This is a genomic window from Treponema sp. Marseille-Q4132 (assembly GCF_014334835.1).
GTDB lineage: Bacteria > Spirochaetota > Spirochaetia > Treponematales > Treponemataceae > Treponema_D > Treponema_D paredis.
Genome location: NZ_CP060591.1, coordinates 2,477,390 through 2,535,060 on the forward strand (window position 1 = coordinate 2,477,390; position 57,671 = coordinate 2,535,060).

52 protein-coding genes (2 of these 52 running past the window's edge) are annotated in these 57,671 nt (G+C 50.4%); 26 read left to right on the forward strand and 26 right to left on the reverse strand.

Going from position 1 to position 57,671, the window contains the following annotated elements; translation table 11 throughout:
• The 3 genes in view from purF to purE are tightly spaced (at most 33 nt apart) and all read right to left on the reverse strand, a layout consistent with a single transcriptional unit that may run on beyond the window.
• Positions 1-1,105, reverse strand: the 5' portion of a protein-coding gene (purF, locus tag H9I35_RS11245; RefSeq protein WP_187419456.1) for an amidophosphoribosyltransferase. Its footprint begins 338 nt before the window's first position; the window shows 1,105 of its 1,443 coding nt (coding positions 1-1,105); it begins with the start codon at positions 1,103-1,105; its stop codon lies beyond the left edge, outside the window.
• A 33-nt stretch (positions 1,106-1,138) separates the two neighbouring features.
• Complete coding sequence (gene purC / locus H9I35_RS11250) at positions 1,139-1,864, reverse strand: phosphoribosylaminoimidazolesuccinocarboxamide synthase (RefSeq protein WP_187419457.1); 726 nt, start codon at positions 1,862-1,864, stop codon at positions 1,139-1,141.
• Positions 1,861-2,358, reverse strand: a complete 498-nt coding sequence (purE, locus tag H9I35_RS11255) for a 5-(carboxyamino)imidazole ribonucleotide mutase (RefSeq protein ID WP_187419458.1) — start codon at positions 2,356-2,358, stop codon at positions 1,861-1,863. The genes purC and purE overlap by 4 nt, the downstream gene beginning before the upstream one ends.
• A gap of 183 nt (positions 2,359-2,541) precedes the next feature.
• Between purE and H9I35_RS11260 the strand changes: the two genes are divergently transcribed.
• Positions 2,542-4,131: a glucose-6-phosphate isomerase gene (locus H9I35_RS11260; RefSeq protein WP_187419459.1), complete on the forward strand. Its 1,590-nt coding sequence runs from the start codon at positions 2,542-2,544 to the stop codon at positions 4,129-4,131.
• 14 nt (positions 4,132-4,145) lie between these two features.
• Here the strand turns inward: H9I35_RS11260 and H9I35_RS11265 are convergent, their stop codons facing one another.
• From H9I35_RS11265 to H9I35_RS11280, 4 genes are all read right to left on the reverse strand, one after another.
• The gene (locus tag H9I35_RS11265; RefSeq protein WP_187419460.1) at positions 4,146-4,547 is read right to left on the reverse strand and encodes a DUF2721 domain-containing protein; all 402 of its coding nucleotides are present in this window, start codon (positions 4,545-4,547) and stop codon (positions 4,146-4,148) included.
• Between the two features lie 53 nt (positions 4,548-4,600).
• A complete protein-coding gene (locus H9I35_RS11270; protein WP_252722661.1) occupies positions 4,601-6,100 on the reverse strand; it encodes a CapA family protein in 1,500 nt (499 codons plus the stop codon).
• A 116-nt stretch (positions 6,101-6,216) separates the two neighbouring features.
• The gene (locus tag H9I35_RS11275) at positions 6,217-7,929 is read right to left on the reverse strand and encodes a tetratricopeptide repeat protein (protein ID WP_187419462.1); all 1,713 of its coding nucleotides are present in this window, start codon (positions 7,927-7,929) and stop codon (positions 6,217-6,219) included.
• Between the two features lie 60 nt (positions 7,930-7,989).
• Positions 7,990-8,595, reverse strand: coding sequence for a hypothetical protein (locus tag H9I35_RS11280; RefSeq protein ID WP_187419463.1), 606 nt, complete (start codon positions 8,593-8,595; stop codon positions 7,990-7,992).
• 66 nt (positions 8,596-8,661) lie between these two features.
• Between H9I35_RS11280 and H9I35_RS11285 the strand changes: the two genes are divergently transcribed.
• The 6 genes from H9I35_RS11285 (at position 8,662) to kduI (ending at position 15,296) form a co-directional block, all read left to right on the forward strand.
• A complete protein-coding gene (locus tag H9I35_RS11285; protein WP_252722662.1) occupies positions 8,662-9,723 on the forward strand; it encodes an outer membrane protein assembly factor BamD in 1,062 nt (353 codons plus the stop codon).
• The gene (locus H9I35_RS11290; protein ID WP_187419464.1) at positions 9,720-11,087 is read left to right on the forward strand and encodes a lytic transglycosylase domain-containing protein; all 1,368 of its coding nucleotides are present in this window, start codon (positions 9,720-9,722) and stop codon (positions 11,085-11,087) included. Before H9I35_RS11285 ends, H9I35_RS11290 begins: the two co-directional genes overlap by 4 nt.
• A 239-nt stretch (positions 11,088-11,326) precedes the next feature.
• Positions 11,327-12,709, forward strand: a complete 1,383-nt coding sequence (locus tag H9I35_RS11295) for an OmpA family protein (RefSeq protein ID WP_187419465.1) — start codon at positions 11,327-11,329, stop codon at positions 12,707-12,709.
• A gap of 2 nt (positions 12,710-12,711) precedes the next feature.
• Positions 12,712-13,470, forward strand: coding sequence for an amino acid ABC transporter ATP-binding protein (locus H9I35_RS11300; RefSeq protein ID WP_305852054.1), 759 nt, complete (start codon positions 12,712-12,714; stop codon positions 13,468-13,470).
• Positions 13,471-13,611: 141 nt separating this feature from the next.
• The gene (locus H9I35_RS11305) at positions 13,612-14,415 is read left to right on the forward strand and encodes a gluconate 5-dehydrogenase (RefSeq protein ID WP_215905293.1); all 804 of its coding nucleotides are present in this window, start codon (positions 13,612-13,614) and stop codon (positions 14,413-14,415) included.
• Between the two features lie 38 nt (positions 14,416-14,453).
• The gene (kduI, locus tag H9I35_RS11310) at positions 14,454-15,296 is read left to right on the forward strand and encodes a 5-dehydro-4-deoxy-D-glucuronate isomerase (RefSeq protein ID WP_187419466.1); all 843 of its coding nucleotides are present in this window, start codon (positions 14,454-14,456) and stop codon (positions 15,294-15,296) included.
• Here the strand turns inward: kduI and H9I35_RS11315 are convergent.
• The 15 genes from H9I35_RS11315 to metA form a co-directional block, all read right to left on the reverse strand.
• Positions 15,293-16,369, reverse strand: a complete 1,077-nt coding sequence (locus H9I35_RS11315) for an ABC transporter ATP-binding protein (RefSeq protein ID WP_187419467.1) — start codon at positions 16,367-16,369, stop codon at positions 15,293-15,295. The two genes, kduI and H9I35_RS11315, sit on opposite strands and share 4 nt — an antisense overlap.
• A gap of 13 nt (positions 16,370-16,382) precedes the next feature.
• The gene (locus H9I35_RS11320) at positions 16,383-18,098 is read right to left on the reverse strand and encodes an ABC transporter permease (RefSeq protein ID WP_187419468.1); all 1,716 of its coding nucleotides are present in this window, start codon (positions 18,096-18,098) and stop codon (positions 16,383-16,385) included.
• 74 nt (positions 18,099-18,172) lie between these two features.
• A complete protein-coding gene (locus H9I35_RS11325; RefSeq protein WP_187419469.1) occupies positions 18,173-19,213 on the reverse strand; it encodes an ABC transporter substrate-binding protein in 1,041 nt (346 codons plus the stop codon).
• A gap of 216 nt (positions 19,214-19,429) precedes the next feature.
• Entirely contained in the window at positions 19,430-20,227 is a 798-nt protein-coding gene (locus H9I35_RS11330; RefSeq protein ID WP_187419470.1) for a response regulator, read from the reverse strand.
• On the reverse strand, positions 20,224-21,912 hold the full coding sequence (locus H9I35_RS11335; RefSeq protein ID WP_187419471.1) for a sensor histidine kinase: 1,689 nt from the start codon (positions 21,910-21,912) through the stop codon (positions 20,224-20,226). The genes H9I35_RS11330 and H9I35_RS11335 overlap by 4 nt, the downstream gene beginning before the upstream one ends.
• Positions 21,905-22,933 carry an extracellular solute-binding protein gene (locus H9I35_RS11340; protein WP_252722663.1) on the reverse strand — a complete coding sequence of 343 codons (1,029 nt, stop codon included), beginning with the start codon at positions 22,931-22,933 and terminating at the stop codon, positions 21,905-21,907. Before H9I35_RS11340 ends, H9I35_RS11335 begins: the two co-directional genes overlap by 8 nt.
• Before the next feature lie 132 nt (positions 22,934-23,065).
• Positions 23,066-23,761: an MgtC/SapB family protein gene (locus H9I35_RS11345; protein ID WP_252722664.1), complete on the reverse strand. Its 696-nt coding sequence runs from the start codon at positions 23,759-23,761 to the stop codon at positions 23,066-23,068.
• Between the two features lie 2 nt (positions 23,762-23,763).
• Positions 23,764-25,284, reverse strand: coding sequence for a tripartite tricarboxylate transporter permease (locus tag H9I35_RS11350; protein WP_016520440.1), 1,521 nt, complete (start codon positions 25,282-25,284; stop codon positions 23,764-23,766).
• A 17-nt stretch (positions 25,285-25,301) separates the two neighbouring features.
• Positions 25,302-25,748, reverse strand: a complete 447-nt coding sequence (locus H9I35_RS11355; protein WP_187419473.1) for a tripartite tricarboxylate transporter TctB family protein — start codon at positions 25,746-25,748, stop codon at positions 25,302-25,304.
• A gap of 119 nt (positions 25,749-25,867) precedes the next feature.
• Positions 25,868-26,851: a tripartite tricarboxylate transporter substrate binding protein gene (locus H9I35_RS11360; protein WP_187419474.1), complete on the reverse strand. Its 984-nt coding sequence runs from the start codon at positions 26,849-26,851 to the stop codon at positions 25,868-25,870.
• A 37-nt stretch (positions 26,852-26,888) separates the two neighbouring features.
• Positions 26,889-27,686 (reverse strand): 2,3-bisphosphoglycerate-dependent phosphoglycerate mutase, encoded by a 798-nt coding sequence (locus H9I35_RS11365; RefSeq protein WP_187419475.1) that lies wholly within the window; start codon positions 27,684-27,686, stop codon positions 26,889-26,891.
• Positions 27,687-27,896: 210 nt separating this feature from the next.
• Positions 27,897-28,673: a response regulator transcription factor gene (locus tag H9I35_RS11370; protein ID WP_187419476.1), complete on the reverse strand. Its 777-nt coding sequence runs from the start codon at positions 28,671-28,673 to the stop codon at positions 27,897-27,899.
• A 2-nt stretch (positions 28,674-28,675) separates the two neighbouring features.
• The gene (locus H9I35_RS11375; RefSeq protein ID WP_187419477.1) at positions 28,676-30,409 is read right to left on the reverse strand and encodes a sensor histidine kinase; all 1,734 of its coding nucleotides are present in this window, start codon (positions 30,407-30,409) and stop codon (positions 28,676-28,678) included.
• Positions 30,390-31,010, reverse strand: coding sequence for an HAD-IA family hydrolase (locus H9I35_RS11380; protein ID WP_187419478.1), 621 nt, complete (start codon positions 31,008-31,010; stop codon positions 30,390-30,392). Before H9I35_RS11380 ends, H9I35_RS11375 begins: the two co-directional genes overlap by 20 nt.
• Positions 31,011-31,038: 28 nt before the next feature.
• Positions 31,039-31,947, reverse strand: coding sequence for a homoserine O-acetyltransferase MetA (metA, locus tag H9I35_RS11385; protein WP_187419479.1), 909 nt, complete (start codon positions 31,945-31,947; stop codon positions 31,039-31,041).
• Between the two features lie 47 nt (positions 31,948-31,994).
• On the opposite strand from metA, the gene H9I35_RS11390 reads away from it, so the two are divergent.
• The 12 genes from H9I35_RS11390 to truA all read left to right on the forward strand — a co-directional run bounded on the left by H9I35_RS11390 (position 31,995) and on the right by truA (position 43,574).
• Complete coding sequence (locus H9I35_RS11390; protein WP_187419480.1) at positions 31,995-32,999, forward strand: alpha/beta hydrolase fold domain-containing protein; 1,005 nt, start codon at positions 31,995-31,997, stop codon at positions 32,997-32,999.
• Between the two features lie 18 nt (positions 33,000-33,017).
• Positions 33,018-34,496, forward strand: coding sequence for a peptidase U32 family protein (locus H9I35_RS11395; protein ID WP_187419481.1), 1,479 nt, complete (start codon positions 33,018-33,020; stop codon positions 34,494-34,496).
• Between the two features lie 118 nt (positions 34,497-34,614).
• Positions 34,615-35,274 carry a hypothetical protein gene (locus H9I35_RS11400; protein WP_187419482.1) on the forward strand — a complete coding sequence of 220 codons (660 nt, stop codon included), beginning with the start codon at positions 34,615-34,617 and terminating at the stop codon, positions 35,272-35,274.
• On the forward strand, positions 35,264-36,190 hold the full coding sequence (locus H9I35_RS11405) for a hypothetical protein (RefSeq protein ID WP_187419483.1): 927 nt from the start codon (positions 35,264-35,266) through the stop codon (positions 36,188-36,190). The genes H9I35_RS11400 and H9I35_RS11405 overlap by 11 nt, the downstream gene beginning before the upstream one ends.
• Before the next feature lie 114 nt (positions 36,191-36,304).
• Complete coding sequence (locus tag H9I35_RS11410) at positions 36,305-36,499, forward strand: DNA-directed RNA polymerase subunit omega (protein WP_016520428.1); 195 nt, start codon at positions 36,305-36,307, stop codon at positions 36,497-36,499.
• 440 nt (positions 36,500-36,939) lie between these two features.
• Entirely contained in the window at positions 36,940-38,856 is a 1,917-nt protein-coding gene (gene dxs, locus H9I35_RS11415) for a 1-deoxy-D-xylulose-5-phosphate synthase (protein WP_187420789.1), read from the forward strand.
• Between the two features lie 13 nt (positions 38,857-38,869).
• On the forward strand, positions 38,870-39,688 hold the full coding sequence (gene folP / locus H9I35_RS11420; protein ID WP_187419484.1) for a dihydropteroate synthase: 819 nt from the start codon (positions 38,870-38,872) through the stop codon (positions 39,686-39,688).
• 27 nt (positions 39,689-39,715) lie between these two features.
• Positions 39,716-40,531, forward strand: coding sequence for a diadenylate cyclase CdaA (gene cdaA, locus H9I35_RS11425; RefSeq protein ID WP_016520424.1), 816 nt, complete (start codon positions 39,716-39,718; stop codon positions 40,529-40,531).
• The gene (locus tag H9I35_RS11430) at positions 40,509-41,486 is read left to right on the forward strand and encodes a CdaR family protein (RefSeq protein WP_187419485.1); all 978 of its coding nucleotides are present in this window, start codon (positions 40,509-40,511) and stop codon (positions 41,484-41,486) included. The genes cdaA and H9I35_RS11430 overlap by 23 nt, the downstream gene beginning before the upstream one ends.
• On the forward strand, positions 41,483-41,857 hold the full coding sequence (gene acpS, locus H9I35_RS11435; protein WP_187419486.1) for a holo-ACP synthase: 375 nt from the start codon (positions 41,483-41,485) through the stop codon (positions 41,855-41,857). The genes H9I35_RS11430 and acpS overlap by 4 nt, the downstream gene beginning before the upstream one ends.
• A 32-nt stretch (positions 41,858-41,889) precedes the next feature.
• Entirely contained in the window at positions 41,890-42,774 is an 885-nt protein-coding gene (locus H9I35_RS11440) for a DUF2225 domain-containing protein (RefSeq protein ID WP_187419487.1), read from the forward strand.
• 8 nt (positions 42,775-42,782) lie between these two features.
• The gene (truA, locus tag H9I35_RS11445) at positions 42,783-43,574 is read left to right on the forward strand and encodes a tRNA pseudouridine(38-40) synthase TruA (RefSeq protein ID WP_187419488.1); all 792 of its coding nucleotides are present in this window, start codon (positions 42,783-42,785) and stop codon (positions 43,572-43,574) included.
• Positions 43,575-43,610: 36 nt separating this feature from the next.
• Here truA and priA read toward each other — a convergent pair whose 3' ends face one another.
• Positions 43,611-45,605: a replication restart helicase PriA gene (priA, locus tag H9I35_RS11450; protein WP_187419489.1), complete on the reverse strand. Its 1,995-nt coding sequence runs from the start codon at positions 45,603-45,605 to the stop codon at positions 43,611-43,613.
• Entirely contained in the window at positions 45,602-46,426 is an 825-nt protein-coding gene (locus H9I35_RS11455) for a uracil-DNA glycosylase (protein WP_187419490.1), read from the reverse strand. The genes priA and H9I35_RS11455 overlap by 4 nt, the downstream gene beginning before the upstream one ends.
• Positions 46,427-46,491: 65 nt before the next feature.
• Between H9I35_RS11455 and H9I35_RS11460 the strand changes: the two genes are divergently transcribed.
• A complete protein-coding gene (locus tag H9I35_RS11460) occupies positions 46,492-48,153 on the forward strand; it encodes a hypothetical protein (RefSeq protein WP_187419491.1) in 1,662 nt (553 codons plus the stop codon).
• A gap of 10 nt (positions 48,154-48,163) precedes the next feature.
• Entirely contained in the window at positions 48,164-49,297 is a 1,134-nt protein-coding gene (locus H9I35_RS11465) for an MGDG synthase family glycosyltransferase (RefSeq protein ID WP_187419492.1), read from the forward strand.
• Positions 49,298-49,307: 10 nt separating this feature from the next.
• Here the strand turns inward: H9I35_RS11465 and thiI are convergent, their stop codons facing one another.
• The gene (thiI, locus tag H9I35_RS11470; RefSeq protein WP_252722665.1) at positions 49,308-50,456 is read right to left on the reverse strand and encodes a tRNA uracil 4-sulfurtransferase ThiI; all 1,149 of its coding nucleotides are present in this window, start codon (positions 50,454-50,456) and stop codon (positions 49,308-49,310) included.
• 85 nt (positions 50,457-50,541) lie between these two features.
• Here thiI and cimA point away from each other — a divergent pair, with 85 nt between their 5' ends.
• From cimA to H9I35_RS11485, 3 genes are all read left to right on the forward strand, one after another.
• A complete protein-coding gene (gene cimA / locus H9I35_RS11475; protein ID WP_187419493.1) occupies positions 50,542-52,146 on the forward strand; it encodes a citramalate synthase in 1,605 nt (534 codons plus the stop codon).
• A gap of 62 nt (positions 52,147-52,208) precedes the next feature.
• On the forward strand, positions 52,209-53,294 hold the full coding sequence (gene leuB, locus H9I35_RS11480; RefSeq protein WP_187419494.1) for a 3-isopropylmalate dehydrogenase: 1,086 nt from the start codon (positions 52,209-52,211) through the stop codon (positions 53,292-53,294).
• Positions 53,295-54,193: 899 nt separating this feature from the next.
• Positions 54,194-54,982 carry a leucine-rich repeat domain-containing protein gene (locus H9I35_RS11485; protein WP_187419495.1) on the forward strand — a complete coding sequence of 263 codons (789 nt, stop codon included), beginning with the start codon at positions 54,194-54,196 and terminating at the stop codon, positions 54,980-54,982.
• Positions 54,983-55,031: 49 nt separating this feature from the next.
• On the opposite strand, the gene H9I35_RS11490 is transcribed toward H9I35_RS11485, so the two are convergent.
• A complete protein-coding gene (locus H9I35_RS11490; RefSeq protein ID WP_187418950.1) occupies positions 55,032-56,231 on the reverse strand; it encodes an integrase catalytic domain-containing protein in 1,200 nt (399 codons plus the stop codon).
• Between the two features lie 245 nt (positions 56,232-56,476).
• Between H9I35_RS11490 and H9I35_RS11495 the strand changes: the two genes are divergently transcribed.
• A complete protein-coding gene (locus H9I35_RS11495) occupies positions 56,477-57,409 on the forward strand; it encodes a hypothetical protein (protein WP_187419496.1) in 933 nt (310 codons plus the stop codon).
• Between the two features lie 218 nt (positions 57,410-57,627).
• Positions 57,628-57,671: the 5' end (the start) of a dihydroxy-acid dehydratase gene (gene ilvD / locus H9I35_RS11500; protein ID WP_187419497.1), read on the forward strand. It continues 1,636 nt past the right edge of the window; only the first 44 of its 1,680 coding nucleotides appear in the window; its start codon is at positions 57,628-57,630; its stop codon lies off the right edge, out of view.

Consider the following 57,671-nt stretch of genomic DNA (forward strand, 5'->3'; position numbering starts at 1 on the left):
TCGAATCGTCTATGACGATGACGCGCTTTCCGTTTATTTCGTTTTTGATCGTATTGAGTTTGACGAATACGGTATTTTCCCGCTCTTTTTGCGTCGGCGCGATAAACGATCTCCCGATGTATTTGTTTTTGACGATACCCGTCGCATAGGGGATGCCCGCCGCGTGCGAATAGCCGAGTGCCGCTCCGAGTCCGCTGTCGGGTACACCGATGACGACGTCCGCCGATACGGGATTTTCTTTTGCAAGCATCGCACCCATGCGAAGCCTTGCTTCCTGCACGGGGATTTCGTCGAGTATCGAATCGGGACGCGCGAAGTATACGTATTCGAAAATACACGATCGCTTCGACGTCTTTTCGCCGAACTCGAACGAGAGCACGCCGTCGCCGTTGATGATGACGATTTCGCCGGGACGGATATCGCGCACGAAGTCGGCTCCCATCGCGTCGATAGCGCAGCTTTCGCTTGCGAGCACCCAGCCGCCTGCGAGTTTTCCGAGACAGAGCGGGCGGATGCCGTTCGGATCACGCGCGCCGATGAGGCAGTCCTGCGTCATAACGCAGAGCGCGAACGAACCTTTGATAAGCTGAATCGTATCGGTGAGCGCGCGTTCGAGTCCCTTTTTATAGCTTTTTGCGATGAATTTGACGATAACTTCCGTATCGCTCGTCGAATTGAATGTCGAGCCGCTCTCTTCGAGCATTTCGCGAAGCTGTTCGTAATTGACAAGCTGACCGTTGTGCGCAACGGCGACGGTACCGAGCTTGAAGCGGTAGACCATGGGCTGGGCGTTTTCGATCGTACAGCCGCCGGCGGTCGCATAGCGGACGTGTGCGACGGCGATCCTTCCCGAAAGAGAATCGAGATTTTCGCGTTTAAAGACGTCGGCGACAAGCCCCATAAGCTTATGCACTTTGACATCGCTTCCGTCCGACACGGCGATCCCCGCGCTTTCCTGTCCGCGGTGCTGTAAGGAATACATGCCGTAGTAGGCGAGGGAAGAAGCGCTCATTGCCGACGTATCGATCGGGTCGGCGTTCAAATACACGCCGACGACGCCGCATTCGTCGTGGAGAACATCTTCTTCGTCCGTTAAATCATTCATACTGCCGCCGTCCGTAAAATTATTAATTAATAATCAGAGTTCTTTTTCGATGCGGCCGAGCATTTCGACATAAGCTTCTTTGACGTTGCCGAGGTCGCGGCGGAAACGGTCTTTATCGAGCTTTTCGTTCGTCTTTGCGTCCCAAAAACGGCACGTATCCGGCGAAATCTCGTCGGCGAGAAATATGGCGCCGTCTTTATCCTTGCCGAATTCGAGTTTAAAATCGATGAGGCGCACTCCGCAGCGCAAAAAGAAATGCGAGAGTATCGTGTTGACTTGAGCTGTGATTTCGTAAACGCGGTGGAGCTCGTCCCATGTTGCAGCTCCGATAGCGACCGCGTGGTAATCGTTGATGAGCGGATCGTCGAGTTCATCGCACTTGTACGATATTTCGAAAACCGTCGTTTTAAGTGCCGTACCTTCGGGCACTCCGAGCCGTTTGCTGAACGAACCTGCGGCGACGTTCCGCACGATCACTTCGAGCGGAATGATTTTCACTTTTTTGCAGAGTACTTCGCGGTCGGAAAGTTTTTTAATAAAATGTGTCGGCACGTTCCATGAATTGAGCAGCTCGTAGAGCTTTGCCGAGATTTCGTTGTTCATGATGCCCTTGTCTTCGATCGTGCCTTTTTTTGCGCCGTTGAACGCCGTCGCGGAATCTTTGTATTCCATGATGACGAGGTCGGGGTCTGAAGTTGCAAAAATTTTCTTCGCTTTGCCTTCGTAGAGCTGTTCTTTTTTTACGACGTTTTCGTTCATAGCGATACTCCATTGCCGCCTTGCTGCGCGGCCTCTTCCGCAAGTTTTTTGCGGAATTCGATAAGTTTTGTTTTTATTTCGGGATATTTCAATGCAAGAATTTCGAGAGCGAGGTAGGCGGCGTTTTTCGCGTTTCCGATACCGACGGTTGCGACCGGAATTTGCGGCGGCATCTGCACGATGGAAAGGAGGGCGTCGAAACCCGCAAGACCGTTCGATCCTTCCGATACGCTTTCAAGGGGTACGCCGATAACCGGAAGCACCGTCATCCCCGCGATTACGCCGGGAAGGGCGGCTGCAAGACCTGCGCCCGCGATGATCACGTCGGCGCCTTCGCGTTCGACTTTTTCGACCGTCGCTCGGAGGAGGCTTCCCGCACGGTGCGCGGAGATGATAAACGCTTCGTATTCGACGCCGAAGTCTTTAAGTACATCGGCAGCCTTTGCCATTTTTGCCGTATCGGATTTCGAGCCGAAAAAGATTGCGACTTTCATGGACGAACTATATCACAAGAGGCGCGTACAATCAAGATTGCAATTCTATGATGCAGGGATAAATCGTCCGCGCGCACTGTCATTTTTTTTGATTTTTTGTTAAAATACCGCAAAGCGCTTCGAACTTTTTTTATAGAAGCCGTGCGGGCGCTGTACATTCGTTTTACGATTCCGAGGTATTTTATGAAAACTGTCGAATGGTGCAATCTCAACAAACTGGAAAGTTACAAAAAACTTCTTTCGCTGAAAGGAGCCGTTTCCGTCAAAAACGCTTTAAAAGGCGCGTCCGGTGCAAAGCGCATCGCGGACTTTTCGATTCCGATGAGCTCGGGTCTCACTTACAATTATGCGGCAAAAGAAGTGAATAGGCAAATCCTTTCGATTTTCAAATCGCTTGTCAAAGAAGCATCTCTACTCGAAAAGTTTTCCGCGCTCTACAACGGAGAAGTCGTCAATACGGGAGAAGGGCGCATGGTGCTCCATCATTTGACGCGGGGTAAGCTAGGCAAAGACGTATTCGACGGAAGCGTAAACAAGCGCGATTTTTACACCGCACAGCAAAAGGCGATTGCGGACTTTTCCGAGCGCGTGCATTCGGGAAAACTCGTAAACGAAAAAGGCGAGTCTTATACGGCGGTGTGTCAAATCGGCATCGGCGGAAGCGATTTGGGGCCGAGAGCGCTCTACCTTGCCCTTGAAAATTGGGCGAAGGCGAACGGTAAGTTAAAAATGAAAGCGCATTTTATTTCGAACGTCGATCCGGACGACGGAGCCGCCGTTATCGCGTCTCTCGATCCTTCCCGTACGATTTTTATTCTCGTGTCGAAAAGCGGTACGACCCTTGAAACGCTCACGAATCAAATGTTCGTCGCCGATTTTATTAAAAAGGCCGGCTGCGATCCGGCAAAGCACATGATCGCCGTAACGAGCGAAACGAGTCCGCTTGCAAAGAGTAAGGATTTTCTCTCTGCGTTTTTTATGGACGATTATATCGGCGGACGCTATTCGTCGTCGAGCGCCGTCGGAGGAGCGGTGCTGAGCCTCGCATTCGGGTCCGACGTATTCGAAAAAATTCTTAAAGGCATGGCGGCCGAAGACAAACTTGCAACGGAAACCGACCTCTCAAAAAACGCAGCTCTCATGGACGCGCTCATCGGAGTGTATGAGCGTAACGTGCAGGGCTATCCGATGACGGCGGTACTCCCTTATTCGCAGGCGCTCGTGCGCTTTCCCGCTCACTTACAACAGCTCGATATGGAATCGAACGGTAAAAGCGTCAACCGCTTCGGTAAAAAAATCAATTATGTGACGGGTCCCGTCATATTCGGAGAACCGGGAACGAACGGACAGCATTCGTTTTATCAGCTTTTGCATCAGGGTACGAATATCGTACCGCTCCAGTTTATCGCTTTCAAAGAAAGCCAAGCCGGCAAAGACATTGTCGTCAAAGGTTCGACGAGCCAAAAAAAACTCGGCGCAAACGTCGCCGCGCAGATCATCGCGTTTGCGTGCGGCAAAGACGACGATAATCCGAATAAATATTTTGCAGGAGAGCGGCCGTCGAGCATCATCTACGGCGAAAAACTCACGCCCGAAGCGCTCGGTGCGCTCCTTTCGCACTACGAAAACAAAGTGATGTTCCAAGGATTTTTATGGAATATCAACAGTTTCGATCAGGAAGGCGTACAGCTCGGCAAAAAACTTGCGAACGCAGTGCTCGAAAATAAAATGGAAGCGAACCTCAAAGCGTACGCAGAACTGCTCATAAAGTAATCGCAGGCTTTCTCTCAGTTCAGCGCTTCGTCTTCGATTTTCCGCATTTCGATATTGAGCGCACCGATCGACAAAAGCACTTCCTGCAGAGAAAGCAGCAGCGAAACGAAAAGCGCGACGAGGCTGAGCGCAAAAATTATTTCCGCGGCGATTATCATATTCATAAAAATTGAAAACATGCTTATGACGCACAGGAGAAAACTGACGACGCCGAAAAGCTGCGTGTACTTGATGATCGTAAGACGCTTTTTGAAATTGTGAATCTGCTTTAGAAGGTGTTTGTCTTTTTCTTCGGCAAATTTTTGAATGAACTGCCGTACAAGGGCTGCGAGGGCGAGAAATCGATTCGTATATGCGAGCATCAAAAGCGAAATGGCGGAAAAAAGGATGGCAGGCGTACTGATCGTAAATTCCATATATTCTCCCATAAAAACGACGGCCGTATTTCAGACGGCGCTTTTATTGATTTTCATTTTACCGCATCTGTGCGCCGCTTGAGCGAAACCGTTTTTCCTTTGAGTTCGGCTTTGTAGATTTCGCAGTACGCGATGCGTTTATCGACGATACCGAGCCTCACGATTTCGCTATCAGTCGCGCCCGGCATTCCTTCCATACCGTTGAATAAAAAATTTCCGAGACTGTAGACGATGAGGCTTTTGCCGTACCATTCTACGCTCTGGAGGACGTGCGGGTGACTTCCGAATACGACGTCGGCGCCCGCGCTGCACAAAGCTTCGTAAAGGCGGCGCTGACTTTGTGTCGGCGTAAAGCGGTACTCTTCTCCGCCGTGCACGTTTACGATGACGAAAGCGCCCGCATCTTTTTCTTTTTTGACGCTTTCCAAAAGCTCGTCGCTCTGCCACAAAATGCCCGCCCTCGTGTCGGTCGCGGTTGCAGTCGTTTTGCCGTTAAAGCCCGAGCGTTCGACGGGAAAGGCGCCGCACGAAATGATCGCGAACGTCGTATCTCCGACGGTTTTACGGTAAAACTTTTTCGCGTCATCCGCATTGTACCCCGCGCCGCTTGTCGGTATGCCGTACTTTTCAAAAGCGGCGAGCGTGTCCTTAAAACCTTCTTCTCCGAAATCGTAAGCGTGGTTATTCGCCTGCATGAGATAATCGAATCCCGCTTCTTTTAAGTGCGGCAGCACTCTTTCGTCGAAACGGAACGTATAGGTTTTTACCGCATTGTTTTTTGAAGATGTTACGACGCCTTCGAGATTGCCGATCGTAATATCGTTTTTTTGCAAAACCGAAAGCGTATCTCCGAATACCGTTTCGAGTCCGTCAGTCCGGCCGATTAAAATTTCCTGTACGCCGCGCGCAACCATGATGTCGCCGACGCTTGCAACGAAGAGCGTTTTACATGAGGATGCGCTTTTAGGAGCAAAGACGGCTTTGCAGAACTTTTCGAGTTCGTCCGCATATCTTTTATCGTATGAAACGCACACGGCATAGCGCTTTACGGAAAGAGGGTAGTCTTCGCTTCCGGCATAAACACCGTCGGCGGGAAGCGCGCGATTGCCTTCGGGCATCGAAGCCGCATCGGAAAAAGAGACGCTTACGTCGGGAGAAAGAAGCGATGAAGCCTCTGTTCCGCCGCTTGTAAAATCGGCTTTTACCGAAGGAAGCAGTTCCGTTTCCGACAAAAGATAATAGACTTCGTTTTCGTTTCGCGCTTCTTTTGCGAGCTGCACTTCGGTTTTTGCCGAAATACGTCCTATCGTAACGGGAACGGCGCCGAAAAAGGGAAGGCGCATGTTTTCGCTTTCTTTTATAAAACGGAACGAAAGCTTTTCGCTCTGCACCGCTTCAAATTCCGCCTTATACGACTCATACAGGGCATCCGATACGCGGACAAAAAGTTTTGCGGGGCGGAATGCTCGTAGGACAAGGGTGATGAAAAAAAGCGATACGAGAGTAAAAAAAATCACCCGCTTTTTTTTATCGTTGAAAATATTTTTTTTCAACGCCGCAAAAAAATTGCCAATTTGCGATTTGAAGACGGTGTTCTTTGCCGCAAAAAAATTATTAATTTTTAATTTGACGGCACTAAGTTTTCCGTCCGATTTTTCATGAGGGTACATCATTTTATTAATTTTGACAGCTCCTCGTTCAGCTTCCGCATTTCGGCATTGTTCGGGTCGAGTGCGACAACCTGCTTGAGATAATACTGCGCTTTACGGTAGTCGCGTTTTTCATAATAGATTTCATAGAGTCTGAAAAGCGCGTCCGCGTTTCGCGGGTTTGCGATGAGACTTGAGCGTAAATCGGCAAGAGAATCTTCTTCCGCCGCATCCAAAAAACTTCTTCGGTAATAAAAGAAACTCCGCATCCGCGAAGAAGCGGTCGGTAAGCGGGAGTTGATAAGCGAAAGCGCCTGTGCGCTTCGGCCGGTTTTACTCAGCACGACGATGTATGACTGCACTATATCCTCGTCGTCGGGGTTTTCGGCGTACAGAGGCGATATGAGATTCCAAGCTTCATCGTTTTTTCCGAGTTCAAGGCAGATACGGATGTGTACGAATATATCGCTTCGAACCGCTTCGCTTGAAGCGACGAGCGATCTGCTCGAATCGTATGCGCTCTTCCATTTTCCGCCGTGCATCAATCCTCCGATTTCATAACGCTTTGCTTCCGTATTTGCGGGATCGATTTCAAGCGCCTTTTTCGCAAGCGCTTCGGCGCTGAAACCTGAAACGGGAGATGCTGTCAAAGAAGCGATGCGGGCGGCAAAAAGGAGTACGTCCAAATCATCCGGATAGCGCGAAAGCGCGCGTTCGATCGTTTCCGTTGCCGCGCTGAGGTTTTTACTCCACTCGTACTGAAGGCGTGCGCGGAGCAAAAGATAGGCACGGGAAGACGTGTCCTGTCTCGCGTACACGTCGAGGAGAGAAGCCGCCCTGATGTAATCGCCTCTGCCTGCTAAAATGCGCGCACGGAACAAAACGTAATCCAAATCGTTCGGTGCCTGCTGCAGCACGCGGCCGACGTATTCTTCGGCTGCGGAAAAATCCTTAAGCGCAAACGATGTTTCGGCACAGAGTTTCAATACGGCGATGTCCGCAGGATAGCGCTGTAAAAGCGAGAGTGATGTCGTCTGCGCTTCCTGCATTCGACCCAGTCGCTTTAAGCAATCCGCTTCGGCGTATGCGATTTCTTTACATGAAAGCGCGGATTTTGCGGCACGCGAAAAATGATCGAGAGCTTCTTCCGTCCGCATCGTTTTTATATACAGCACGCCCATAAGGTAATGAGCGAGAGCGGAGTCGGGGCGAAGCGCGAGAGAAGCCGAGAGAGCCTGCTCCGCAATCGATGCATAAGAAGAAACGTCGTCCGCTTTGATGACGACGAGAGAGGGAAGGACGAGCGTAAAAAAATCGACATTGCCGGTACTTAAATCGTAGATGCCCTTTTGTGCCGATTCGATCGCACCGAGATACGCGGTCGCTTCGCTTACGGGGGGTGTTTCCCAATCGACGCGTTCGGAAGGCCATGCATTTTTCATGATGCCCGAAAGTACGTTTAAAAGCACTTTTTCCGCTTCGGTATAATCCTCTCCCGATTTCCGCAAAAGGGAGACGGCGCTTCGTATGGAATCGGGGGATGCGTTTTCTGCAGCCGTCATGGCATCGGGGGCGATGCGTGAAAAAAACGTACGGCGCGTCCGCTTGGGTACTTCGATCGCGATCGCCGTTTTTTTGTCGTCTGCCGTTTCGTTTTCGTAATTTTTTGCCGCACTTTGCACGGACGGAGACTTTTTTTTTGATGCCGCGCACAAAGGGGCGGCATAAAGCATGCATATCACCGTAACGAGAATTATTAATTTTATTCCGCTTCGGAAATATGCGCGCACCGATTATAATCCTTTGTCGAAAAATTCTTCTTCGTCCACGTCGATTTCTTCACTTTCCTCTTCGACGTAAAATTGATTGTATTTTTGCTGCAGCAAAAAGAGGACAACCATGAAAATTCCGGAACTGATAATAAAAAACGGGATGAACGTGAGAACAAAGCTTTTGAACGAACCGGGAATGATACGGAACGAAAAAAGCAAAAACACGATACCGAATAAAAGCAGCGTTACCGCCGGAAAGGTATAGGCGATGCGCAATTTCTGCGCTTTGTAAAATCCCGCCGCTAAAAGCGCAAGGGAAGCGAAAACGACCGAAGCGGGCCACCATTCGTTCAGCGTTTTCGGAATGACGCCTCCCGTAACGAGACCAAAAAAGATTCCCGAAAGCGAACAGAATATGCCGAGAAAAAGATGGAACGAATTATGCGTAAAAGACAGCGTAAAGTATAAAAAGACGGCACCGAAGACGATAGCTACGATGGGCCATACGGTCATGACGAGGCTGTCGGTTCCGCCCGGCGACAGAATGAACATGATAAATCCCGCGGTAATCAAAAATATCCCCAGCGCGAGAATCATATTGTAAAAGCGCATATTGTATCTTTTCATGGTATCTTATAGAATACACTTTATACGGCGTCTTGCCAATAAGTCCCGCTCGTGCTACAGTACCGTATGCCGAAAAAACGTATGCTGAAAAAGGTTTCGTACGCGGCGGGGATCGCCGTGCTGCTCGTATGCATTTTTGCATTTCCGTCGTCGGTGTCTACAGCCGAACCCAATCGCAGAGAGCAGATGCAGCTTACATCCCTTCTCAAAAAGAGCGATCTTGCACCCGGCAGCCGGTACGCGATCGTCAATCAAATCGCAAACAATATGCTTTCGGCAAACGAATATCAATCCGCCGTTTTGTTTTTGACCGATTGGGTGCAAAAACATCCGGATGACGCATACAATTCGTATTGGCTTTTGATGACCGGTTACGCTTATCTTTCCATAGGCGCCGAACCCTTTGCGGAATATTATTTCGACCGCATCCTGCGCCATTACCCCGACTTGCTCGTAAAGGGGCGTTCCGTTCATTTTTTGTGTCTTAAAAATCTCATCCGCATAAGCAAAACGTCCTCTACGCGCATCGCGTATTTCAATGAAATGATAAATCGATTTCCGTCCGATGTCAGCGTAACGGAACTGTATTACCGCCGCGCCCTTGAATACGAAAAGGACAGCGAGTGGGAAGCGGCTCTGCGTTCTTTTGTACAGTTTCTCGAACAAAGCGACGCTCCGACGATCCAGATTGCGGGAGAGCCGAACGCATACAGCGATGCCCGCCGCCTTGTCGATTTTAATAATTCTTCGAAAGATTGGACTTTTGAAAACCTCGACGATCTTGTCGCGGCGGTCAAAAGCGCGATCACGCGCTACGATTGGAGAGCGCTCGACAAATATTGCTCAAAGATCAACTTTTTTTATATGTCGTGGACGCAGGACGAAAACGATCCGAATTCGCAAAAAGAATTTTCCCTGCGTGTCTATATGCGCGGTCAGCGCATTACGTTCAGCGACACGCTCGAACGGGGGACGACGCCGAACGAAGCGTATTTGCGCACGAGAGGGTGGAGTCCTTATTCGCCGGTGTGGTACCTGTATTTCCGCAAAGTGGATTTTCCGATCGATCCCGACATAAACGGCAACTGGGAATGGGCGGGCATCTATATGGGCGAACGGCTCTTATGACGCGGACATTCCGTTCGTTCGTTTTGTGCGCGGCGTACATTTTTGTATTTGTCTCCCGCGCCGCTTCCGAAGATAGTGTATCGATCGAGAAGTCGGTAAAACGTTCTCCGGATGCCGCAGGCGCCGCAGCTGAAGAGCGCGCATGGCTCGAAGACGAACTCGCCTCTCTTCCGCTCGTACAAACGTTCGATGCGGCCGATGCGGAGAGCAGCCGAAATTCCCTTTCAAGCGAAGAGGTGATTCCGGAAAGCGCGCGCCCCTCAAACGGATCAATGAACGGCGCCGTATCTGCAGACGGTACGGATCAAACGCCGGCATCCGATGATGTGACGGCGGGAAATTCGCAAATCGATGCAAAACCGATCGCACGGGATGAAATGCCGCTTTCGGTCGCATATAAGGAGCTCGATATTCCCGGAGCGGACAGAGCTTCCGTGCAAAAGTACCGCGATTATTATCTTTCGGAAAAAGCGGTCAAATGGCTTTCCGCCGTTCTCGAAAACGGAGAGCAGTACCGGCTCTATGTACGCGAAAAACTCCGTGAAAAAGGTATGCCTTCGGTTCTCGAATATCTTCCCGTCGTCGAATCGAGTTATACGACAAACGCGAGATCGAGGAGCGGAGCCGTCGGTCTTTGGCAGTTTATGGCGAACAGTACAAAGCCCTTTCTCGTCAGAAACGATTTTGTCGACGAGCGGCTCGATCCGTGGAAATCGACCGATGCGGCGCTTGCAAAGCTCGAGGAAAATTTCAATATGTTTCACGATTGGCCGCTCGCGATCGCCGCATATAACTGCGGTGCGGGCGCTATGGCGAGAGCGCTTGCGAAAAATCCCGGCAAAGATTTTTGGTATTTGGCGGAACATAAACAGCTGCGCGATCAAACGGCGCAGTACGTGCCTAAACTCCTTGCCGTCGCGGACGCTGCGGAAAACGCCGCATACTACGCGGTCGCCATTCCGTCTGCAAAAGATGAAAGGGGCGGGCCCGTAAATCCCCGTGCCGGCCGGTTCGATTACGCCGAAACTAAAGGCGCGATTTCGATCAAGCGGCTTGCGCACGAATTGAAGATCGACGAAGACATGCTTTCTTCTCTCAATTCGGCACTCTTCCGCGGCATTACGCCGCCTTTATCCGCTTGGCTCATCCGCGTACCCGAAGGCATGGCGGGTTCGGCATCGGAGGCAATTGCGGCGATCGAACCTTACCGTTTTCAAACGAGATACACGGTGCGCGAAGGCGATTCGCTTTGGGGCATCGCCAAACGTTTCGGCACGACGGTCGAGGCCATGTGCGATGCAAACAACGTAAAATCGAACGCGGTTTTGCGGATCGGAAAAATACTCTACATACCCGTAAAATAAGCCGATATTTCTAAAGAGGTACGATAAAAAGCGCCGTCTGAAATATCGCCGTTGCTTTTAATCTCGAGTTTGCGCGGATATTTACGGAAGCCATGTATATGCGGCGTTTCGATAAAAATCGCATGAATACGATGCGCTTTATTTTGCAAACTCGACTATTGAACGTGTGCGCGCACGCGCACGGTTAAAAACTTTTTCTGATGTCGAAACATCCTGCAAAAGTTTTTATGGGAGTGCGTATGCAAAAAAAAATTATGCTATCTGCGTGTATTTTTTTCGTTTCGATGATGAGCGCGTTTTCGCAAAGCGGGGCGATGACGTCCGTAAGCCGCGTCGATTGGACAAAGCAGCAGTTCGTTTCGTCCGTTTCATTCGATACTGAAAGAGCCGGCATATCGCTGCCGTCGGGCAAAAACGCGGCATCGGAATCGATGTATTTAAAGCTTCCCGCATTGATTAAAGATCCGCTTTTATCGCTGTACGTCGACAATGCAAAACAGCTCGGAGATTTGATACTCGAGGGCACGCTTACGCTGAAAGAAATCACCGACATCGTTTACGGCGGTAAAATGACGAGCGCGGTTTTTAAAGGCGGAAAACTCACGCTTTTTCTTACCGATACGATTTCCATCCCGTCGATAAGCGGTATGCTGCTCAAGCAGCGCACGCCCTACGCGCCCCCTGTTCCGATCGCATCGGCTGCATCCCGCGCGTATTCGGGTATCGTCATAGATGCGCGGGGCGAACTGCCCGTACACGGCGAATATGTCGAAAGCGCCGTATCGCCCTGTTTTTTTCCGCGCATTTGGGATGAAAACATGGATTTGATTTATGAGCGCGATATGGCATCATTCGATGCGGCTGAAGCGAGAGGTATCGTGCTTTACGGAGAGTCCGACGATACACGTGCATATCACGAACGCACGGGCTATGATCCGCTGTACATCAAAGCGTATAAAGTGTACGGAAAAAACCGCACCGATCCGGTCATCCGCACAAGCGATGCGCTTCGTATTCTCACCGTTGCGCAAAACCGTGCGCTTTTAAAAGAGGGTAAAGTCGTCGTTATCCTCGATAAAGACGAGCTTATACACGATGTGAGCTCTCCTCTCAAAGACGATTCGTACTATGCCGCATACGATACGCTCCGCCGAGAAATCACCGGAGGAGGGGGCGCGGCCGAAAATCAAAGCGGTTCAAAGGGCGCAGTTCCCGATACAAAAGTCGACGACGGGGTAAGAGGCATCGTCATATCGATTGCAAACGTAAAGTTTATTCCCGATTCGGCAGAGCTTTTGCCGGCGGAAAGAGCGCGCATAGAACGCATCGCGTCATCGCTCAAAGAAATTATTAAAAATAACGACGGCTATACGATACTCGTCGAAGGTCATACGGCCGATGTCGGAAAGCCGGAAGGGCAGATGAACCTTTCGATCGAGCGAACGAAAACGATCATGCATTCGCTCATCGTATACGGCATCCCCGCTTCTCTTTTCAGTTACCGCGGCTACGGCGGCACGATTCCCGCCGCTCCAAACGATACCGAAGAAGGCCGCAGACAAAACAGGCGCGTCGTTATCACCGTGCGCCCGAAAGACACGTATATACAGCGGGATTATTAAAAATGCGGCAAAGCGAAGAAATTATTAAAATAGAAAAACTTTCTAAATCGTTCGGTACGACGGAAATTATTAAAGATATTTCGTTTTCCGTACACAAAGGCGAAGTGCTCGGCATCATCGGACCTTCGGGAAGCGGCAAATCCACGATCCTCCGCTGCATTACGCAGCTTGAAAGCGTAAGCGGCGGTTCCGTTTCGATATGCGGACAAAATCTCGTCAAAGACGGCGTCTATGCGGACAAAGCTTCTCTCCGATCGATAGCGCTGAAAACGGGACTCGTCTTTCAGAATTTCAATTTATTTCCGCATTATTCGGTTTTGCAAAATGTTGCGGACGCTCCCCGCCGCGTTCTCGGAAAAACTGCGGAAGAAGCGAACGCGCTTGCAGTCGAACTCCTTTCGCGTATGGGACTTGCCGATAAAATCAAAAATTATCCTTTCGAACTTTCGGGCGGGCAGCAGCAGCGTGTCGGCATTGCGCGCGCGCTTGCGCTCAATCCGGAAGTGCTGCTTTTTGACGAACCGACGAGCGCCCTCGATCCGGAATTGACCGGCGAAATACTTTCCGTTATCAAAACGCTTGCCGCGGAAAAGATGACGATGGTCGTCGTCACCCACGAAATGGCATTCGCACGCGACACGAGCAGCCATATCATATTTATGGACGGAGGCGTCATCGTCGAACAGGGTTCGCCGAAAGACGTCATCGACAGTCCTAAAGAAGCGCGCACGAAAGCGTTTTTGGCAAGATTCAACGCGTAATCCAACATTGCGGATAAACGGATAAAAATGATATACTGCACTTTATAAATTCGATTATTCGAAAGCTGCACGGATATCCGGATGATTGAAAATTTTTAAAAATTATTATTTTTTACAAAGATTTTTACGGAGGTATTTTAAATGGATGTGATGAAGTCGTTTTCGCTTGCCGGAAAAACGGCGTGGGTAACGGGCGCTTCGCACGGCATCGGTTTTGCAATCGCATCGGCGCTTGCGGAAGCGGGTGCCAAAGTCGCCTTTAACGAGCGTCATGCCGACAAGCTTGAAAAAGGAAGCGCCGCTTATAAAGAAGCGGGTCTCGATGTGCGCCCGTATCTCTGCGACGTTACCGATGAAGCCGATGTCAAAACGACGGTAAAAAAAATCAACGCCGATTTGGGCGTTATCGATATCCTTGTAAACAACGCAGGCATCATCCGCCGCGTGCCGATGACGGAGTTGACTGTCGAACAGTATAAAGAAGTTATCGATATCGATTTGGTTTCTCCGTTTATCGCGGCAAAAGCGGTTGTTCCGCAGATGATTGAAAAAGGTCACGGGAAAATTATTAATATTTGTTCGATGATGAGCGAACTCGGACGGGAAACGGTAAGCGCCTATGCCGCGGCTAAAGGCGGCCTGAAGATGCTTACACGGAATATCTGCAGCGAATACGGCAAATACAATATTCAATGTAACGGCATCGGGCCGGGCTATATCGCAACGTCGCAGACGGCTCCGCTTAGGGAAAAACAGGCGGACGGTTCCCGGCATCCTTTCGATTCGTTTATCATTTCAAAAACGCCTGCGGAGCGCTGGGGAACCCCGGACGATCTGAAGGGGCCTGCGGTGTTCCTTGCAAGCGATGCGTCCGATTTTGTAAACGGTCATATACTTTATGTCGACGGGGGTATCCTCGCGTATATCGGCAGACAGCCGGGCTGAAAAAATTAATAATTATTAATATTAAGGAAGGATGATATATGGATATTCGCTATTCGGTCGGAAAAGAGCAGTTCAAACGGATGACGGCGGAAGAGCTCAGAGATGAGTTTCTCGTACGCAATATTTTTCAAGCAAACGATGTATCGGCCGTATATTCTCATATCGACAGAATTGTAACTATGGGTGCGATGCCGACGACGGAAAAAATCGACATCGAAAAAAATATCGACGCGATGAAAGATTTCGGCGTATCCTATTTTTTGGAGCGGCGCGAACTCGGTATCGTAAATATCGGAGGGGCGGGATTTATCGAAGCGGACGGCAAGCGCTTTGAGCTGAAAGGACGGGATGCGCTCTATGTGCCGCAGGGTACGAAATCGGTTTTGCTCGGAAGTGACGACGGGGCGAATCCCGCAAAATTTTATATGAACAGTGCGCCCGCTCATCGTCCGTTTCCGATAAAATTAATAACTTCGAATGATGCGAAGCACTTGAATCTCGGCAGTAAAGAAGGATGCAACGAGCGCGTCATCAATCAATATATTCATCCGGACGTTTTGGAAACCTGCCAGCTTTCGATGGGATTAACGCAGCTTGCCCCCGGATCCGTGTGGAATACGATGCCTGCCCATACGCACGAGCGCCGTATGGAAGTTTATTTTTATTTCGACATCGCCGAAGACGAAGCCGTTTTCCACTTTATGGGTTCACCGTCCGAAACCCGCCACATCGCCGTGCATAACGACGAAGCCGTCATCAATCCGAGTTGGTCGATCCATGCGGGCTGCGGCACGAAAAACTACACATTCATTTGGAGCATGGTCGGTGAAAACAGAACGTACACCGACCAGGATGCGATCCGTACTCGGGATTTGCGCTAGAGAATGTGCAGGTTATGGCTTTCGAAGTTGAGGTAGGCTTTGTCTCCCGCTTCGTAAAGCTTGTGGTTTTTCGGGTTGTATTCGGTGATCTTTATCATCATGCCGTTTATGTCGACTTGATAATACTGATACGAGCCCATAAACGTCGAAAGCGTTACGGTACACGGCAGCACGCCTTGGTCGGCGAGCGTAATCGATTCGGGGCGCAGTACGATTTTGCACGAGTCGCCCTTTGAAACTTTTTCAAAGGATTCGGCCGTGATGTCCACGCCGCCGACGTCGACGTGTATGGCTTTGGAATCGATCGACGTTACGTTTCCGGTCAGGAAGTTTACTTCGCCGATAAAGTCCGCGACGAATTCGTTTTTCGGCTGGTAGTAGATTTCGCGCGGCGTTCCCATCTGTGCGATTTTGCCTTTGTTCATGATGATGATTTGGTCGGAGATGCTCATGGCCTCCGATTGGTCGTGCGTAACGTAAATCGCCGTAATGCCGACCGTCTGCTGGATGCGTCTGATTTCGGTGCGCATTGCGACGCGGAGCTTTGCGTCGAGATTCGAAAGCGGTTCGTCGAAAAGCAAAACGCTCGGCTGTACGACAAGCGCGCGCGCGAGGGCGACTCGCTGCTGCTGTCCGCCCGAAAGCTGATTCGTCATGCGGCCTTCGAGCCCTTCGAGTTCGACGAGTTTGAGCATGGCCGTAACGCGCTCGGCTATTTCGTTTTTTGCAACTTTTCTGATCTTTAAGCCGTAGGCGATATTGTCGAAGACGTTGTAGTGCGGCAAAAGCGCGTAGCTTTGGAACACCATTGCCGTATCGCGCTTGTTCGGCGTGAGTTCGTTGATCGCTTGATCGCCGATATAGATTTCGCCCTTGTCGGGGCTTTCAAATCCCGCGACCATGCGGAGCGTCGTCGTCTTTCCGCAGCCTGAAGGGCCGAGCAGGGTGACAAAGCTGCCGGGTTTGATGTCGAGCGAAATGTCGTCCACTGCGGCGAAATCTTTTTCCGTTTTATAATCTTTGTAAATCTTCGTTATGTGATCGAGGCGTACGCCTTTTTGTTCTTTTGACATAATATTCCCCTTGTTATTTTTTTTTGCGGCTCGTGCCGAATTTTCCGGTAAACAGATTCATCAGCGTGATCGCCGTATACGTGATAATGATCAGTATGGTCGCGTATGCGCAGGCTATACCGTAGTTGCCCTTTTCCGCGTGTTCGTTGATGCGCACGGTGATGAGCACGAACTGCGGAGTAACGAGCAGAATGATTGCGGAAATCGCCGTGATGGAACGCACGAAAGTCGTAACGAGTCCGCTGAAAAACGAATCCTTAATAAGAGGAAGCGTCACCGTCGTAAATACGGTAAAGCTGTCGGCACCCAAATCGTAGGCGGACTCTTCGATCGATTTATCGATTTGCCTCAGAGCCGCGATGCCGCTTCGCGTACCGATCGGAAGCGAACGCACGATGAACACGATAACGAGAATCGCTCCCGTACCGTAAAGTCCCTGCATAAAACCCGAATGAAACAAGCCGCTGTTGAATCCGCGGATAAAGCCGACGCCGAGAACCGTTCCCGGAACCGCCATCGCAAGCATGGCGATGAATTCCATAAATCCCTTGCCGGCGAATTTTCGCTTTACGACCAAGTAGGCGATTATCATCGAAATGAATGCGGTGATGGGAGATGCGATGAGCGAAAGCCAAATAGAATCGAGGAATACTTTGTATCCGTTATTTTTAAAAATGTACTGATACCATTTGAGCGACAGACTGTAATTCCGTCCCCAAATCTTAAAGAGAGAGCCGAATACGACGAGGATGTAAAGCACGATAACGAACAGCGAAATGACGATGCTGATCGTGACGAGCGGAACGCGCACGCTTTTGTCTTTTATGCGCATGCGCTCCCGCGACGCTTTACCCGTAAGGGTGGCGACCGATTTGCGCTCGAGCCGATATTTTTCGACGATGAATAAGCCCATCGAAATAAAGAGCAGCACGACGGCCATTGCGGTAGCTCCGCTTTTATCGTATGCGCCGGTGAGCTGCAGATAAATCGACGTTGCGAGCGTGTCGAAGTTTCCTCCGATGATCATCGGGTTTGCAAAGTCCGCAACCGATTCGATAAAGGTTACGAGAAAGGCGTTGCCGAGACCGGGGAGCAAAAGCGGAAGCGTTACCGACGTAAACACTTTCCACCGTGAAGCGCCGATATTGCGAGCGGCTTCTTCGAGTGAAGGATCTATGTTTTTAAGCAAGCCTTTGAGCATGAGGTAGCAGACGGGAAAAAACGTAAGCGTCTGTACGAGGCAGATGCCCGGAAGGCCGTATAATTTTGTCGTGCTTAAATTGAACAGGTTTCGCGTGATGATGCCCGTCCGGCCGAAAAGCATGATCGCCGAAAGAGAGAGGACGAAGGGGGGCGAAACGACCGGCAGTACGGAAACGATTTTAAACAGGCCTTTCACAAATTTGTTTCCGACGCTGACGTACATGTCGACGTATGCGAAGAGAAAGCCGACAAGAGTGGCGAGGATGCCTGAAATAAAGCCGAGATGCAGCGTATTTGAAATCGCCTTTCGGAAACCCGACATTCCGAAAATGCGGGCGAATACGGAAAGCGTGATTTGATTTTCTTCGTATACGCTGTCGACAAGCAAAATCGACAGGGGGTAGACGATAAATAAAACCAAAAATAAAAATATACCGAATATTGCGGTGATGAGGATCGGATCGGCAAGCAATTTTTTTCTGTCGAGCGTTTTGCTTTGCGTTCCCGCCGTATATGGTTTTGTCATAATAAAAATCCACGAAAAAAGATGATGTGCTGCGGCACGGATCGCACCGCAGCGGTAATTGAAATTAATAATTATTATTTAGTTTTGACGCGGTCGTCGCTTGCGATGACTTTAAAGAAATCCTGTACGTACTGCGACGTGTGATATTTTGCGTCTTCGAAATCGTAATTGATCGTTTTGATTTTATCGAGACCGGCTTTGACTGCCGCTTTAACGGGCTTCGCGTTGTCGATGACGAGGAACTGATACGAACCGTTTTCCTGAGCGAGGTTTACGCAGTCGGGTGAAAGCGCGAACTCGATGAATTTCTGTGCGTTTTCGACGTTTTTTGCGCCTTTGAAAATTGCCGTCGCTCCGATTTCGTAGCTCGTACCGGAAGAGGGCGCGGTCATACCCAAATTGTCGTATCCGTTGTCGACGATCTGATAGACGACGTCGTGCAGGAAGCCGATGCCGATGACGATTTCGCCGGTCGGAACGAGCTTCGACGGGCCGGAACCGGACTTCGTGTACTGAACGATGTTTTTATCGAGCGCTTTGAAGTACTCCATCGCTTTGTCGTGTCCTTTCATCTGCACCATTGTGTTGACGATGAGTTTTCCCGTTCCCGCCGTATTCGGGTTTGCGAACGAAACCAAGCCCTTGTATTGCGCTTTTGTCAAATCGTCCCAGTCTTTCGGCGGCTGGATACCGAGACGCTTGATTTCTTCCGTGTTCCAAAAAAAGCCGAGTATACCGCGGTAGATTCCGAACCAGTTGTTGTTCGCATCTTTGAACTGCGGTGCGATGATGTGTTTTGCATTTTTCGCGTTGTACGGGAGCAAAAGTCCTCTTGCCGCCGCTTCGTTGTACGGGTCGGTCGTGCCGCCGAACCATACGTCCGCCGACGGTTTGCCGTTTTCTTCAGCGATCTTCGTGAGCACTTCGCCCGTCGAAAGGCGCTGGTAGCTCGTTTTGATGCCGGTGAGCTTTTCGAATTTCGCACATACGGCGCTGACGTATTCTTCTTCGCATGAGCCGTAGACGACGAGGGAACCCGCGTTTTTGTTGCCGGCTGCAAAGAGCATGCTGCCGGCGAGTAAAAGCGAGCCGATGACTGCACAAATCTTTTTCATAATGGAAATCCTCCGGATATTGAATATCTTTAATAAAATTGTAAGGGGGGAATTCCGTATCCGCAATGCCGATTTTATATAAAAATATCCCGGAAAATGAACCGGATGAAGCGCGACGCGGACAATGCCGTCGAAGCGGGACAGCAGCCGAGCAGGCCAAGCGTACCGAAGACCGTATTTTCTGAAAAATAATGTGAACGTAAAAAATCGGCGCGCTCATTCGGGCGTTCGGTTTTTCCGTTTTCCGTCCGGCTTTGCGAGTTCCGTCGGAGGAAAGCCCGCGTAGGATTTGAACACTTCGTAAAATCGCTTGTACGAGGAAAAACCCGTCATCGATGCGACTTCGTAGACGCGGTATTTTTGATCGGAAAGGAGGCTTACGGCTTTTTGAATCCGATACGTGTTCAAAAAATCGAGAAAAGTCATCGACGTGTGTTTTTTAAATAATCTGCTTAAATAACTTGCGCTCACTTTGAGCGTTTCGGCGAGCGTTTCGATGTTCGGATGCCCCGCGTAGTTTTGTTCGATCGCGGCCAGGCAGGCTGCGATATACGGATTGTCGGAAACCAAAGGCGGAAGGAACGGCGCCGGGGCGCCGTCGGTATTTTCCGCGCGCTCGGCTTTTTGTGCGATGCGGTTTTTTTCAAGCTGCTCTTTTGCTTTTAAGACGATATCTTTGATTTTTTCTTCGTCTACGGGTTTTAAAAGATAATCGAAAACGCGGAGGGCGATGGCGCTTTTGGCATAGTTGAAATCGGAATAGCTTGTAAGCACGATCGGGATAAAATCGATTTTTTCCTTTTGCGCTTCCGCTATCATATCGAGGCCGCTCATGCCCGGCATCTTTATGTCGGTGATCACGATGTCGGGGCGCAGGCTTTTTATCTTTTCGAGTCCTTCCGTACCCGTTGCCGCAGAAGCGACGACGACGGCACTCATGGAAAGCCAGTCGATCGTGTACAAAAGCCCCGATCGGATGATCTCTTCATCTTCGGCGATTAGGATCCGTATCATATTTTACTCCGAGTGACAGGCAGGCTTATGCGCACGGTCGTTCCTGCGCCTGCGACGCTGTCGATCGTCATACCGTATCCTCTTCCGTATAAAAGCTCTATGCGCCGCTCGACATTGTATAAACCGATGTGATTCGTTTTATTGCTCTGCGCGCGGATGAGTTTCCGTATCGCTTTCAGTTCGCTTTCGTCCATGCCGGCTCCGTCGTCGCTTACGACGATATGCAGTTTTTTTCCGACCGTGTGGGCACCGATCGAAACTTTCATGCGCTCTTTGTCGCCGAAGCCGTGTTTGACGGAATTGTCGATCAGAGGCTGTATGATGAGCTTCGGCACGACGCAATTTTGTACTTCATCCGGCACATCGATTTCGTATGCGAATTTTTTACCGAAACGGAGTTTCAATATGTACAGATAATGTTCGATGCGGCGGATGTCTTCGCCGATCGCCGCCGTCGACGCATCGTTATCGATGCTGTAGCGCAAGAGGTCGGAAAGACGCAGGATCGTTTTTTGCGCTTTATCGGGATCGAGTTTTATTAAAAATTTAATATTTTCGAGCGTGTTGTATAAAAAGTGCGGATTGAACTGCATTTCAAGCTGTTTGATTTCTGCAACATAGCGTTCATGCGTTTCCTTTTTATTTTCATCGATAAGGCGCTGTACGGTGTCGAGCATGTCGTTGTACGCGTTTGCAATCTTTTGGAATTCGATATTGCCGGAAGCCGCAAGGCGTTCTGCGAGATTGCCGCGTTCGACTTCGCCGCACAAGTCTGCAATCTGTGTGAGAGAACGCGATTCCTTTTCCGCGATTTTGCGGGCACTGACTAAAAGCCCTGCGATAACAAGAGCGAGAACCGAAAGCGTCGTCAATACGATTATTAAAAAAGCGCTTCGCATCTGCTGTGTGTTTTGAAACGTATAGACGTCGAAGATGCCGCCCGTCGTCGTTTCCCGGAAGACCGCTTCGTTTTCCGTAAAATAATATCGCCTGTCGCTTCGATAGTCGTCCGCAAGCTTTCCGAATACGTTTGCCGCATGAGGGAACGATGAGGCAAAGAGCGTGCCCTTGGCGTCGGTGATCGCAAAGGGGAGCGCCGGATTGAAATATGCGCGTATGTCTTTTTCGCCTATCGTAAAGACGATGTAGCCGCCGATTCCGTTTTGTGCTCCGATCGCGCGTCCGATGACGATTTCGGTTTTTCCGCCCGTATTGTATTCCGACGACAGTTCTATCACCGTTTGATCAGGCTTTTCGCGCATCCTGCCGAGCGCACCCCACGTAAATTGATTTTGCCATTCGGGAACGATAAAGTCGTCATCAGCGCTTCCCTTAAGTACGACGGCATACGAGGGAGAAAGCAGCGTAAAATCCGCGGTGATTTTTTGCGTATGGATAAATTCCTTTAACACGGTATACGCTCCGGAAAGGGACGATGCGTCGTCAAAAATTATTTTTTCGGGTGCGAGTTTTTTTTCTTCAATAAAATTGCCGTATGAAGCTACGGCCGCGCTCAAGACGGATGAGGTCTTTTTGTTTTCGCGCGCAAGGGTGCGGTAGAGATTGACGTTCCACACCAAAACGGAAGTGACGATGACGACGCTTGCAAAGGCGATGGACGGGATGAGCGAGTATGCTATGAACGAGCGGCGTATTTCTTCTTTGAAGTGCATATTATTATTCATCGCTTTGCCTCGCGCTTTCAAAGATATCGAGAAAGCGCTCTACCCATTCGCTTTGATGCGAAGTCGTATAAGCGTAATCTACCGGGATGCAGTTGATTGCGCTCTTTGCCGGAAGCAGGCTTTTCGTTTCGACGTCGTTTCGCACGGAACGGCGGTTCATCCGCTTGGCGATATAGCTTTGTACGTTTTTACCCGTAACGTAATCGATAAATCGGACGGCGTTGTCTTTGTGCCGGATTTTTTTCGGCATATAGACGCCGTCGGGAGTAAAGACGACGCCTTCGTTCATATAGACGAGGGCGATGTTGTCGTCTTTTTCGGCAAAATTTGCGCCGCCCTCTTCGAAAGTTAAACCTACGGCAAATCGCCCGTCCGCGACTCCGTTGTAAACCGCGCTCGAAGAGTTCAAAAGAATGCCGCCGAGATTTCCGCACAGCCTTTTTACATAGTCCCAGCCGTCGTCGGGATTTCCTTTGCCTTCGGCGTAGAGTATATTTATTAAATGTTCCCATGCCGACGACGACGTTTCCGGATTTCCGAACGCGATCGCGCCTTTTAATTTCGGATTGAGGAGATCGCCGTAACCTGAAAGAGCGATATCGCCGAGCCGTTTTTTATTGATCATTAAAACGCTCGGCACGTCGGAAAAGCGGTTCAACATGCCTTCGACGTTTTTATATTCGTCCCTGATATACGCTTCGTTTGCGCTTGTATAGGAATCGAAAAGAGAAGAAGCGGGAAGAACCGATGCGTACGAACCGCCCCACAGCACGTCGTACGGAGATGCGTCGGGATGCATTTGAAGCGTTTTAAGTATTTCTTTCGTTCCGCCCTGTACGAGTTCGACGGCGATACCCGTTTCGTTTTCGAAATTTTCTATGACGGGAACGATGAGTACGAGCGGGTGGGGACTTGCGACGACGAGCGTGTTCGCATCGCCGCCGCCTTTCGCCTTTTGCAAGCAGCCTGCAAAAATGAAAAACGATGCGGAAAACAAAAGCGCGCGGTAAGGGGTACGCATAGCGTCAGTATAGCACGGATCGTCCTCGTTTGACACGGGGCGCACTTTATGGGGGCGAAAAAAAAGGAACCGACTTTTAAGACGACTCTATATAGTCAAGCCGGTTACCCTGAGGCGATTGTTTACCGCGTTTTATAATTCTTCGATGTATTTTACGCCTTTAAGCGTTCCGAACTCCTGGATGACTTCGGCGTGATTTCGCCGCTTCGGAAGAGAAAGCGCGATGTTGACGCCGATGTAATCGCTGTCGAGCAGCGATTTTTTCATTTCGATGTCGGACAGCGTACAGTTCATTTTGCGCGCTTCTTTTACGAACGATGTAAGCGCTTCGGTCGATTTGAATTCGGCGAAGATGATCATGGAGCGGGATGTCGAATTTATGCGTGCGTCGATCCTGCTCATAATGGTCATGATGATAAGCAAAAAGATTCCGGTGATAAATGCGCCGATATAAAATCCCGCACCGATCGCCAGTCCCAATCCCGCCGATCCCCAAAGACCGGCGGCGGTCGTAATGCCTTTGATGCGCATATTGCTTACCATAATGCTGCCGGCGCCGAGAAAGCCGATGCCGCTGATAACTTGCGCGCCGAGCCTGGCGGGATCTCCCGTACCGTAGAATTCGACGAGGTACAAGTCGGTAATCATGACGAGAGCCGAAGAGAGGCAGACGATCATGTACGTGCGGAACCCCGCAGGGCGGTGTTTTCTGCCCCGCTCGAGTCCCAATATGCCTCCGAACGCCACGGCGAGCGAGAGGCGCGCAAATACCGAAACGGTATTCAGCGATGTCAGTATTTCCGGCAAATCAAAAACAGCATTCCTCATCGTCAATCTTTCGGCATATCCGCGTTCGGATCGCGCTCCTTGTATTTATTTTCCAGCTTTTGCATGAGCATCGGAGAGAATATACTGAATACGCACAAGGCTATCAATACCCAGCAAACCGGTGTTGAAAACAGGATAGCAGGATTTCCCTTCGAAAGCAAGAGCGAGCGGCGAAGACCGCGTTCTCCGATCGGGCCGAGGATGAGCGCAAGGACGATAGCTGCGGAGTTCAGACCGAAGAGTTTTACGAAATAGCCGATGACGCCGAAGACGAACATGATGACGACGTCGGCCATGCTGTTGCGGATCGCATAAGAGCCGACGACGCTCAGCGCGAATATGATCGGGATCAAAATCGCGTCGGATACGCGTGAAATCTTTGCAAACCACTTGCTGCCCCACAGTCCGAGCGCGAGCATAAAAAACTGCACGAATACGAATCCCGCAAAAAAGGTATAGGTGACGGCAGCGTATTTGTTGAAGAGGTCGGGACCGGGCTGCATATTGTGGATCAAAAGACCGCCCATGAGAACCGCCGTAACGCTTTCGCCGGGAATGCCGAGCGTGAGCGTCGGAATGAGAGAGCCTCCGGTAACCGCGTTGTTGGCCGCTTCCGAGCCGGCAACTCCTTCGATGCTTCCGTGACCGAATTCTTCTTTATGCTTCGACGCGCGCCGTGCTTCGTTGTAGCCGAGGAACGATGCGATCGATGCGCCGGCTCCCGGAAGAATGCCGATAACGTTGCCGATAATCCACGAGCGCAAAATCGTCGGGGTAATCTGCTTCATTTCTTTTCTGTTTAGAAGCACTCTGTCGTCGAAGTCGACCAATTCTCCCGCTTTGCGGATTTTGTGGTCGGCGAGTACGAGGACTTGCGACATCGAAAAGAGACCGATGAGCGTTGCGGTAAAGGGGAGTCCTTCATACAAGGCCGCCTGTCCGAACGTAAAGCGGAATACGCCGTTCATCGTATCCATGCCGATCGTCGAAAGCAAAAGACCGAACGCACCGGAGATGAGTCCCTTTATCATGGAGTCGGAGCTGACGCCGGCGATGATTGTCAAACCGAAAATCGAAAGCCAAAAATATTCGGGGCTTCCGAAGGCCATCGCGAGTTTTGCGAGCGGCGGTGAAAAAAAGTAAAGGGAAATGCAGCTTAAAAGCCCGCCGAAAAACGACGAAATAACCGCAGTTCCGAGCGCTTTACCCGCTTTGCCTTGGAGGGTCAGCTGGTAGCCGTCGATCGCGGTCGCCGCGGAAGCGGGAGTGCCGGGCGTGTGAATCAATATGGCCGAAATCGATCCGCCGAAAATCGCACCGCAGTAAATGCCCGCGAGTACGATGAGACCGGTCGAAGGCGGCATACCGAAGGTGATCGGGATGATGAGCGCGACGCCCATAGCGGCCGAAAGACCGGGAAGCGCTCCGATGATAATGCCGATCGTCGTGCTTAACAGCATGGCAAGCAGATTGAGCGGCATAACGGCGTTGATAAAACCCGCGCCGATTAATGAAAAATCCATAAAGTACCTCCCGCTTTTCAGATCAGCAAACCGCGCGGAAGCGGAACATGCAGAAACGTTGAAAATCCGCCGTAAATCAAAACGAGAAACACGGCGGTGGTTATGACGATGTACAGCGGTTTAATCTTAAAAAATATAAGCGTTCCCGCGATAAATAAAAGACTCGAAATGTAAAAGCCGAGTACGTTTATTAAAACGACGTATGCGGAGAGCATGGCAAAAACGGCAAAAAATTGTTTCGCTTTAAAATGCTCGAAGAGAAGAGGCATATCGTTTTCGATTTTTTTCTCCCGTGCGAATTTTACGAGACATTCGATCAAATGCATCGTCGTCAATACGGCGAGTATTACCATGATAAAAATGGGGTATATGCGCACGTCGCGCGGATATTGCAGCACCAATACAAAGAAAAAAGCGGTAATCGCATAGACTGCCGCAATTAAAATGATGTCGCTTTTTTTCATATAACCTCCGAAGATGGAGAGGGTAAAGCTGCGGCGGCAAAAAACAGGCGGCCGCAGCTTTTCGAAAACGCCGATCGGCGCATATGCGGATCGATCGGCGTTTTTTAGGGGACGCTCCGTCAGTTGAACAATGTGGGAAGCGTGTTTGTGACGAAGTCTTCCTGCGCATCGATAAATCTGCCGAGCGCGTCGGGCGACATAAAGTCGAGGGCAAGACCCGCGTTTTTGCTCTTTTCGATATTGTCGGGGTCGTTTATCGTCTTTTCGAACGCATCGACGTAGAAATCGATTGCAGCCTGCGGCGTACCTTTCGGTGCGACAAGGGCGCGTGCCGAACCGTAGACGAGGTTGTAGCCTTTTTCTTTCAGCGTCGGAACATCCGGCATTTCTGCAAGACGGTTTTCCGTGTAGGTTGCGAGCACTTTGAGTTCTCCGTTGTCTCCGATGAGCGGTGCGACGTCGGCCGATTTCGGAACGGACATGTCGACTTCGCCCTGGCGAAGCGCGAGGAGCTGGTCGGCGGTTCCGCCGTAGGGGATGCAGCTGATTTCAAAACCTGCCGCTTTTGCCAAAAGCTGCGCGCCGATGTGGTTCGACGCTTTGACGCCGTTCGTCGAGCATTTTACTTCGTTTTTGTGCGCTTTGCAGTATTCGATTAATTCTTCGATCGTGTTCCACGGCGCGTTTTTGCGTACGACGACGACCGAGGGTTCGAACAGGTGATTGCAGATCGGAACGATCGAATCTTTCGTAAAGGGGCTGTTCGGCTGGATGGAAAGCGAACTGAAGGTCGGCAGATTGATAAAGCCGATCGTGTAGCCGTCGGGCTTTGAAGTTGCGAGCGTCGTATATCCGATTTTTCCGTCGGCGCCCTCTTTGTTCGTGACGATGAGCGTTTTGCCGACATATTTTTCGGCGACGGAACACAGGATACGCGCTCCCGTATCCGTACCGCTTCCGGCTTTGTATGCGACGATAACCGTTACGTCTTTTTCCGGCTTCCAGCTCGAAGCTGCACTTTCAGCGCCGCTTCCCGATTTTTTCGAGCAGCCTGCGAGCACGGCGGCAGCAAGAGCCGCCGTTAAAATAATACTTCGTTTCATAGTGAATACCTCCATTCTATATCTAAGAAATAAAATGCTATTTGATAACGTTTCGGGATACGATATGCACTTTGTTGCCGCGTACTTCCAGTTCGTATACGACGGGCGTCGTATTGGGGATTTCCAATTTTTGGAGTTCGTCGGGCGTCAGCGCCGGATCGATGCACGACGACAACGCGCGAAGACAGGTGCTGTGTCCGACGACGAGTACGTTTTTACCCGATTTGAGTGCGGGAATAAGCGTCTTTTTCCAATAAGGAGTAACGCGGGCAATCGTATCTTTAAGGCTTTCCGCCTGCGGTATCATTTTTTTGTCGACGTTCGTATAACGCGCGTCGTGTATCGGAGAACGGGGATCGTCGAAAGAAAGAGGCGGAGGAGGAACATCGTAACTGCGTCTCCAGATATCCACTTGGTCTTTACCGACTGCGGCAGCGACTTCGTCTCTCGTTTTGCCTTCAAGATCGCCGTAACAGCGTTCGTTGAGACGCCAGTGCTTTTCCGTCGGCAGCCACATAGTATTCATGCTTTCCATCGCAAGCCACGCCGTTTTGATCGCACGGCTGAGCATAGAAACATGGACGACATCGAAAGCGATACCTGCGTTTTTAAGCGCGGCACCCGCATCCTGCGCACCTTTGACGCCCGTTTCCGTCAGGGAAACGTCCGACCAGCCGGTAAAACGCTTTTCAACATTCCACACGCTCTGTCCGTGCCGAAGCAATACAAGCGTTACCGTTTTCGAAGCGCTTTCCGTTTGTTTTTTATCTTGTGCGAACGCAAACGTAGTCGCCAGCAGCAAGATGAGCGCAGCGGAAATCTTTTTCACATACATAGGACGAGATCCTCCTTTTTAAATCCGTGTTTTATTATCATAGAACACACCCGGCCGCTATAAAACCCAAAGCCGCAATTATTATTGATGATAATTCCGCTTTATTAATAACGCAATCCTAAAATTCGGTAAAAAGGTTCGGAAAAATGAACTTCGCACGTTTGTGCCTGCGTCTTTGTTTGCCGTGCAAAATCCTCTGCGTCGAGACTTTTATCGGACGAGCTTTGACGGCGCATAGCCCGTGTAGCGCTTAAAAACCGTACAAAAATATTTGTAATTCGTAAAGCCCGTCATTTCGGCGATTTCGTACATGCGGTATTTTCCCGTGTTCAGCAATTCGGCCGCCTTTGCGATACGCAAGCCGTTGAGCAGATCAATGAAGGTCATATTCGTTTCCCGTTTGATTTTTCTGCTCAAATAGCTTACGGAAACGCCGAGAGAGGCCGCTATATCTTCTATAGTAATCTTCGTCCGATAGTCGGCTTTGATATGCTTGATCGTTTCCGCGACGTAAAAGTTTCCGCTTTGTACGCTGCCGTTGAAAAAACGAAGCACGCGACCGCTTTGATCGCTCTCCGTTTCCGCCGTTTCGTCGATATCGATTTTTGCCGATTCGCCGATTTTATCTTTTGCTCTTTCGATCGCTTCTTCGAGTTCGTCGTCGACGATCGGTTTTACCAAGTATTCGCCGACGTCGAGGAGGATCGCCTGTCTCGCATAATCGAATTCGCTGTAGCTTGACAGGATGATCGCGTAAAAACGTTCTCCCGATTCTTTTGCTTTTTCAATCATTTCGAGGCCGCTGATACCCGGCATGCGGATATCGGCGATGACGATGTCGGGATGCGTCTCTTTGATCTTTTGTAAACCTTCAAGACCGTCCGCCGCTTCTCCCGCGACGGTGCAGCCGAGTGAAAGCCAATCTATCGTGTAGATGAGGCCGCGGCGGATCAATTCTTCATCTTCTGCGATAAGCACTTTATACATAATTAAAATACTGCAGGAAAAAATATCGTTATTGAAGTTCCGCGATGCAAGCCGCTTTTAATAATCATACCCGATTTTTCCCCGTAGAGCAACCGTATTCGTTTTGCGATATTGTACAGGCCGAAGTGATTCGTCGTCCGCGTACGCTCGGAAAGCATCTCGTGCAGTTCGGAAACTTTTTTTTCGTCCATGCCGTTGCCGTCGTCGGTAACGGTCATTACGAGGTTTTCATTTTCGATATGAGCGCGTATAACAATTAATAATTTTCTTTTTTCGCCGGTTCCCGTTAAACCGTATTGGATTGCATTTTCGATGAGCGGCTGGATGAGCAGTTTCGGCACGATGCAGTTTTGCGCCTCTCGGGCGATATCGAGTTTACAGTCGAGCGTATCGGTAAAACGGAAGCGCTGGATCGCGATATAGTGTTCCGTGTATTCCAAATCTTCGGCAAGCGTACACCGAGCTTCCGAAGCGTTTATGCTGTAGCGGAGCAGTTTTGAAAGATGATCGATGATCGCAGGGACGGCGTCCGGTTCGAGCGTTACCATGTATTTGATAACCTGCAGCGTGTTGGAAAGAAAATGCGGATTGAATTGGCTTTCAAGCTGTTTGATCTGCGCTCTCGTCGTCTCTTCGTTTATCTCTCTGTTTTTTTTCAGCAGATCGTCGATGCTTTGAATCATCGTATTGTACGAATCCGCAATGACGCCGAATTCGTCGTGAGTTTCGAGCGTCATCCGTTTTGTTAAATTGCCTTTTTGCACTTCGTCGAAGCACGCCGTTATTTTGTCGATCGACTCGGTTCGCTTTATAACCGAACGGGTGACGGCCGCATAGGTGATGACGCCCGAAAGCGCAATGACGCACAAAAGCGAAAAGCCTCCCGCAATGAGCGTTGCGAAAGTCCGTTTAACGGCGGAAAAGGTGGAAACGATAAACGTTTCATCTGCAAGACGGATACGACTTTCCGTTTTAAAATAGCGGTTGTTTTGAAATGAAAAAAATGACGATGCCTTTGCAGCCTGCGGATTGATACGGTTAAAATTACCGGTAAACATCGATGTCGATGCGATCGCGATTTCTCCGTAGGGGTTCATGACGGCGATATTTGAAACCCGTTCGAGGGTGTGGTTTGTAAAATAGAATGCGGGAATCGCAAACACGGCGCAGCCTTCGGCGAGTTTTTTTCCGATGAGGAGATTGCCGCGGAAAAATATGCACTGAACGGTGCCCGGCCGTCCTTCCATCCGCTTGTATAAACCCCAGTTACGTCCGACATCGGGCGGCATAAAGGAAAGCGGCATCGATGTGGAAGAAAAAAGCAGACGGGAATTTTCATCGAAGAGGTAAAAATCGGCCGAATGTCCCTGCCGGTTCATAAATTGAATTTCAAGCGTCAAAAACGTATTGGCGTTTTCACCTTGCGGCAGTTTCGCTTCAAAGTCGAAAGCCGGAGCATTCAATTCCTGCGCATACGTTTGAAAGATCGAGCGAAGTTCGTGAGCGACCGCTTCGTTGTCGTTTTTATTTTCCGCAAGGATACCCGCGTTGAAGTAAATGTATGCGAAAATGCAAAATGCGATCGCCGCCGAAAAAAGCGGCAAAAGAGAAGAGACGGCGACGATGCGGAGCATCGCATCGTGAAAACTGTTTTTTTCGTGTTTTACCGCACGCATCGTTTTCAGTCCGTGTCCGATCATCGCATTTGCCGTATTGTTAAAATTTATTAAAATCAATTTTACAGTCGTTTCCCAAAACAGACAGAATGAATTCCTTCGCTTTCTCGGCTTCCGTAAAGCGGTGCGCGTGTATGCCGAGACTTTCCGCGGCGCGCACGTTTGCTTCGGAGTCGTCGAAAAAAAGCATATCGGAAAAATCGTATGTTTTTTCTTCGTTGCGGATATACTGCCAAAACGATACGTCGGGCTTTCTCGTGTGCATAAAGCAGGATGCGTATACTTTATCGAAATCGGCGTAAAAGCCCGCTTCCGAAAGATAGTCGTAATACACGTCGAAAGTGTTCGTTCCGCATACGATGCGCGCGTTCGATTTTTTTATCGCTTTGATGAGTTTCGCCGTTTCGGCTTTCAGCGTCGGGCGGAAAAATTTTTTCCAATAATTTTCCGTCGGACGGGGGAGCTTTGCGCGTTCGGCGACGAGGAGTGAAAATTCCATCGATGTGATATCGCCTCGGGCAGCCGCTCGGTACAGGTGGATGTACGGCGAGTTTTCTCTCGGAGAGGAGGGAAGACCGAGTGCGGCCATCGCTTCGGGCCACGGTTCGTCGTTTTCGACGAGTACGCTTCCCATATCGAAAATAAACAAATAATTTTTCATAATCCGGTCTCCCGATTAAAATTGTTGATCATACGAAATTGAACGGCGTTTCCTGATAGACGTAATAGTTGAGCCAGTTCGAATAAAATAAATGCGCGGTGCTTCTCCACGTCGAAGCGGGCTTTTTTTTCGGATCGTCGCCCGGAAAATAATGCGCGGGTATTTCAATGGGAAGATTCTTTTTTTTGTCGCGGACGTATTCTTCGGCAAGCGTGCCGGTGTCGTATTCGAGGTGACCCGTCATAAAGATTTCACGGTTGTCTTTCGATTTTATGAGCGTCGTTCCAGATTCTTGTGAAGAGGCGAGGGCGACGAGGGCTTTGCAAGAAGCGACGTCTTGGGCTCGGATCGTCGTGTGTCGCGACTGCGGGATCGGAAAGCTGTCGTCGAAGCCGCGCAAAAGCGGATCCGCGTCCGTGAGGCGCGTATTCATAAATACGCCGAACATTTTTTTATCGAGCGGGTATTTGTCGATACCGTAGAGGTGATACAATCCCGCGAACGCACCCCAGCATACATACAGCGTTGAAAATACGTTCGTCTTTGCGTAGTCCATGATGGCGCACAGTTCGTCCCAATAATCGACCTGTTCGAAAGGCAGCTGTTCGACGGGAGCTCCGGTTATGATCATGCCGTCGAATTTGTGCTTTAAAAGCGCGCTCGTCGTGATGTAAAACTTTTCGAGATAATAGCGGCTCGTATGGCGCGACACGTGATTTTCCATGCGCACGAGCGATATTTCAACTTGCAGCGGAGTGTTTGCCAAAACACGCAGGAGCTGCGTTTCCGTTATTTCTTTTACCGGCATAAGATTGACGATCGCGATTTTGAGCGGGCGGATATCCTGCGCTTTTGCCCGTTTGTCGGTCATGACGAATACGTTTTCGCGTTCGAGGATGCTGCGCGCCGGCAAATCCGATTGAATCTTAATTGGCATAATAAATAAGTATAGCGGAAGTTCTTTAAATTTGCTATACTGCTCCAATGGCAGTACAGCAGGACAGGCGGGCGGCGCTCAAACGGCTCAAGCTTCTCGTCTACGCTCCGAAATTAAACGTCGACTCTTTCCGAAGCAAAATCGAAGAAACCTTTGCGTGTCCCGTTTTGCCCAATCACGTCGACTGTGCGGATTACAATTACGGCGGGGTTTCCTGTGACGTCCTTTCGCCGGAAATATATTCTTCGAGGCGCATCGTCATCTATATTCACGGCGGCTCCTTTGTCGCAGGCTCCCGCGCTTCGTGGCGAGGCTTTTGCGCTCGCCTTGCCGCAAAATCTTTCAGCCGCGTCGTCGTGCCCGAATTCCGCCTCGCGCCCGCTCATCCCTATCCCGCAGCGCTCGAAGACGTGCAGTCCGTCTTTCGTACGGTGTACACGGAATTGCAGGTGGCCTGTTCGCTCGACGCTTCTGCGGAAAAAGCTGCCGCGCATCCCGAGATCATCATAGCCTCCGACGGCTCGGGCGCTTCCATCGCCTGCGCGCTCCTGTTCAGCCTCCGCGAAAAATACCGTACGGGCGTTTCCCGTCTCGTTTTTTTCTCTCCGTGGTTCGATTTTTCCGAAGAAGCCGCCGCTTCAAAGGGCAAAAAAGCTTCCGACGAATTGATAAACGGAGAAACGCTTTTGCGCTGCGGAGAGATATATACTTACGTTTCCAATTTAGCGAATCCGCTCGTTTCTCCTTTGTATGCGGCAAAAGAACAGCTTTCGGATTTTCCGCCGGTGTATATACAGTGCGGCGAAAAGGAGCTTTTACTCGGCGATATCGAACGGTTTTCGGAACTGCTCGCATCGAACGGTGCAGAGTGCGAACTCGACGTATGGCCTAAGATGATGCCGTTTTTTCAGTTTGCCGACGATTACCTTTGGGAAACGCACCTCGCTATCGAAAAGGCAGGCAGAGTCATATCCGGCGAAGGCGATACGGATGCGGGTTCCTCGTTTCACAATAAGCCGCGCCTCGAAAACTCTTTGCAGACGGACGCGTAGCGCGCGCGGCGATTTGCGATGGAACTTCTTTCGCCTGCAGGCAATGTAAAAAAATTATACTGTGCATACGCGTACGGAGCGGACGCAGCGTACATCGGTCTCAAGCATTTTTCGCTCCGCGTCAAAGCCGACAATTTTTACGACGACGAATACGAGCGAGTATGTGAGCTTAAAAAAAGTTTTCCCGGAAAAAAACTCTACTGCGCGCTCAATATCGCCTTTCATAACGAAGACATCGCTTCCTTTCAAAACAATATCGATTATTTTAAGCGCTATCCGATCGATGCCTTTATCGTGCAGGATTTGGGCATCGTGCCGATTTTGCAAAAAGAGTTCCCCGATGCGGCGCTTCACTTGAGCACGCAGGCGAGCTGTATCAACGCTTCCGCTGCTTTGTTTTATCAGCGGCTCGGATTTAAACGCATCGTGCTCGGACGGGAAGCTTCGCTTAAAGAAATCCGAGAAATTAAAGACGCCGTTCCCGATATGGAGCTTGAAGCCTTTTGTCACGGCGCCATGTGCATCGCCTATTCCGGTCGCTGTCTTATGAGCGCATATCTTACAGGCAGGAGCGCGCAGAGCGGTTTTTGCTCTCACACGTGCCGCTGGAATTTCAACGTGAGCGCGGACGAAAATCGGTTTTTAGATGCGGATGCCGCAAAGCGCCTCGCCTCATCGGGCGTATTGCGGCTTTCGGAAGAAAAAAGATCAGGTGAATATTTTCCGATTTTTGAAGGCGATAATTTCACTGCAGTTCTTTCGAGTAAAGATCTCAATATGATCGATAAACTTTCGGATATGAAAGATGCGGGTATCGACGCGATAAAAATCGAAGGGCGGATGAAAAGCGTGTATTACGTTGCGCTCGTAACGAGGGCGTACCGCAAAGCGCTCGACGCGCTCGACGGCAAAATTGCTCCCGAAGAGGCTGCTCCTTTTATCGCGGAGCTCGACAATGTGCCGCATCGGGAATCGACGACGGGATTTTACTACAGCCGCGAAGACGCTGACGTGACGACAAGCGGCGCGTCCGGCAGTCCCTATGCGCTTGCGGCGGAAATCGGAAAAGAGCTGAGCGAAGCGGAGCAAAGCGCGATCTTTTTGCGCGGAAAAGAAACGGTGTGCGGCTTTCAAAAATCGCTTGCAGCCCTGTGTAACGAAGCGCGCTTTGTGCGCGAACGCGATTTGAAAAATCATCCTGAAAAAATACCGGCCGCAGCCGAAAAAAAAGACGGCTGGCGTATGTATGAGTTTACTCCTTTTAATAAAATCGATACGGCCGATACGCTTGAAATCATTTCGCCCGGATGCGCGCTTCGAAAAGCGGAAACGGGCCGGTGGCTCCTTATCGATCCCGAAACGGGCGCGCTTCGTTCGTGGGCATTCGACGGACATCCCTGCGTACTCTACAGTTCGATGCCGCTTGAAAGCGGATCGCTCGTACGTATACGCGACGAAACGTATGTACCTGAGCGGGCAGGGAAGGCAAAACGCTAGGCGGGCGTTTGAAAGCTCGCTGAGTCTTCTCTCGAAGCGCATTTTGCCCTCTGCCGCTCGATTTGTACCTTCCGCCGTATACGTGGATTTTTTCACAATATTGTGTTATGGTTATGTTATGAAGCGTCCGCTCATTTTTTTTGCGTTCGGCATCCTCTTTTTTGCCGCATCGTGTTCGGACAATCAAGCCGTCATAGTCTCCGATCCGGGTGAAACGCTCCGCGCGAAAGCCGCTGCAAAAGACGCGGATACGCTGTGGACGCGCGAAATCGAAAAAGAAAGGCTTACGCAAACGATTGCAGAAAAGAACGGCATCCTCTCTTCGGTAAAGCTCGAAGTCGAATCCGTGATCGCTTCGCTTGCTCAGCCGGCAGAGCTCTATCCCTTTGTGAGCGGATTGGGAAGTCTCGATACTTCCCTTGTATCGCGCGAATTGCAAAATGCGCTCGACGCTTTTATTTCCGCACTTTCCCACAACGAGAGCGCGGACGCATCTTTTGCTCCGGAGAATTTATTTTCGTACGTTTTTTTTCTGTCGGATTTGAAAAGCGGATGGAAAACGCATTTCGGACGAGATTTCCCGGATGCGCAAACGCCGCTTTTTAATTCATCTCTTTGCGCTTCTCCGTTTATCGACGATGCGGGCGCGGAAGTTCCCGTGCGCTTCGCTTTTTCCGGCGGCAGCGTCGACGTGCTGCTCTATTTTGAAAAAGACGGAGAAACGTATAAAATTAATAATATCGAAATACGGAAATGGGAGCGGTTCGATGGAAAATAATAATTTAACCGGTATAGAGCGCGAGCTTGTGCTCCGGTATTTGATCGACGGGAATGTTCCCGTTACCGTAACGCCGATGGAAAAAGAAGACGGATCGGGAGAGACCGTGAAGCCGCCTTCGTCCGCCGTGTTTCCCGTCGCGCTTAAATCGGAACAATTCGCTTCGGGCGGCGGTGATATAGTTTTATTAAAAAATCCGCCGCAGTCGGTGATCGGCTTTGCGGGAAAGCGGGTGCGAATAGAATTTTATTTTAACAGTGTAGGGCTTTTTTTTATCACGGAAATGCGATCGGTAAAATCGGGACTTGCCTTTGCCGCTCCCGAATCGATTTGCCGCATAAAAGATGCCGAAGTGAAACACGATTACGATTTTTCGGCGACGATCTACTATTCGTGCAGTAATAAAGCGACCGTCAATTTCGACTGCGTGCCCTGTGAAGGCTGCGAACTTTTTGCACGTCCCGTGTGGGCATCGATCGCGCTTGAAAATCAAAAGGCTGCGAAAGCATATCTCGAACGATTTGTCGCCGAAGCGAAAAAAGAAAAAAACGCGGGCAACGGTTTGCAGCTCATTCCGATATGCCGCTATCTTACGGAAAGGGAGACGAAAATAAAATCGTTTTCGGGAAGCGTAAAACCGCTCGACATCCTGTATGTCGACCACGAGCGTATCGTATTCGGAAGCGCCGATGAAAATTTTCAGCTTTCGCGAGGCGCGGAATACGCGCTCAAATTGTCCTTTTCGCTGAAAAAAGGTCCCGTAGCCAAGCGCGACGTTTTTGCGACCTGCGTGCCTGCAAAGATATACCGCGCGGATGGGGGGAGCCGAACCTGCGCGGATTGCGTCTATACATCGCTGCAGGAAGAAGACTTGCGGTTCATATACGAAAAAGCGACGAAAAATTTATGCGTGTGAAAAGATGCGTGTGAAAGCCGCTTGTTTTTTCGACGGTCTGCAGCTCCGGCAAAGACCTTTACAACGCCGCATCTTTTTCTTATAATGTCGTTATAATATCGCATGAGGTAGTATATGGTATTTCCGCTTGAAGAACTTGTAAAATACAGCGACAATATTTATGAAGTTACCGTTGCGGCAAGCCGCCGCGCGTTTCAGCTGGCAAAAGTCGAAGATCCGGAAATCGAAGAAAACGACGGTAAAGTCGTCTCTCTTGCCGCCCGCCAGCTTTTTGACGACGAAGTGACGTTTAAGATCGAACGGCAATAAAGCCGTACATCGGCCGCCGATCCTTTTTGCACTGAAGTTCTTAAAAAAGACTGCTTTGCTGCAAACGCCGTTTGCACGGAGCGGTTTCTTTTTTTTTAGGAGGAGCGGAAATCGGCGGCATCGATTCGATGTAAGCGTATTTTTTCCAAAACGTTTTATCGCCTGTCGGCCGATCAAATTTATTTGATAATATTCCGTCACACTCTTGACGGATTGCGCGAATTTTGCGATACTGGAAAACACTATTCGATGTAAGGAGTAATGTTGTGCCCTGCGGAAAAAAAAGAAAGCGTCAAAAGATGGCGACACATAAGCGAAAAAAGATGCTCAGGAAAAACAGACACAAGAGCAAGTGATTTTTGCTTACGTTTTGAATAGGCCGCGTGTGTTCGTGTAACCGCCGCGGTCTTTTTTGTTTGTAATTACGGAGGTTTTTTACGATTCTTTCCGGCATACGTTCCCCTCAAGATATTAAAAAACTTCCGTCATCCGAGCTTCCCGTTCTCGCACGTGAAATCAGAAAAACGATTATCGAAGTCGTCGGCAAAAACGGCGGTCACCTCGCGAGCAATCTCGGCGTCGTGGAACTTACGATTGCGCTGCACCGCGTGTTTTCGAGTCCCGAAGACGCGATCGTGTGGGACGTGAGTCATCAATGCTACGCGCACAAATTGCTGACAGGGCGCTACGCTTCGTTCGGTACGCTCCGTCTTTCGGGCGGTCTTTCGGGATTTACGAGGAAAGACGAAAGCGAGCACGATTTTTTCAGCGCCGGCCACGCGTCCACGTCGATTTCTTCGGCGCTCGGTCTCCTCGTTTCCCGTGATATTCAAAACAAAGGCGGAAAGGTTGTCGCGGTTATCGGCGACGGAGCGCTTACGGGGGGTATGGCTTTCGAAGCGCTGTCGCACGCGGGACAGCTCGCAAAAAATCTCATCGTCGTGCTCAACGACAATCAGATGTCGATCGATCACAATACGGGATCCATTTCGCGCTATCTTTCGCGGATGACGATGTCCGCTCAGTATCAAACCGTCCGCTATAAAATCGACCGCTTTATCGACCGCGTGCCGTATTTTAACAAAAAACTTGAAAAACTCGCGTTCCGTTTTAAGCGCGCCCTCAAGGGTATGTTTTTGACGAACAATTTGTTTGTCGATTTGGGTTTCGAATACGTAGGCCCTTTGGACGGTCACGACGAACAAACGCTTGAAAAGGTGTTCCGCCGCGTGGAAAAACTTCCGCGTCCGGTCGTCGTCCACGTTGTAACGAAAAAGGGCAAGGGCTACAGTCCCGCCGAAGACAATCCCGAACGCTTTCACGGCATCGGTCCTTTTCTCATATCAGACGGCACGGTCGAAAAATTCGATGAATTGAGTTTTACCGAATCGTTCAGCGGCGCCCTCCTTTCGCTTGCCGAAAAGAATGAAAAGATCGTCGCCGTGACGGCCGCCATGGCAAAGGGCACCGGCTTGAACGCTTTTGCGCGCCGTTATCCGAACCGCTTTTTCGACGTCGGTATCGCCGAAGAACACGCCGTCACTTTTGCGGGCGCTCTCGCGCGGGGCGGTCTCGTTCCGATCGTGTGCATCTATTCGACCTTTATGCAGCGGGCGATCGACCAGATGATTCACGATATCGCGCTGCAGGATGTTCACGCCGTTTTTATGCTCGACCGCGCGGGCGCCGTTCCGGGAGACGGGGAGACGCATCAGGGCTTGTTCGATATCGCTCTTTTGCGCCCGATTCCGCATCTTCGCATTCTTTGTCCCGCGAGCGCCGAAGATTTAAAGCGCTGCCTTTCTTTTGCAGTCGACTCCGAAGGCGCGACGGTGATCCGCTACCCGAAGCTTACCTGTCCGTCGGAGACGGCATCTTTTTCTTTTCCGATCGAAGAGGGTCGGGGCATCATCGTTTCGGCAGCGGATATCGCGCCTTCGCAAACGGCATATTTCGAAGAAAAAAAAGCGGGAACTTTCTTCCGAACGCTCTTTGTGTGTACGGGCGGAATGTACGCGGAAACGCTTGTTGCGGCGCGATCGCTTTTGATGAAGGGCATATATGCCGATATCTACGCGCTCCGTTTTATTAAGCCGATAGACGAAGAATATTTTGCGCGCATCGCCTCTTCTTACGACGGAGCGGTCATCGTTGAAGACGGAGTTTTGACCGGCGGCATAGCTTCGTATCTCGAAGGGGTCTTGGTAAAGCGCGGCATGCGGCTTGTCGCCCTAAAAGCCTTTGAAGATAGATTTTATCCGCAGGGAACTCGGTCCGAAATCTGCCGGGATGCGCACATGTCGAGTGAAGATATCGCGCGCTCTGCCTTGCGTCTTGCCGAAAGCCGAAATGCCTAAAGGGGTGCGGCCGATGAAAACGCTTTTTCTCAAAGACAGGATTATTAAAACGGAAATGCCCGCTTTTATCATGGGTATCGTAAATGCGACGCCCGATTCGTTTTGGGAAGGGAGCAGAGGAAACGAAAACCTTGCACTGAAACTCATCGATGAAGGAGCCGACATCATCGACATAGGCGGAGAATCGACGAGGCCGGGGGCGGCATACGTGTCGGCGGAAGAAGAGATACGGCGCATCATTCCGGTGATCAAAAAAATTCGCTCAGCATCGTCCGTAGCGATTTCGATCGATACGCGGAAAAAGGAAGTGATCGAAGCGGCCGTTTCGGAAGGAGCGGATATCTTAAACGACGTTTCCGCTCTCGAAGACGATGAGGACATCGCGTCCTTTGCCGCCGAAAAGGGTATCCCCGTCATACTGATGCACAAACGCGGGATTCCTGCTATAATGCAAAACAATACGTCGTACCGCGATGTATTTCGGGAAGTGGACGCATATCTTGCTTCGCGCGTTTCGTATGCTCTTTCACGAGGCATCGAACCGAATAAAATCATCGTCGATCCGGGAATCGGTTTCGGCAAAGATTTCGAAGCGAACCGCATTCTTATTAAAAATTGCGGAAAGCTTTGCGGGGGTACGTATCCCGTGCTCATGGCGCTGTCGCGGAAAACCTGTATCGGCGAGATGACGGGGAAAGACGCCGAAGAGCGGCTCTGCGGTACGATTGCGGCAAATATGATCGCCGTCATGCGAGGTGCTTCTGTCGTGCGCGTACACGATGTCGGAGCGGCGCTCGATTCGCTTCGCGTGATGAAAGCATTGGTCGATTAAGTTTTTATATTGTAACGGAGGATTACATTGAAAGCGTTGGACAGTTTGCGTGCGGCATACGATTATATCCGGCTCATCCTCGACATCGGCATCCTCACCTTTATCCTGTATAAAGCGTACGAACTCATCGTCAAAACGAACGGTATGCAGATCATCCGTGCCGCCGTCATCGTCGGCGCGGCCTATGCCGCTTCCATTTTTTTGCATTTGGACACGCTGCAGTGGATATTGACCGTTATGGGGCCGGGGCTTCTCATCGCCTTTGCGATCGTGTTTCAGCCCGAAATGCGAAAACTCTTTTTAAAGCTCGGGCAGAGCAGATGGTTCGCTTTCGGCAGCCGTTCAAAGCACACTTACGTCGATTCGGTTTTGATCGCGGCGGAGATATTGTCGAAGCAAAAACGCGGCATGCTCGTCGTATTCGAACGGCACACGAAGATGGACGATATCCTCAATACCGGCACAAAGCTCAACGCCGACCTTTCATCGAGCCTGCTCGTGACGATCTTCGGTATGGATACTCCTTTACACGACGGTGCGTGTTTTGTGCTCGGCGGAAAGCTCCTCGCGGCCGGCTGCTTTTTGCCGCTGAGCGAACAGTACGATATTAAAAAAACTTTCGGTACACGTCACCGTGCGGCTCTCGGTCTTTCCGAAGTTTCCGACGCCGTCGTGCTCGTCGTATCGGAAGAGTCGGGAGCGATAAGTCTCGCATACGATTCTAAGCTGCACTACGATTTGACAATTACCGAGCTGACAAAGATTCTCGAAAACCTTCTTGAAATTACGCCCGATGCATATCAGGTAGAGGATACGATAGATGAAAGTAAAGCGGCTGTTTGAAAAGATTATGGAAAATTGGCCGGCAAAAGTGATCTGCTTCGGCCTCGCGCTCGGGTTGTACCTCGTGCATATCACTTCTCTTCTCGACAGGAAAACGTACACCGTTCCGTTAAAGCTTGTCGCCGACGGCGGTATGTATCCGATGAGCGATTATCCCGAATACGTGCGCATAACGGTGCGCTCGACGGCGGAAAATATCGCGGAAACGCTGCAAAGCGATTTTTCGGCGACGATCGATTTGACGAAGTATGAAAAGGAAGGAAGTTTTTCGGTTCCCGTGTCCGTGCATCTGTCGCCGAAGCTTTTGCTCATGGACCCCTTTGAAATAAAATTGAATCCCGAATCGGTGTCCATACGCCTCGAAGAAAAAACATTGAAATACGTTTCGGTCGCGCCTTCTCTTTCGGGCGAAGTACAGCACGGCTATGCCGTTACGAAAATGTCGGTGGAACCTGCGACGGTCGAAATAGTGGGGCCTCGCAGAGCGGTTGACGAAACGAAGCAAGTGTATACGTCCGCAATCGACGTGACCTCTCTTGCCGCGTCGAAAACGTTTGAAACGTCGCTGCAAAATATCAATTCGCTGTTGGCGATCAATCCTGCAAAATCCTATGCGGTGCGGATTGAAGTTGCCGAAGAAGGGCTTGTAAAAAAATTTACCGATGTACCCGTGCGTCTCTTGTTTTTATCGGAATCGCTTGAAGCCGAGGGAGAAGTGCCGAAGATAAGTTTCGACGTGAAGGGGACTGTGCCGACGCTTGAAGATTATGAACTTTCGGACGGCGCCGTATACGTCGACTGCAGTGCGATCTATAAAACAGGTACCTACGATTTGCCCGTGTATATTACGCTGCCGTCGTATTTTCAAATCGAAAATCAAAGTGCGGAAACGGTGAGCGTTGCGATAAGCGCACGAAGCGAAGACAAAGCCGACCTCGGAGCGGAAAACCGATGATCTACGGCATCGGAACCGATATTGCCGATGTGCGCCGCTTTGCGAAATGGGTCGAAAACCCCGATTTGATCGAGCGCTTTTTCAATAAACGGGAGATAAAAACTTCCGGTTCCCGCCAAAAACTGCAGGAACACTACGCATCGCGCTTTGCAGTCAAAGAAGCTTTTTCGAAAGCGCTCGGAACCGGCGTCGCGGGCTTTCAGCTCGGAGACATCTATGTCGGACACAATGAAGACGGGAAGCCCGAACTTTATCTCGAAGGCCGCGCGGATGCCCTCGTCGAAATGCGCTGCGGAAAGAGCGCACGGATATCCGTATCGCTCAGTCATGAAAAAGAATATGCCGTTGCATTTGTCGTCATTGAAGTGTAGAATTATCGTATGATGCGTGCAAAGGTTGGAATATGACGATTCAAGGTGTAAAGAAAGAATCCGACAAAAAGAAAATCGCGCTTTCGTATTGGTCGAAAGATAAATGTCTGTGTCCCGTGTGCAACAAAGAGTTCGACCGCGAAATCATGCTTTCGGGGCAGGGCAGGATGATAGCCGGAAAACTCACCGATGAACTGCACCGTATCTTCGAACCGTCGAAACGGTACGGCCGCGTTTACCCGCTTATCTACGATATCGGTGCATGCCCGAACTGCTTTACGGCCATGCTGTGGTCCGATTTTAAAGATATTAAAAATAAAGATGCTGTCGAAAGAATGTATTCCGCTTCGGAAAAACGGAGAAAAGCGGTAAACACCGTATTTCCGTATTTCGATCTGCATCGCCGGCGCTCACTCTTCGACGGCTGTGCAATGTATTATCTTGCGCTTCTTACCTATGAGGATGCGAATGTCGAAATGCTTCCGACGATGAAGCGTGCGATCCTTGCGCTGCGTCTCGCGTGGCTTACCGGAGAATTGAACGAAAAATGTCCCAATCACAATTACGATTATATTTCGAAAGTGTTTTATCAAAAGGCGACTTTTTTTTACGAACAGGCGGTCGTAAACGAAATGAACCGCGTTGAAAAAAGTTCCATGCTCGTAAACTGCGGTCCCGACATGGATAAAAATTACGGCTGGGACGGAGTCATCTATCTGTGCGGATTGCTCGAATACAAATACGGACAAACGGACGATCAGCAGCTCCGCCTCAAAAAATTGAGCCAGTCGAAAACGGCGATCGCGCGCATCTTCGGTCTCGGAAAATCTTCGAAAGCCAAACCGGGTCCTCTGCTCGAAAAGTCGCGCGACCTTTACGATAAACTTTCGGCTGAAGTGCGCGATGACAATATTTAGAGAAGCCGATGCGGAATATCGTATTGACCCTTTCCTATGACGGCACGGATTTTTGCGGATGGCAGCGGCAGGACGGAAGCGATGCGGGAAAGAGCGTGCGCACGGTGCAGGCAGTCCTCGAAGAAGCGCTCGAAAAACTGCACGGCTCTCATATTACGCTTTACGGATCGGGGCGCACCGACAGCGGAGTACATGCGCTTTCTCAAGCTGCGAATTTTTTTTCTCCGATCGATTCGATCCCGATCGAAAAATATCCTTTAATAATCAATAATATGCTGCCATGCGACGTGCGCGTTATGAGCGCCGCGTGTGCGGATGAAAAGTTCAACGCTCGCTACAGCGCGACGAGCAGGGTGTACCGCTATTGTATGTTCGCGTCGGGCACGCCTCCGGCGCACCTTGCGCGTTATGTGTGGCCGCTTTTCAGAATGCCCGATTTACAAAAGCTCAATAAGATTGCCGCATGTCTTTCGGGAGAACTCGACTGCGCGTCTTTTGCCGCTTCGGGGGACGAAAGTCTTTCGACGAATCGCTATATAGAGAGTGCGCGTTTTTTTTCCGAGCAAGTCTTTCCCTACGGCTCCCTTGTCGTATTCGAAATAGAAGCGAACGCATTTTTGTGGAAGATGGTGCGCACGATCTGCGGTACGCTTTTACAGCTCGAAAAAAAAGGGGCTCCCGACGATGCGCTTAAAAAAATCATCGAAGAAAAGGATCGGAGGAAGGCCGGTATAACAGCTCCTCCTCAAGGATTGTTTTTACACGAAGTTAAATTCGACGGAAAGAGGCGGCACGCCTAGCGTGATGTACGCTTGTTCCGTTCGTACGCTCGCGTCTTATAACAGCGAAACGGGATCGACGTCGCATTCTATGTATACCGTCTGTGGATGACTGTAGCCGAAGAGGAGTGTTCTTGCGGCTTTTTGCAGCGGGCGGATATCGCTTCCTCGAAGCAGCAAGTGATAGCGGTAATTTTGCGATATTTTTAAAATCGGGCATTCGGCGGGACCGAGTATTTCAACGGCGCTTTCGAAGCGCATTTTTTTTACTTCTTCCGAGAGAAGTTTTGCACCCGCCGCGGCGGTTTCTTCGGCGGCGTTTTTATCGGCGGAGCGGAAGACGAGGCGGATGAGGCGGCTGAACGGCGGAAAGCCGAGGAGCTTTCGCTCGCCGAGTTCGTACGCGTAAAATTTTTCCGTATTGCCGGCACAGGCGAGCGCGACGGGTTCTCTCGACGGATTGTACGTTTGTACGAGCACTTTTCCGTCGGGGAAAAAACGCCCCGCGCGGCCGGCGACCTGCGTGATAAGCGAAAAGGTGCGCTCGGAAGCGCGGAAGTCCGGCACGTGCAGTCCCGTGTCGGCAAGCACGATGCCGACGAGGCGGAGGTTCGGAAAGTTGAGTCCCTTGGCGATCATCTGCGTGCCGAGCATGATGTCGTAATCTCCGCGCCCGAAAGCCGAAAGTTTTTCTTCGAGTTCGCCCCGCTTTGTCAAAGCATCAGTGTCGATTCTGACGATCTTCGCGTTCGGGAATTTAGCCTTCGTTTCCGCTTCGATGTATTCGGTGCCGAATCCCGAATAGCCGATATTGAGCGAACCGCATGCGGGACACGATTCCGGCGGTTCGACCGACCATCCGCAGTAATGACAGCGCAGTCGCCGCTCGCTTTTGTGGTAGGTCATCGGTACGGAACAGTTTTTGCACGTCATCTCGTAACCGCAGTCGCCGCATCGGAAAAAGTGGGTAAAGCCGCGCCGATTTAAAAAGAGTATCGTCTGCTTTTTGAGATTGAGCGTTATTCTGATCTCTTTTGTCAATGCGTGCGAAAGACATCCGTCCGGCTTTTCCTTCGTCAAATCGATGCACGTGATTTCGGGCATCGCGCCTCCTGCAAGGCGCTTTGTGAGCGTGTGACGGACGAGACTTCCTTCGTTCATGAGGTGCCACGATTCGACCGACGGCGTCGCGCTTCCCATAACGAGCGGAATTGCGCTGCGCGATGCGCGGTACATCGCAACTTGGCGTGCGTGATAGCGCGGTGTCGTTCCGCTTTTGTAGGAAGCATCGTGTTCTTCATCGATGATGATGAGGCCCAAATCCGGCACCGGAGCGAATACCGCGCTCCGCGCTCCGACGACGACGCGCGCTTCTTTTCGGAGAATGCGCTTCCACTCGGAAAATTTTCGGCTTTGCGTAAGACCTGAATGGAGGACTGCGGCGGTGTTTCCGAAACGGGAGCGTACCGCGCGTATCACTTGCGGCGTAAGGCCGATTTCGGGGACAAGGTAGATGACGCCTTTATTTTGAGCGAGCACGTCTTCGGCGACGCGCAAAAACACTTCCGTTTTGCCGCTTCCCGTAGAGCCGTACACGTAGTGGAATCGTGCGTGTTTTGTCTTTGCGGACAGGATATCCGAAACCGCCTGCCTCTGTTCGTCGGAAAGCGAACGGGCTTCGTTTGAGGGGATGTCGTCGGCAAAGGAAAATCCTCCCGAACCCGCTTCACGTCTCCCCGACGGAATCATCGCCGACACGATTTCGCCGAGCGGGCAGAGGTAGTAATCGGCCATCCATTTTGCAAGGGAAAAAAGTTCGCTCGTCAAAAGCGGCTCGTCGTCTACGATACGCCGCACGGCGCGGATTTTTTCTTCCGGCACACCGGCGGGTGCCGTGTCGCAGATATCCGTGATAAAGCCCGTAAGCTTTCTGTTTCCGAAAGGTACTTCGACTCTCTTTCCGATTTCAGCTTTTTCTTTTTCGTCGGGCGTATACGAATAGGTAAACGATCGGTTTATCGGCACGTTTAAAACGACGTCGAGATATATCATTTTTTAATAAAATCTTTTGCGTAGTCCGGGACGAGGCGCAAAAGCTCCGCGCGGAAAAGTTTTAAATCCTCCCACGCCGGCCGCTTTAACGACACATCCCTAAGCAGGGCGCTCGGATGATAGGTGACGAGGAGCGGTATGCCGTTGTAATCGCGGAAAGTGCCTCGAAGATGAGAGAGCGCTTCCGTCGTTTTTAATAAATTTTGAGCGGCCGTTCTGCCCGCTGCGAGGATGAGGTTCGGCTTGAGTATGTGAATTTGTGCTTCGAGAAAGGAAATGCACGCGTCCGCTTCTTCGGGGAGCGGTGTCCTGTTGTTAGGCGGGCGGCATTTTACGATATTCGCGATGTAGCAGTTCGTGTCGCGTGAAAGGGAAATCGCTTCGAGCATTTTGTCGAGGAGCTTTCCCGCAGGCCCGACAAAGGGAAGCCCCTGCGCATCTTCTTCCGCTCCCGGTCCTTCGCCGATGACGAGAACGGCAGGATGGAGAACGCCCATACCCGGCACGGTGTGCGTCCTCTTTTTCGAAAGCGCGCATCGCGAACACGAGGCGACTTTTTGTGCGACGTCTTCGAGCGTGATGCCGCTCCGCCCCGATTCGGCGGGTGCGGGATTACTTTTCGCTTCGTTTGTAAAATTGTCCGCGCGTCCGCCTGATGCGGAAGCGTGCGCCGTCCGACCGGATGCTTCCGCATTTGTCGCAGGTTCCGCATCGTCTGAAAAAACGGGCATCGAAGAAAAAGAGCCGGGTACATAACCGCACAGCGATGAAGAGGCCGTTTTGAGGAGATTCCACACTGCTTTTTTTTCCGGAGCGAGCATAGGAGATAAGCATAGCATATTGCTTGTGCTTTACGCAAGAATAGAGTATAGTAAAAAACTAGCGTATGAAAAAATTATTCGCGTTATTTTTGTTGTCGGCGCTGTTTTTTTCGGCAGCCTCGGCGCAGGCGAGCGTTGATCCGACAGACGATTTTTACGAAGCCGCACTGCGCTGGTATATCGGCGGCGTCATTTCCGAACTGCCGCAGCTTAAGCCCTATCCTCACGATACCGTCCGCCGTCTTCTTTTTACGGTTATGGAAAAAGGAGATCGTGAACAGGAGGCCGAAGCGCGAGAATATTACGAGTCGATGTTCGGCAAAACGTGGCACATATCGGCGGAAACGGAAGGTGCGGGTATCGTAAGGCGGAACGGAACGACGAAAGAAAACGGAGCCGACGGTTCTCTTTCGCTTTCCCTCGAGGGAGGAGCCGATGTTCTTTTCGGAAAAGGATTCGGTGCCGGCGGACGCGCATGCCTTTCATCGGGGCTTTCAAGCGATGAAAATAATACGGTACGCGAACTGTGGAGCATACCTTCATATGACAATGCTATCGATCCGGTGAGTCTGGGACGGGTTCGAATCGATTTCAGCGCTGATGCCGTCGTTTCATATGCGAACGAAAAAATCGGCGTCAGCGCGGGATATAACCGTACCGGCTATACGAATTATATCGACGGCGGTAATGTTTTAAGTCCGTATGCATATCATGCGCCCGAATTTTCATTTTCCTATGACGGGGAACGCTTCGATTTCGTACAGTATTTTGCCGCGCTTCGCGCATCGGATATGCTCGGAAAAAACGGCCCCTACGGCAAATTCATTTCGTTTCATGCGCTGCGTTTTTCCCCGAACCGGAAAATACGTCTGTCGTATTATGATTCGGTCGTATACGGAAAGCGATTCGATCCGTCGTATTTGATTCCCGTTCCCTCGGCTCTCATCGCATTGGCAAACGGATACGGTGACAATGTGATCGCGGGTTTTCTGTTCGAATATAATTTTTTTCCGGGCGTTTCATGGCTTACCGATGTGAGTATAGACCGTCTCGATACAACGCAGCTTGCGCGCTTTCATCTCAATTCCGATAACCGCCTTGCATTGAAAACGGGGCTTTCCTATGCACCCAAAGATTCTCCGTGCAAGCTGCTCACTTTCAGTTATACGATCATCTCTCCGTATATGTATACTTCCGAAGATACGAACGGTGAATCGTACAATTATCATTCGTATACGAATTGGGGAAGGAGCATCGGGCAGAACCTTCCGCCGAATTCCGACAGGCTTTCCTTAAAGATAAAACTCGAACCGATAAAGCGTTTTTCGGTATCGACATTCGCTTCCATTACCCGTCATGCGAACGTGTATCAGTCGTATTCAAACGAGGAATTGAAGGAAATATTTTCTAAAGGTAAACATTCGACGGACGGAAGCATCGATTCGCAGTATCATAAGGCGACGCCGCTTTTATCTCAGGAACATATCATGTATGCCGCGCGCGGAGGGGCGGAAGTTTCATATCGTTTTCCGCGCGTCAAAGCGGGACTTTTCGAACTGCACGGAATATTTTCGTATACGTATATCGGGAACGCGGGTATGGATACTCCGATGTATCCCGATGCAACGGCAGCTTCGAATTTCGATGCGCTTCGCAACGCTTGGAAAAATCAGCTGCACGAAGAATACGATATATTTTTGTCGCTCGGCATAAAATGGACATACTGACGGAGATACGATGAAACGGAAATTTCTTTTTTTATACCTCAACACCGGTGCGGGTCACATTTCCGCAGCGAAGGTGCTCGCCGCGGCTTTAAAAGAAAAAGATCCCGACGTTGAAATCGAAATGCTCAACGGCTTCGATAAGTATAATTTTTTCGGACATTTTATGTTCGAAAAGGGATATAATTACGCGACGAATTACGTTCACGGCGCTTTTCCTCTCATCTACGATATGGCGCAGCACCGCTGGGGTCAGACGATGTTCGTGCTTCCGCTGCGCTTTCACACGACGCGCTATATCCGCCGCCTCATCCGCGAAAAGCAGCCGACCGATATCGTATCGTTTCACTTTGCCCTCACGCCCTTTGTTAAATCGGCGCTCCGGCAAATCTCCCGCAAGATCAATTTTACGGTGATGGTTACCGATCCGTTTACGGTGCCGAACGCATGGTTTTATGAAAACGATCAAAAATATTTTGTCTTTTCCGAACAGGCGAAGCGGCAGGCCGTCGAAGTCTGCGGCGTGCCCGAACAAAACGTTACCGTCGTTCCGTTTTTGATGAACGAAAAATATCTTGTGCCGCTTCCGTCAAAAGACGAAATCGAAGCGATGAAAGCAAAGTACGGTTTTACGTCCGATAAAAAAATCGTATTGCTCGTCGGAGGAGGAGAAGGGCTTCCCGGCGCGGTCGAAATTATTAAAGAGTGCGTGCTGCACCGCGCGCCTTTTGCGGTCGCCGTCGTATGCGGCCGCGACAGGGCTTTTAAAGATGCGCTCGAACTTCTCCGGCGTACATATCCCAAGCTCGATCTTCACGTGTTCGGCTTTATCGATTATCTCGACGAACTTATTAAAATATGCGACTGCGCCGTCATCAAAGCGGGACCGGCGACGCTCATGGAAGTGATTTCGTGCCGGAAGCCCGTCGTCATCATCAAATACATTCACAATCAGGAACTCGGCAATATGCGCTTTGCAGTCGATCATAAAGTCGGCTGGTATATCAGAAAACCGCGCGACGTGTACCGGAAAATCAACGAACTGCTCGGAGACGAAAATTTCGATGCGGAGATGAAAAAAAATTTCGACAGCGTGCATCTCGACACCGACGCCGGAAAAGTCGCTTCGCTTTTACTCGAAAAATAGCAATGCGCGCTTAAACGGAAAAGCGTTTTATCTCCCGTTTTTCGAAGGCTTCTTTTATCAATTCGTCCGCGTTGAGAGACTCATAGATCGCTTCGGCTTCTTCGACGGATGCGCGGAGAACCGGATGCTTGGGCGAAAAGAGTACGCAGCAATCTTCGTAGGGCAAAATCGACGTTTCGTATGTGCCGATTTCTTTTGCGGTATCGGTGATCTCTTCTTTGTCGAGTCCGACAAGGGGACGCAAAAGCGGGCGAGCGGCAAAGTGCTCGGTGACGTTTAAATTGGCGATCGTTTGGCTTGCAACCTGGCCGAGGCTTTCGCCGGTGACGATGCAGTCCGCATGCGTGCGCTCCGCGATGAGGTTTGCCGTTTTCATCATGCACACGCGGAGCATGAGCGTCGTCCATGCCTGCGGCGCTTTTTCTTTGATACGCATCTGCACGTCGGTAAAGGGAACGATGTTCAAATACGTATCGAGTCCGTAATTTGCGAGAGATGAGGCGAGACTTTCAACTTTTTTTTGCGCTTCTTCCGATGTGTACGGATACGAGTGAAAATACGCGCAGTCGATTTTCATGCCGCGCCGCATCATGCGGTAGCCCGCAACGGGTGAATCGATGCCGCCGGAAAGCAGGAGAAGACCCTTGCCGCTCGATCCGACGGGAAGACCGCGTCTGCCTTTTTCCGCATCGGAAAAGACAAAGCAGCGGTCGCGAACTTCGACATAGATCCTCACGTCGGGGGAGTGCACGTCGACTGCGAGTACGCCTTCGCGCGATGCGCGGTCGGCCGCTTTGCAGCAGATTTCATAGGAAGTGAGCGGAAAGTCTTTGTCCTGCCGCCGCGCTTCGACTTTAAACGATTTTGCGCCTTTTTCCTTGGCGCGCACGGCTTCTTCGTAGACTGCAAGATTTATCGAATCGATGTCTTTTTCGACGACCGCCGTTTTCGCCCAGCCGGTAATACCGATGAGGTGTTCGAGCGCGAATCGCGATGCTTCTTCGTCGTCGCAGTCGATATAGAGCCTTCCCGCACCTCCGCTTACTTTCGCGCTTCGTCCTTTGAGAAGACGCCGCGCATTTGAAGCGAGACGGTTTTTAAATTCTTCGATATTGGAACCTTTGAGAGAAAGTTCTCCGACTTTTGCAAGATACGTCATACGCGCCAGTATAGATAATCGCGTCGAGTCGGGCAAGAGCGCGGCATACTTCCCATTATCCGCCGTTTCCATTATAACTATCAATATGCGTTCAAACACTACGGTCGATATCCTTGACTCGACGCTGCGCGACGGCGTGCAGGGCGAGGGGATCAGTCTTTCGGTTCAAGATAAAATTCACATCGTGCACGCGCTCGATGAACTCGGAGTGGCGTATATCGAAGCGGGGAATCCCGGCTCAAATCCGAAAGACATGGAATTCTTTCAGGAGATAAAAAAAACGCCGCTTGCAAACGCGAAACTCTGCGCTTTCGGTGCGACGCGCAGAAAAGATATTTCGTGCGCGGAAGACGTAAACGTGCAAAGCCTTTTGGTGGCGGAGACGGAAGACGTCGTCATATTCGGAAAGTCGTGGACATTCCACGTCGTCGATATTATTAAAACGACGCTCGAAGAAAACCTTTCGATGATCCGCGATACGTGTGCATTTTTAATGAAAAACAACCGCCGCGTCATCTACGACGCCGAACATTTTTTTACCGGTTACAGACACGATAAAGACTATGCGCTGAAAACGCTCGCCGCGGCGATCGAAGGGGGAGCCGGTGTACTCACGCTTTGCGAAACGACGGGCGGCTGTCTCATCGACGAATGTAAAAAAGCGGTCGCCGATGTGTACGCGCATTTCGGACGCGAAGCCCTTATCGGTATCCACACGCACGACGATTCGGGACTCGCAGTTGCGAACTCACTCGTTGCGGTCGATGCGGGAGCCCGCCACGTACAGGGAACGCTTCTCGGTTTCGGGGAGCGCACGGGAAACGCGAACCTTGCGACCATCATCGCGGACTTGCAGCTGAAGATGGGCTATACCTGTCTTCCGGACGAAAAGCTGAAATCGCTTACGCCGATCGCGCACCGCGTTGCGGAGATTGCGAACATTGCCCTCAATCCCCAGCTGCCCTATGTCGGCGCGAACGCGTTTGCGCACAAAGCGGGCATGCACATCGATGCGGTTATCAAAAATCCCGATGCGTATGAACACATCGCCCCCGAAAGCGTCGGAAACTCCCGCGTGTTCCTCATGAGCGAAGTTGCCGGTCGCAGCATGATCATCGAAAAGATCAAAAAATTCGATCCGGCGATTCAAAAAGACGATCCCGTCGTTTTGGAAATTATTAAAAAAATGAAAGAGCTCGAATTCGAAGGCTACCAGTTTGAAGGAGCCGACGGAAGTTTCGAACTGCTCGTGCGCAAAACGATCGGAAAATACCAGCCGTTTTTTACGCTGCATTATTATCAGACGAGCGGTATCAATCCGAGACCCGAAAAGGGAGTCAACGCGTGCGCGCAGATAAAAGTTGAAGTCGACGGACAGATCGCGGTGAGTGCAGGCGAAGGCGACGGCCCCGTCAACGCCCTCGATATCGCGCTCCGCCGTGCGCTCGAAAAATTTTATCCCGCCGTAAAAAAAATCCGGCTCACCGATTTTAAAGTCCGCGTCATCGACGGAAAGTCAGCGACCGCAGCGCGCGTGAGAGTCCTCATCGAAAGCACCGACGGGGTCGATTCGTGGACGACGGTCGGCGTTTCGGCGGATATCATGGAAGCCTCTTGGCTTGCCCTCGTCGATTCGTTCGAATATAAATTAATAAAAGATATCGAAAAACATTTTCGAAAAATGATCTGAGTGCGCATGCCGATTTTTAAAATTAATAAAATTCGGCACTGCACGCGCTAAGTGAGGTTTGTATGAAAAAAACGATTGCGCTTATTCCCGGCGACGGGATCGGACCGGACGTCGTGGCGGAAGCCCTTCGCGTGCTTGACGCCGTCGCAAAAAAATACGGGTACGAGTTTGTATATAAAAATGTCGTTGCGGGAGGGGCTGCGATCGACAGCCGGCAAAATCCGCTTCCGAAAGATCAGCTCGATATCTGCCTCGCATCCGATGCGGTACTGCTCGGAGCCGTCGGCGGGCCGAAGTGGGACAACGTCGCCCCTGAAATGCGCCCGGAAAAAGCGCTCCTCGGTTTACGGGGCGGCATGAAAGTGTACGCGAATCTCCGTCCCGCCGTCATGTTCAAGCAGTTGAAAGAAGCCTGTCCGCTTAAAGATTCGGGCGACGGCATCGACATCCTCATCGTGCGCGAATTGACCGGCGGCATCTATTTCGGCGAGCGGGGCACTTCGGAGGACGGAAAGAGCGCATGGGATACGGAAACGTATTCGTGGCATGAAATAGAGCGCATCGTGCGGCTCGGCTTTGAAGCGGCGCAAAAGCGGCGGAAAGTACTCACGGTCGTCGACAAAGCGAATATCCTCAACACGAGCCGGCTGTGGCGCAAAGTTACGGAAAGCGTCAAAGGCGATTATCCCGATGTTTCGCTCGGCTATATGTATATCGACAACGCGGCGATGCAGCTCGTGCGAAACCCGAAACAGTTCGACGTCATCGCGACAAGCAATATGTTCGGCGATATTTTAAGCGATGAAGCGAGCCAAATCACCGGCTCCATCGGCATGCTCGCATCCGCGTCTCTCGGCGACGGAAGCGGACCGGGACTCTACGAACCGATCCACGGATCCGCGCCCGATATCGCGGGTAAAGATGCGGCGAATCCGCTTGCGACGATTTTGTCCGCAGCGATGCTTTTGCGCTACAGCTTTCACGCGGAAACCGAAGCGCGTGCGATCGAGACTGCCGTCGAAAGCGTGCTCGACGAAGGCTGGCGCACCGGAGACATTGCGGGAGATATTGCGGCGGTAAAGGCTGCGGGAAAACTTGCCGGCACGAAAAAGATGGGCGAACTCGTAGCCCGGCGCATTGCGGGATAGAACGCGCGCGGTTAGAGAGAGATAGACGGGCGTTGCGGGCTTTGCCCGCCGGCGCCTCCGCAATTCCGCATTCGCTCCAGCCGCTTCACTCGCACAGCTCGCTCCAGTGGCCGCTTCGCGTTGCTCCGGCGCCTAACGCGGTGAAACCGCACGTCAATCGCAATAGATAATCCGAAACATTCGCGATCCTGCGCGGGGAACTTCGCGCTCCGCTTCCAATGCGCGGCACGGATGCCGTGTCGTACATTCGCAAAACGGCTGCGTATTTTTACGAAGTAAAAATACGGTAGTGAGCGGGCTGTCTCAAAAGTCGGTTACTTTTTCGACAGCCTACGAGTTTAAGATTAAGTCTTTATATCGCAGAGACTTAATTTTAAACATCGCATAGTAAATCAAGGAAACTTTCCAAAAACTGAAGTTTTTGGAAAGCCGCGAACGGCCACTGCTCGGAATCGCTCGATGAAGTCGGGAGTTGAAAAACGGCCGAGCCGTTTTTCTTTTATCCGTGCGGAGGCTTTCATATCCTTTCAGATGCAATAAAAGATATGAAAGCCGACTGCGATTCCTTATGAGGACACACAGTGCGACGTTTACGGCGCGCTGTGTGATAGGAGACGCTCGCAAATCCTGCGCGGGGAACTTCGCGCTAGCGCGCTCGTTGCAAGTTGCGCATTGCTCGGATTTGTTTGAATAAGTCGTGAGGCGAAAAACGCTTGGCGCGTTTTTCTTTTATTGAGACGCTCGCAGATTCCTCCGCACTGCTCGGAATCGCTCGATGAAGTCGTGAGGCGAAAAACGGCCGAGCCGTTTTTCTTTTATTGAGACGCTAGAGAATTCCTCCGCACTGCTCGGATTTGCGAGCTCTTGTTCGGTTTTGCTAATATTATTATACTGTCGGTATGAGAGGTGGTACTGAAAGAAGCGGGCTGTTGCTTTCTGATGACCGTACTGCAGTTGTTTCATTTATTCCTGCAGCGTCTATTGAAGCTGTCGATATTCCCGATTCCGTTAGGGTCATACCCGCTTCTCTTTTTTCCGGCTGCGCTTCGCTCAAAAGAATAAAGCTTTCCGCTTCTCTCCGTTCTATTCCCGACCGGCTTTTTGAAGGATGCTCTTCTCTTGAAAAAATTATTATGCCGCCCGAAATCGATTCGATCGGACGTGCGGCTTTTTCCGGCTGTTCGTCGTTAAAATCGATTCCCTTCCGCGCCGGCCTCACGGAACTTTCGGAAGATGTTTTTTCATATTGTACGTCGCTTACATCGCTTATCGTGCCCGATACCGTCGAGCGGATTAAAAGCGGAGCCGCTGCCGACTGTACGAAACTTGCCGCGCTCGTTTTGCCTTCTTCGCTCAAAACGCTCGAAGCGGGAGCTTTTGCCGGCTGTTCGTCGCTCCGTCATATCCGTATTTCGGAAGATAACGATGTTTTTTATGTCGATGAGAGGGACGGCTGTCTCTATCGCCGTAAGGATGCCATCGCCGTGCTTCGTCCCTGCGATTTTGAAAAGGCTGCCGCGAAATTGATAAAATCGGCGAAAGCCGATTCGGGTGCCGACGAGCGAAAAGACGACGGGGCGCCCGAAATCGACCGATATGAAGAAAGTTTGCGCACGGCGGAAGCCGATATCGATGTGCGGAATTTATCGGCAGAAGCGGGAAAGCGGGGGACGTATTTCCTCACGTAAAAATCTAACCGAAACGATTTCGGTTCCTCAAGTAAAAATCTAACCGTAGCTATGACCGTTGCACCGCCATAGCGATAAGCTTACGCTGCAAGAGTTGTGTCTTGTCAAGCAGCTGTTGTAAATCCAATCTGTTCTTTCTCCTGAAAAGCTCAGCTTTTACCGCCTTGCTTACCTCCTTACTTTCCATAAGCCTTCGGTAGGGAGTCTTAGCCGCATCATATTTCTTTATGACCTTTGCGTCTATTCGTTGCTTTGCAATAATCTTCATCGAGGGAAAAAAGAAATTAACGAGCTTATTATAACTTTCATACAGTTCTGCTAAGACAACACAGGCAGCTTCTCCCTCAAATCGATAGTAGCCGACAATACGCCTTACCACGCTGTCGTTTTTCTGTTCAACAAAACAGTTGTCATTTTTTTTGTACGACCGGCTTCGGGTGAACGTAATATGATTTAGTTCACACCACTGCAAAAGCTGTATATTTTTGAACTCACGTCCGTTATCGCTGTCAATGCCTTTCATAGCAAAGGGTAAGTGTATTTTCACGTCCTCTGTCGCTTCTTTGACCCACCGATGAGCTTTATTCAAAAGCGCACGATTTTCCGTCCATCCTGAATGAACGTCGGTGAGTGTCAGGGTACAAATATACTGTCCTTCCGTAGTTGTACCGCAATGAGCGACCGTATCGGCTTCGAAAAAGCCCGGTTTTCGTTCGTCCCAATCGAAGAAGGTGCGGATCGGAATGAGTTTATTGAGATTCTTTGCCGGTCGTGTCGTTGCAATACCGCGGATGGAATGCTTGGGGATTTCCGGCTTGAGTATCCTTGAGACCGTTGCGCTTGATATGTGAGCAAGTTTTGTTTTCAGTTGTTCAGTATAGCCGAACTTGAGGGCAAGGTAATCGATATTGTCGCGGATAAAGGGTACGAGCCGTTTTGCACACAGGTACATCGAAAATAGCCACAGTCGAATAACTTCACGCTGCACATCTTGACCGTAGTATTTTTCATAGTGCCGCTTTTTACGAGGCTTTTTGATGATCTGTACACTCTTTCTTTCGACGTTGTTGAAGTGTGTTATTTTTATGCGTGCGCTGTTTTTGAGGATGTGGATGGCGTATTTTCGGTTGTAGCCGGTGGTTGCGGTGAACTCGTCGATGATTTTCGTCTTGCGCTTCTTGTTTGCCGTACAGTAGCGTTTTGCCGTTTCTTCGGTCAATTTCTTTTTCGTTTTCATATCTAACCCCATGGTGCCCTTCCTTCGGGCTTCTATTGTGACTCAGATTTGGGTTAGATTTTTACGTGAGGAACGGCTTTTTTTTCGGTTAGATTTAACGTGATGCAATGCGGGGGATTGAAAATAATGAAATTAATAATTATACTGAAAACGCTTTCTCTTGCGCGGTATGCGGAATTGAAGATGACCCTTGCACTTTTGAAAAAAACGGAGAGCTTCCGGAGAAAAAAGACGAAAGTTTTTCGAATGTTCCGGATATGAAAGAGCCGGCAGATGCGGAAACGCTTGAAAAAAGCCGTACGCGGAATTCCGATAAAAAAACAAAAAACGAGAGGGTAGCCGAATATACGGGCATTTCGGATACGGAAGGGGCGGTTGCAAAATTTTTGAAAAAATCCGATAATTCGGGTACCGTAGAAAACGCTCATAGCGAAATATTGGAAAACGTGCCGGATGAAATTGAAATTCATAAATTTAATAATATCGAACCGAACGATGTAATGGAGAAAAACACAATGGCGAATATCGATCAAGCAAGTGTCGATGAAATTTTCAAAAAGGCTTCCGAAATCAAATTGGAAAATAAGGAGACGAAGGACGACGGATTTAAGCCTATTTCTCAGGATGAACTCAATCTGCTCGTCGCTGAAAGCGATATTCTCCGGCAAAATACGCCGGCCGATATAACCGCTCCCGCAAGCGCGCAGGAACACGAATATTCGGTTTCCGCCGATTCGATTTTAAATCGTATTGCCGATGCGGCGAAAAAATACGAATGTATCGATCTTTCGAATGCGGACGGAAAAAGCGATTGGAACGACGGTCTTTACGTGTTTGCCGAAGGGCTCGTGCTCGATTCATCCGGAAGCGGACACTTTTCGAAAGCTCTTGAAAACTGCTCGCGCCGGATTGCGGCGATTCACAACTATTCGAAGATTTTTATGTATTACGGTCTTCCGTTCGGCGACGATGAGTTTGCCCACCTGTTTACGGATTTTATCACCGAGCGCAATACGGTGTACGCGTGCAGCGCTTCGAAAATGTCGCTCATTTCCCGAGATGCCAAACATTTTGCGTCTCTTGCAGGGATCAGCCTTGAACGCGATCAGATAGGACAGGCGAACGCTCGTGCGGGCAATCCGGAAACGAAACTTATTAAGATGATGCTGCAGGATAATTATTCGGCTTAAGTTTCGATTAAAATCTTTTTATACGTGTGAAAATTGCAATAGGTGAAGCCGTATGCAGCCCTATACTTGTTTTGCCGTAAATTAACTCTACTGCATTTCTTAAATATTTATTTAAAATCTCTTGACTAGCATCGCCTCGATGGATTAGGATATATTCATATTTTATTCTTGCGGCGGGGTATTTTGATTTCGGCCGACAGAGGTTTATAATGGCACAAATGAAAAGCGATAATGCGAAAAAAGGTATGGAACGTGCGCCGCA

Excerpts from the sequence above, each read along its gene's own strand:
- purE (WP_187419458.1), bottom strand. The coding sequence starts at position 2,358 with ATGAAAGTCGCAATCTTTTTCGGCTCGAAATCCGATACGGCAAAAATG.
- kduI (WP_187419466.1), top strand. The coding sequence starts at position 14,454 with ATGGATATTCGCTATTCGGTCGGAAAAGAGCAGTTCAAACGGATGACG.
- H9I35_RS11275 (WP_187419462.1), bottom strand. The coding sequence starts at position 7,929 with ATGCTTTATGCCGCCCCTTTGTGCGCGGCATCAAAAAAAAAGTCTCCG.
- H9I35_RS11460 (WP_187419491.1), top strand. The coding sequence starts at position 46,492 with ATGAAAAAATTATTCGCGTTATTTTTGTTGTCGGCGCTGTTTTTTTCG.
- H9I35_RS11395 (WP_187419481.1), top strand. The coding sequence starts at position 33,018 with ATGGAACTTCTTTCGCCTGCAGGCAATGTAAAAAAATTATACTGTGCA.
- H9I35_RS11430 (WP_187419485.1), top strand. The coding sequence starts at position 40,509 with ATGAAAGTAAAGCGGCTGTTTGAAAAGATTATGGAAAATTGGCCGGCA.
- H9I35_RS11370 (WP_187419476.1), bottom strand. The coding sequence starts at position 28,673 with ATGTATAAAGTGCTTATCGCAGAAGATGAAGAATTGATCCGCCGCGGC.
- H9I35_RS11490 (WP_187418950.1), bottom strand. The coding sequence starts at position 56,231 with ATGGGGTTAGATATGAAAACGAAAAAGAAATTGACCGAAGAAACGGCA.
- leuB (WP_187419494.1), top strand. The coding sequence starts at position 52,209 with ATGAAAAAAACGATTGCGCTTATTCCCGGCGACGGGATCGGACCGGAC.
- purC (WP_187419457.1), bottom strand. The coding sequence starts at position 1,864 with ATGAACGAAAACGTCGTAAAAAAAGAACAGCTCTACGAAGGCAAAGCG.
- thiI (WP_252722665.1), bottom strand. The coding sequence starts at position 50,456 with ATGACGTATCTTGCAAAAGTCGGAGAACTTTCTCTCAAAGGTTCCAAT.
- H9I35_RS11410 (WP_016520428.1), top strand. The coding sequence starts at position 36,305 with ATGGTATTTCCGCTTGAAGAACTTGTAAAATACAGCGACAATATTTAT.
- H9I35_RS11295 (WP_187419465.1), top strand. The coding sequence starts at position 11,327 with ATGCAAAAAAAAATTATGCTATCTGCGTGTATTTTTTTCGTTTCGATG.
- metA (WP_187419479.1), bottom strand. The coding sequence starts at position 31,947 with ATGCCAATTAAGATTCAATCGGATTTGCCGGCGCGCAGCATCCTCGAA.
- H9I35_RS11400 (WP_187419482.1), top strand. The coding sequence starts at position 34,615 with ATGAAGCGTCCGCTCATTTTTTTTGCGTTCGGCATCCTCTTTTTTGCC.
- H9I35_RS11355 (WP_187419473.1), bottom strand. The coding sequence starts at position 25,748 with ATGAAAAAAAGCGACATCATTTTAATTGCGGCAGTCTATGCGATTACC.
- H9I35_RS11300 (WP_305852054.1), top strand. The coding sequence starts at position 12,712 with ATGCGGCAAAGCGAAGAAATTATTAAAATAGAAAAACTTTCTAAATCG.
- H9I35_RS11345 (WP_252722664.1), bottom strand. The coding sequence starts at position 23,761 with ATGAGGAATGCTGTTTTTGATTTGCCGGAAATACTGACATCGCTGAAT.
- H9I35_RS11485 (WP_187419495.1), top strand. The coding sequence starts at position 54,194 with ATGAGAGGTGGTACTGAAAGAAGCGGGCTGTTGCTTTCTGATGACCGT.
- truA (WP_187419488.1), top strand. The coding sequence starts at position 42,783 with ATGCGGAATATCGTATTGACCCTTTCCTATGACGGCACGGATTTTTGC.
- H9I35_RS11265 (WP_187419460.1), bottom strand. The coding sequence starts at position 4,547 with ATGGAATTTACGATCAGTACGCCTGCCATCCTTTTTTCCGCCATTTCG.
- H9I35_RS11260 (WP_187419459.1), top strand. The coding sequence starts at position 2,542 with ATGAAAACTGTCGAATGGTGCAATCTCAACAAACTGGAAAGTTACAAA.
- H9I35_RS11315 (WP_187419467.1), bottom strand. The coding sequence starts at position 16,369 with ATGTCAAAAGAACAAAAAGGCGTACGCCTCGATCACATAACGAAGATT.
- H9I35_RS11335 (WP_187419471.1), bottom strand. The coding sequence starts at position 21,912 with ATGAATAATAATATGCACTTCAAAGAAGAAATACGCCGCTCGTTCATA.
- H9I35_RS11405 (WP_187419483.1), top strand. The coding sequence starts at position 35,264 with ATGGAAAATAATAATTTAACCGGTATAGAGCGCGAGCTTGTGCTCCGG.
- H9I35_RS11330 (WP_187419470.1), bottom strand. The coding sequence starts at position 20,227 with ATGATACGGATCCTAATCGCCGAAGATGAAGAGATCATCCGATCGGGG.
- H9I35_RS11325 (WP_187419469.1), bottom strand. The coding sequence starts at position 19,213 with ATGAAAAAGATTTGTGCAGTCATCGGCTCGCTTTTACTCGCCGGCAGC.
- H9I35_RS11455 (WP_187419490.1), bottom strand. The coding sequence starts at position 46,426 with ATGCTCGCTCCGGAAAAAAAAGCAGTGTGGAATCTCCTCAAAACGGCC.
- H9I35_RS11350 (WP_016520440.1), bottom strand. The coding sequence starts at position 25,284 with ATGGATTTTTCATTAATCGGCGCGGGTTTTATCAACGCCGTTATGCCG.
- cimA (WP_187419493.1), top strand. The coding sequence starts at position 50,542 with ATGCGTTCAAACACTACGGTCGATATCCTTGACTCGACGCTGCGCGAC.
- H9I35_RS11340 (WP_252722663.1), bottom strand. The coding sequence starts at position 22,933 with ATGCGTACCCCTTACCGCGCGCTTTTGTTTTCCGCATCGTTTTTCATT.
- acpS (WP_187419486.1), top strand. The coding sequence starts at position 41,483 with ATGATCTACGGCATCGGAACCGATATTGCCGATGTGCGCCGCTTTGCG.
- H9I35_RS11280 (WP_187419463.1), bottom strand. The coding sequence starts at position 8,595 with ATGAAAAGATACAATATGCGCTTTTACAATATGATTCTCGCGCTGGGG.
- H9I35_RS11365 (WP_187419475.1), bottom strand. The coding sequence starts at position 27,686 with ATGTATGTGAAAAAGATTTCCGCTGCGCTCATCTTGCTGCTGGCGACT.
- H9I35_RS11465 (WP_187419492.1), top strand. The coding sequence starts at position 48,164 with ATGAAACGGAAATTTCTTTTTTTATACCTCAACACCGGTGCGGGTCAC.
- H9I35_RS11285 (WP_252722662.1), top strand. The coding sequence starts at position 8,662 with ATGCCGAAAAAACGTATGCTGAAAAAGGTTTCGTACGCGGCGGGGATC.
- H9I35_RS11290 (WP_187419464.1), top strand. The coding sequence starts at position 9,720 with ATGACGCGGACATTCCGTTCGTTCGTTTTGTGCGCGGCGTACATTTTT.
- H9I35_RS11495 (WP_187419496.1), top strand. The coding sequence starts at position 56,477 with ATGAAAGAGCCGGCAGATGCGGAAACGCTTGAAAAAAGCCGTACGCGG.
- priA (WP_187419489.1), bottom strand. The coding sequence starts at position 45,605 with ATGATATATCTCGACGTCGTTTTAAACGTGCCGATAAACCGATCGTTT.
- H9I35_RS11320 (WP_187419468.1), bottom strand. The coding sequence starts at position 18,098 with ATGACAAAACCATATACGGCGGGAACGCAAAGCAAAACGCTCGACAGA.
- H9I35_RS11380 (WP_187419478.1), bottom strand. The coding sequence starts at position 31,010 with ATGAAAAATTATTTGTTTATTTTCGATATGGGAAGCGTACTCGTCGAA.
- H9I35_RS11390 (WP_187419480.1), top strand. The coding sequence starts at position 31,995 with ATGGCAGTACAGCAGGACAGGCGGGCGGCGCTCAAACGGCTCAAGCTT.
- H9I35_RS11305 (WP_215905293.1), top strand. The coding sequence starts at position 13,612 with ATGGATGTGATGAAGTCGTTTTCGCTTGCCGGAAAAACGGCGTGGGTA.
- folP (WP_187419484.1), top strand. The coding sequence starts at position 38,870 with ATGAAAACGCTTTTTCTCAAAGACAGGATTATTAAAACGGAAATGCCC.
- H9I35_RS11440 (WP_187419487.1), top strand. The coding sequence starts at position 41,890 with ATGACGATTCAAGGTGTAAAGAAAGAATCCGACAAAAAGAAAATCGCG.
- H9I35_RS11360 (WP_187419474.1), bottom strand. The coding sequence starts at position 26,851 with ATGAAACGAAGTATTATTTTAACGGCGGCTCTTGCTGCCGCCGTGCTC.